The organism is Scytonema hankhaensis NUACC26 (assembly GCF_045865695.1).
GTDB lineage: Bacteria > Cyanobacteriota > Cyanobacteriia > Cyanobacteriales > Nostocaceae > Scytonema.
Window position 1 is genome coordinate 1 of sequence record NZ_BAACAP010000202.1, and the last position, 57,671, is coordinate 57,671.

At 40.8% G+C, this 57,671-nt stretch carries 55 protein-coding genes (1 of these 55 running past the window's edge); 30 read left to right on the forward strand and 25 right to left on the reverse strand.

The features are described from left to right. The first annotated feature begins 523 nt into the window (after positions 1–523). From ACKTT2_RS23420 to ACKTT2_RS23490, 15 genes are all read left to right on the forward strand, one after another. Positions 524–1,474, forward strand: coding sequence for an ABC transporter ATP-binding protein (locus tag ACKTT2_RS23420; protein WP_407890972.1), 951 nt, complete (start codon positions 524–526; stop codon positions 1,472–1,474). Positions 1,475–1,491: 17 nt separating this feature from the next. Further along, complete coding sequence (locus ACKTT2_RS23425; protein WP_407890974.1) at positions 1,492–3,390, forward strand: ABC transporter permease; 1,899 nt, start codon at positions 1,492–1,494, stop codon at positions 3,388–3,390. A 103-nt stretch (positions 3,391–3,493) separates the two neighbouring features. Beyond that, positions 3,494–3,913 (forward strand): hypothetical protein, encoded by a 420-nt coding sequence (locus tag ACKTT2_RS23430; protein ID WP_407890976.1) that lies wholly within the window; start codon positions 3,494–3,496, stop codon positions 3,911–3,913. Between the two features lie 140 nt (positions 3,914–4,053). Continuing rightward, positions 4,054–5,187 (forward strand): type IV toxin-antitoxin system AbiEi family antitoxin, encoded by a 1,134-nt coding sequence (locus ACKTT2_RS23435; RefSeq protein WP_407890978.1) that lies wholly within the window; start codon positions 4,054–4,056, stop codon positions 5,185–5,187. Beyond that, on the forward strand, positions 5,129–5,962 hold the full coding sequence (locus ACKTT2_RS23440) for a nucleotidyl transferase AbiEii/AbiGii toxin family protein (RefSeq protein WP_407890980.1): 834 nt from the start codon (positions 5,129–5,131) through the stop codon (positions 5,960–5,962). The genes ACKTT2_RS23435 and ACKTT2_RS23440 overlap by 59 nt, the downstream gene beginning before the upstream one ends. A gap of 177 nt (positions 5,963–6,139) precedes the next feature. Continuing rightward, positions 6,140–6,529 carry a hypothetical protein gene (locus ACKTT2_RS23445; RefSeq protein WP_407890982.1) on the forward strand — a complete coding sequence of 130 codons (390 nt, stop codon included), beginning with the start codon at positions 6,140–6,142 and terminating at the stop codon, positions 6,527–6,529. Between the two features lie 9 nt (positions 6,530–6,538). Beyond that, a complete protein-coding gene (locus tag ACKTT2_RS23450; RefSeq protein WP_407890984.1) occupies positions 6,539–7,561 on the forward strand; it encodes a hypothetical protein in 1,023 nt (340 codons plus the stop codon). After that, the gene (locus tag ACKTT2_RS23455) at positions 7,546–8,499 is read left to right on the forward strand and encodes an AAA family ATPase (RefSeq protein WP_407890986.1); all 954 of its coding nucleotides are present in this window, start codon (positions 7,546–7,548) and stop codon (positions 8,497–8,499) included. The genes ACKTT2_RS23450 and ACKTT2_RS23455 overlap by 16 nt, the downstream gene beginning before the upstream one ends. Next, positions 8,492–10,219, forward strand: coding sequence for a hypothetical protein (locus ACKTT2_RS23460; protein WP_407890988.1), 1,728 nt, complete (start codon positions 8,492–8,494; stop codon positions 10,217–10,219). Before ACKTT2_RS23455 ends, ACKTT2_RS23460 begins: the two co-directional genes overlap by 8 nt. A 1-nt stretch (position 10,220) precedes the next feature. Next, a complete protein-coding gene (locus ACKTT2_RS23465) occupies positions 10,221–11,867 on the forward strand; it encodes a formylglycine-generating enzyme family protein (protein ID WP_407890990.1) in 1,647 nt (548 codons plus the stop codon). Positions 11,868–12,012: 145 nt separating this feature from the next. Then, positions 12,013–12,729, forward strand: a complete 717-nt coding sequence (locus ACKTT2_RS23470) for a hypothetical protein (protein WP_407890992.1) — start codon at positions 12,013–12,015, stop codon at positions 12,727–12,729. A gap of 43 nt (positions 12,730–12,772) precedes the next feature. After that, positions 12,773–13,696, forward strand: a complete 924-nt coding sequence (locus tag ACKTT2_RS23475) for a TIR domain-containing protein (protein ID WP_407890994.1) — start codon at positions 12,773–12,775, stop codon at positions 13,694–13,696. A gap of 154 nt (positions 13,697–13,850) precedes the next feature. Continuing rightward, on the forward strand, positions 13,851–14,768 hold the full coding sequence (locus tag ACKTT2_RS23480) for an AAA family ATPase (RefSeq protein ID WP_407890996.1): 918 nt from the start codon (positions 13,851–13,853) through the stop codon (positions 14,766–14,768). Positions 14,769–14,858: 90 nt separating this feature from the next. Then, positions 14,859–15,212, forward strand: a complete 354-nt coding sequence (locus ACKTT2_RS23485; RefSeq protein ID WP_500691397.1) for a hypothetical protein — start codon at positions 14,859–14,861, stop codon at positions 15,210–15,212. 8 nt (positions 15,213–15,220) lie between these two features. Then, positions 15,221–15,499, forward strand: a complete 279-nt coding sequence (locus ACKTT2_RS23490) for a retron system putative HNH endonuclease (RefSeq protein ID WP_407890998.1) — start codon at positions 15,221–15,223, stop codon at positions 15,497–15,499. A 121-nt stretch (positions 15,500–15,620) separates the two neighbouring features. Here ACKTT2_RS23490 and ACKTT2_RS23495 read toward each other — a convergent pair whose 3' ends face one another. Further along, entirely contained in the window at positions 15,621–16,502 is an 882-nt protein-coding gene (locus tag ACKTT2_RS23495) for a succinate--CoA ligase subunit alpha (RefSeq protein ID WP_407891000.1), read from the reverse strand. A 5-nt stretch (positions 16,503–16,507) separates the two neighbouring features. After that, positions 16,508–17,746 carry an ATP-grasp domain-containing protein gene (locus ACKTT2_RS23500; protein ID WP_407891002.1) on the reverse strand — a complete coding sequence of 413 codons (1,239 nt, stop codon included), beginning with the start codon at positions 17,744–17,746 and terminating at the stop codon, positions 16,508–16,510. 594 nt (positions 17,747–18,340) lie between these two features. On the opposite strand from ACKTT2_RS23500, the gene ACKTT2_RS23505 reads away from it, so the two are divergent. Further along, on the forward strand, positions 18,341–20,332 hold the full coding sequence (locus ACKTT2_RS23505; protein ID WP_407891004.1) for a hypothetical protein: 1,992 nt from the start codon (positions 18,341–18,343) through the stop codon (positions 20,330–20,332). A 231-nt stretch (positions 20,333–20,563) separates the two neighbouring features. On the opposite strand, the gene ACKTT2_RS23510 is transcribed toward ACKTT2_RS23505, so the two are convergent. The 3 genes from ACKTT2_RS23510 to ACKTT2_RS23520 form a co-directional block, all read right to left on the reverse strand. Next, positions 20,564–21,022 carry an Imm30 family immunity protein gene (locus tag ACKTT2_RS23510; protein WP_407891006.1) on the reverse strand — a complete coding sequence of 153 codons (459 nt, stop codon included), beginning with the start codon at positions 21,020–21,022 and terminating at the stop codon, positions 20,564–20,566. A 627-nt stretch (positions 21,023–21,649) separates the two neighbouring features. After that, positions 21,650–21,811, reverse strand: a complete 162-nt coding sequence (locus tag ACKTT2_RS23515; RefSeq protein WP_407891008.1) for a hypothetical protein — start codon at positions 21,809–21,811, stop codon at positions 21,650–21,652. Positions 21,812–21,955: 144 nt separating this feature from the next. Next, positions 21,956–22,732: an ABC transporter permease gene (locus ACKTT2_RS23520; RefSeq protein WP_407891010.1), complete on the reverse strand. Its 777-nt coding sequence runs from the start codon at positions 22,730–22,732 to the stop codon at positions 21,956–21,958. 378 nt (positions 22,733–23,110) lie between these two features. Between ACKTT2_RS23520 and ACKTT2_RS23525 the strand changes: the two genes are divergently transcribed. Further along, on the forward strand, positions 23,111–24,235 hold the full coding sequence (locus tag ACKTT2_RS23525; protein WP_407891012.1) for a DegT/DnrJ/EryC1/StrS family aminotransferase: 1,125 nt from the start codon (positions 23,111–23,113) through the stop codon (positions 24,233–24,235). A 76-nt stretch (positions 24,236–24,311) separates the two neighbouring features. On the opposite strand, the gene ACKTT2_RS23530 is transcribed toward ACKTT2_RS23525, so the two are convergent. Both ACKTT2_RS23530 and ACKTT2_RS23535 read right to left on the reverse strand, forming a co-directional pair. Then, positions 24,312–25,052 carry a DUF561 domain-containing protein gene (locus ACKTT2_RS23530; RefSeq protein ID WP_407891014.1) on the reverse strand — a complete coding sequence of 247 codons (741 nt, stop codon included), beginning with the start codon at positions 25,050–25,052 and terminating at the stop codon, positions 24,312–24,314. A 90-nt stretch (positions 25,053–25,142) separates the two neighbouring features. Next, positions 25,143–25,802, reverse strand: a complete 660-nt coding sequence (locus ACKTT2_RS23535; protein WP_407891016.1) for a hypothetical protein — start codon at positions 25,800–25,802, stop codon at positions 25,143–25,145. Between the two features lie 489 nt (positions 25,803–26,291). Here ACKTT2_RS23535 and ACKTT2_RS23540 point away from each other — a divergent pair, with 489 nt between their 5' ends. Beyond that, positions 26,292–26,864, forward strand: coding sequence for a tetratricopeptide repeat protein (locus tag ACKTT2_RS23540; protein WP_407891099.1), 573 nt, complete (start codon positions 26,292–26,294; stop codon positions 26,862–26,864). Between the two features lie 2 nt (positions 26,865–26,866). Here the strand turns inward: ACKTT2_RS23540 and ACKTT2_RS23545 are convergent, their stop codons facing one another. The 3 genes from ACKTT2_RS23545 to infC all read right to left on the reverse strand — a co-directional run bounded on the left by ACKTT2_RS23545 (position 26,867) and on the right by infC (position 30,996). Further along, positions 26,867–27,310, reverse strand: a complete 444-nt coding sequence (locus ACKTT2_RS23545) for a Crp/Fnr family transcriptional regulator (RefSeq protein ID WP_407891018.1) — start codon at positions 27,308–27,310, stop codon at positions 26,867–26,869. A 33-nt stretch (positions 27,311–27,343) separates the two neighbouring features. Continuing rightward, complete coding sequence (locus tag ACKTT2_RS23550; protein WP_407891101.1) at positions 27,344–30,346, reverse strand: MFS transporter; 3,003 nt, start codon at positions 30,344–30,346, stop codon at positions 27,344–27,346. A 116-nt stretch (positions 30,347–30,462) separates the two neighbouring features. Next, complete coding sequence (gene infC, locus ACKTT2_RS23555) at positions 30,463–30,996, reverse strand: translation initiation factor IF-3 (RefSeq protein ID WP_407891020.1); 534 nt, start codon at positions 30,994–30,996, stop codon at positions 30,463–30,465. 644 nt (positions 30,997–31,640) lie between these two features. Between infC and ACKTT2_RS23560 the strand changes: the two genes are divergently transcribed. Further along, positions 31,641–32,561 carry an alpha/beta fold hydrolase gene (locus tag ACKTT2_RS23560; RefSeq protein WP_407891022.1) on the forward strand — a complete coding sequence of 307 codons (921 nt, stop codon included), beginning with the start codon at positions 31,641–31,643 and terminating at the stop codon, positions 32,559–32,561. Positions 32,562–32,707: 146 nt separating this feature from the next. Here the strand turns inward: ACKTT2_RS23560 and ACKTT2_RS23565 are convergent, their stop codons facing one another. The 4 genes from ACKTT2_RS23565 to ACKTT2_RS23580 all read right to left on the reverse strand — a co-directional run bounded on the left by ACKTT2_RS23565 (position 32,708) and on the right by ACKTT2_RS23580 (position 36,029). Continuing rightward, positions 32,708–33,073, reverse strand: a complete 366-nt coding sequence (locus ACKTT2_RS23565) for a BON domain-containing protein (protein ID WP_407891024.1) — start codon at positions 33,071–33,073, stop codon at positions 32,708–32,710. 336 nt (positions 33,074–33,409) lie between these two features. Beyond that, positions 33,410–33,736 carry a hypothetical protein gene (locus tag ACKTT2_RS23570; RefSeq protein WP_407891026.1) on the reverse strand — a complete coding sequence of 109 codons (327 nt, stop codon included), beginning with the start codon at positions 33,734–33,736 and terminating at the stop codon, positions 33,410–33,412. A gap of 162 nt (positions 33,737–33,898) precedes the next feature. Then, the gene (locus tag ACKTT2_RS23575) at positions 33,899–35,524 is read right to left on the reverse strand and encodes an MFS transporter (RefSeq protein WP_407891028.1); all 1,626 of its coding nucleotides are present in this window, start codon (positions 35,522–35,524) and stop codon (positions 33,899–33,901) included. 118 nt (positions 35,525–35,642) lie between these two features. Beyond that, positions 35,643–36,029 (reverse strand): ArsR/SmtB family transcription factor, encoded by a 387-nt coding sequence (locus tag ACKTT2_RS23580; RefSeq protein WP_407891030.1) that lies wholly within the window; start codon positions 36,027–36,029, stop codon positions 35,643–35,645. Positions 36,030–36,109: 80 nt separating this feature from the next. On the opposite strand from ACKTT2_RS23580, the gene trxA reads away from it, so the two are divergent. Both trxA and ACKTT2_RS23590 read left to right on the forward strand, forming a co-directional pair. Then, positions 36,110–36,436 (forward strand): thioredoxin, encoded by a 327-nt coding sequence (trxA, locus tag ACKTT2_RS23585; RefSeq protein ID WP_407891032.1) that lies wholly within the window; start codon positions 36,110–36,112, stop codon positions 36,434–36,436. Positions 36,437–36,564: 128 nt separating this feature from the next. Then, positions 36,565–37,668 (forward strand): alkene reductase, encoded by a 1,104-nt coding sequence (locus ACKTT2_RS23590; RefSeq protein WP_407891034.1) that lies wholly within the window; start codon positions 36,565–36,567, stop codon positions 37,666–37,668. Positions 37,669–37,683: 15 nt separating this feature from the next. Here the strand turns inward: ACKTT2_RS23590 and ACKTT2_RS23595 are convergent, their stop codons facing one another. The 4 genes from ACKTT2_RS23595 to ACKTT2_RS23610 all read right to left on the reverse strand — a co-directional run bounded on the left by ACKTT2_RS23595 (position 37,684) and on the right by ACKTT2_RS23610 (position 41,855). Beyond that, positions 37,684–41,028, reverse strand: coding sequence for an alpha-mannosidase (locus ACKTT2_RS23595; protein WP_407891036.1), 3,345 nt, complete (start codon positions 41,026–41,028; stop codon positions 37,684–37,686). 67 nt (positions 41,029–41,095) lie between these two features. Then, positions 41,096–41,416: a hypothetical protein gene (locus ACKTT2_RS23600; protein WP_407891038.1), complete on the reverse strand. Its 321-nt coding sequence runs from the start codon at positions 41,414–41,416 to the stop codon at positions 41,096–41,098. After that, positions 41,388–41,621, reverse strand: coding sequence for a hypothetical protein (locus ACKTT2_RS23605; protein WP_407891040.1), 234 nt, complete (start codon positions 41,619–41,621; stop codon positions 41,388–41,390). The genes ACKTT2_RS23600 and ACKTT2_RS23605 overlap by 29 nt, the downstream gene beginning before the upstream one ends. 15 nt (positions 41,622–41,636) lie before the next feature. After that, positions 41,637–41,855, reverse strand: coding sequence for a hypothetical protein (locus ACKTT2_RS23610; RefSeq protein WP_407891042.1), 219 nt, complete (start codon positions 41,853–41,855; stop codon positions 41,637–41,639). Between the two features lie 259 nt (positions 41,856–42,114). On the opposite strand from ACKTT2_RS23610, the gene ACKTT2_RS23615 reads away from it, so the two are divergent. Then, positions 42,115–43,818, forward strand: coding sequence for a hypothetical protein (locus ACKTT2_RS23615; protein ID WP_407891044.1), 1,704 nt, complete (start codon positions 42,115–42,117; stop codon positions 43,816–43,818). 68 nt (positions 43,819–43,886) lie between these two features. Here ACKTT2_RS23615 and ACKTT2_RS23620 read toward each other — a convergent pair whose 3' ends face one another. Further along, positions 43,887–45,134, reverse strand: a complete 1,248-nt coding sequence (locus ACKTT2_RS23620; RefSeq protein WP_407891046.1) for a hypothetical protein — start codon at positions 45,132–45,134, stop codon at positions 43,887–43,889. 219 nt (positions 45,135–45,353) lie between these two features. Here ACKTT2_RS23620 and ACKTT2_RS23625 point away from each other — a divergent pair, with 219 nt between their 5' ends. Further along, entirely contained in the window at positions 45,354–45,506 is a 153-nt protein-coding gene (locus ACKTT2_RS23625; protein ID WP_407891048.1) for a hypothetical protein, read from the forward strand. A 144-nt stretch (positions 45,507–45,650) separates the two neighbouring features. On the opposite strand, the gene ACKTT2_RS23630 is transcribed toward ACKTT2_RS23625, so the two are convergent. Beyond that, on the reverse strand, positions 45,651–45,980 hold the full coding sequence (locus ACKTT2_RS23630) for a hypothetical protein (protein ID WP_407891050.1): 330 nt from the start codon (positions 45,978–45,980) through the stop codon (positions 45,651–45,653). A gap of 681 nt (positions 45,981–46,661) precedes the next feature. Between ACKTT2_RS23630 and ACKTT2_RS23635 the strand changes: the two genes are divergently transcribed. The 4 genes from ACKTT2_RS23635 (at position 46,662) to ACKTT2_RS23650 (ending at position 48,699) form a co-directional block, all read left to right on the forward strand. Further along, the gene (locus ACKTT2_RS23635) at positions 46,662–47,354 is read left to right on the forward strand and encodes a hypothetical protein (RefSeq protein WP_407891052.1); all 693 of its coding nucleotides are present in this window, start codon (positions 46,662–46,664) and stop codon (positions 47,352–47,354) included. Between the two features lie 180 nt (positions 47,355–47,534). Next, complete coding sequence (locus ACKTT2_RS23640) at positions 47,535–48,047, forward strand: SH3 domain-containing protein (RefSeq protein ID WP_407891054.1); 513 nt, start codon at positions 47,535–47,537, stop codon at positions 48,045–48,047. Between the two features lie 242 nt (positions 48,048–48,289). Further along, the gene (locus tag ACKTT2_RS23645) at positions 48,290–48,553 is read left to right on the forward strand and encodes a type II toxin-antitoxin system ParD family antitoxin (protein ID WP_407891056.1); all 264 of its coding nucleotides are present in this window, start codon (positions 48,290–48,292) and stop codon (positions 48,551–48,553) included. Positions 48,554–48,567: 14 nt separating this feature from the next. Next, a complete protein-coding gene (locus tag ACKTT2_RS23650; protein ID WP_407891058.1) occupies positions 48,568–48,699 on the forward strand; it encodes a type II toxin-antitoxin system RelE/ParE family toxin in 132 nt (43 codons plus the stop codon). Positions 48,700–49,006: 307 nt separating this feature from the next. On the opposite strand, the gene ACKTT2_RS23655 is transcribed toward ACKTT2_RS23650, so the two are convergent. Next, the gene (locus tag ACKTT2_RS23655) at positions 49,007–51,493 is read right to left on the reverse strand and encodes a DUF3769 domain-containing protein (protein ID WP_407891061.1); all 2,487 of its coding nucleotides are present in this window, start codon (positions 51,491–51,493) and stop codon (positions 49,007–49,009) included. A 213-nt stretch (positions 51,494–51,706) separates the two neighbouring features. Continuing rightward, entirely contained in the window at positions 51,707–51,823 is a 117-nt protein-coding gene (locus ACKTT2_RS23660) for a photosystem II reaction center protein I (RefSeq protein WP_407891063.1), read from the reverse strand. 685 nt (positions 51,824–52,508) lie between these two features. On the opposite strand from ACKTT2_RS23660, the gene ACKTT2_RS23665 reads away from it, so the two are divergent. From ACKTT2_RS23665 to arsS, 3 genes are all read left to right on the forward strand, one after another. Next, positions 52,509–52,796, forward strand: coding sequence for a Mo-dependent nitrogenase C-terminal domain-containing protein (locus ACKTT2_RS23665; protein WP_407891065.1), 288 nt, complete (start codon positions 52,509–52,511; stop codon positions 52,794–52,796). Positions 52,797–53,227: 431 nt separating this feature from the next. Continuing rightward, positions 53,228–54,196, forward strand: a complete 969-nt coding sequence (arsM, locus tag ACKTT2_RS23670; protein ID WP_407891067.1) for an arsenosugar biosynthesis arsenite methyltransferase ArsM — start codon at positions 53,228–53,230, stop codon at positions 54,194–54,196. Between the two features lie 201 nt (positions 54,197–54,397). Beyond that, positions 54,398–55,387 carry an arsenosugar biosynthesis radical SAM (seleno)protein ArsS gene (gene arsS, locus ACKTT2_RS23675; RefSeq protein WP_407891069.1) on the forward strand — a complete coding sequence of 330 codons (990 nt, stop codon included), beginning with the start codon at positions 54,398–54,400 and terminating at the stop codon, positions 55,385–55,387. A 337-nt stretch (positions 55,388–55,724) separates the two neighbouring features. Here the strand turns inward: arsS and ACKTT2_RS23680 are convergent, their stop codons facing one another. The 3 genes from ACKTT2_RS23680 to ACKTT2_RS23690 all read right to left on the reverse strand — a co-directional run. Next, a complete protein-coding gene (locus ACKTT2_RS23680; RefSeq protein ID WP_407891071.1) occupies positions 55,725–55,967 on the reverse strand; it encodes a hypothetical protein in 243 nt (80 codons plus the stop codon). Between the two features lie 42 nt (positions 55,968–56,009). Further along, complete coding sequence (locus tag ACKTT2_RS23685; protein ID WP_407891073.1) at positions 56,010–56,900, reverse strand: hypothetical protein; 891 nt, start codon at positions 56,898–56,900, stop codon at positions 56,010–56,012. Positions 56,901–57,054: 154 nt separating this feature from the next. Next, positions 57,055–57,671 carry the 3' portion of an RNA polymerase sigma factor SigF gene (locus ACKTT2_RS23690; RefSeq protein ID WP_407891075.1) on the reverse strand. The gene runs 160 nt beyond the window's last position, so 617 of the gene's 777 nt are visible here — the last part of the coding sequence; the start codon falls outside the window, past its right edge; its stop codon occupies positions 57,055–57,057.

Here is a 57,671-nt window from a genome sequence, read left to right on the forward strand (position 1 = left end):
GTACAAAGGAGAGAAATAAGAGAAATTTAGTTCCCTCCCCGATGTATTGGGGAGGGAACTAAATTTCTCTTATTTCTCTCCTTTGTACTTTGCTTTTTGGTCAACACGTTGTAACGCAAAGTTATACAAACTGGGAGCAATTAATCCCAACAACTTTATATCAAAACATACTCTATTAATTTAGAAAATTAAGTAAGAGCCATACACTAATTTTAAATACAATGCTATTATTACTTCACAAAAAGTAATATTTTTTACTTCATATAAAGATTTTATGAATTTTTCTAGTACAAAAAAATACTTTCTTTAAAGCTGGTTGCATTTTCCGAAACCATCCTGGCAAGTTCTGAAATTAAAGGCTAAGCTTGCTGTACTCAATCATTCGAGTTGAATACCTCAAGCAAACTTACCAACGCATAAATACGTTTATTTTACCGTGTAACGGTGTTTTTCATCTCAAATAACAGCCAGTATGATGGCTGAAAGCATACTCAGTATAATTGCAAACTCCAGCCTGTTAGTTATGACAAAAGAACTGGCTATTCACACCCGTGGACTGACTAAGCAATTTGACAGACACGTTGCTGTTAATAATCTCGATTTGGAAATCCTGTCAGGTGAAGTTTATGGGTTAATAGGTCCTAATGGTGCAGGTAAAACAACTCTCATCCGTATGTTAGCAGCGGCTGAAGAACCGACAACGGGTGAGATTTATGTAAATGGCGATCGCTTACTTAGGGACAAAAGCAACCCCACTCTCAAACGACGCTTGGGATATTTACCAGATGACTATCCTCTTTACGAAGAACTCACTGTCTGGGATTACCTCGATTATTTTGCCCGCTTGTATCGTTTGCGCGATCCGCGTCGCGCTCAACGCCTGCATGAAGTTTTAGAACTGATTCAATTGGGTAACAAGCGAAATAGTCTGATTTCTACCCTGTCACGAGGGATGAAACAACGCTTGTGTCTTGCTAGAACTATTATCCACGAACCTATTGTCTTGCTATTAGATGAACCTGTTTCAGGGCTAGATCCCATTGCTAGGATGCAGTTTCGCGAGATTGTTAAAGTTTTGCAAGAAGCGGGAATGACAATACTGATTTCCTCTCACGTTCTTAGCGATTTAGCAGAACTGTGTACATCTGTGGGAATCATGGAACTTGGTTTTCTGGTAGAAAGTACTTCTCTCCAACAACTTTATCAGCGCCTTTCCCGTCAACAAATTGTTATATCTACTTTAGGAAAACTACCAGAACTCTTAGGCGAATTAAAAAATAATCTTTTCGTTCAAGAATGGGAAGTTTTGCCTGCTAAGAATAGTGTGCGGGTCAATTTTTCTGGAAAACAAGAAGATTGTGCCGATTTATTGCGATCGCTCATCACAGCCAATATTCCTCTCACTGATTTTCACACAACTCAAGAAGATTTGGAAACGATTTTTCTCAACTTAGGTCATAAGCAAGCTTCGTAAATATAAAATCTAAAATCATGAATGACTTAATTAGTAAGTTGGGTGATTGGAACCCACAGTTTTTTAGAGAAATTAAAGGACGCTTAAAGGTTTTTAATGTTGCGCTCGCAATTGCTATATCCCTTTTTGGTCAACTCGCACTGTTTCTTTATCAATTGCGGGAGACACCCACTGAATTCTATTCAACAGAAGGGCAATACTGTTTTTTACGTCCAGAAGCTTTAGAAAAAAGGCAACTTCTTAATCGACAAATAGAAAACCTTTATCAACAAATCAGTCAATATACCAGGACTAATCCTTCTGGAAAAAGCAAAATTACTGAATTACAATCACAAATCGATCGATTGCAACAGAAAGTTTCCGAGCTATCAAATCAGTATTGTCCCATAGACCAATTAAATATGCCAATCTGGTGGCGCGACCACTGGCAATATATTTTCTCTACACTCACTGTAGTTTTTATCTTCACATTGTTAGTCGCAGGCACTTATTTACTCATCGATAACTTAGCTACAGAAGAACGACGGGGAACTCTCAATTTTATTCGTCTTAGCCCTCAACCAGCAACAAGCATTTTGATTGGCAAAATGTTAGGTGTACCAATATTAGTCTATTTAGTCATCTTAAGTGCATTGCCCTTTCATTTCTTTGCAGGACGAAGTGCTAATATAGCAACTAGTCATATTTTGAGTTTTTGGATAGTCGCGATCGCGTGCTGTATTTTCTTCTACAGCGCTGCACTACTTTTTGGTTTATACTTCCGTTGGTTTAGTGGCTTTCAACCCTGGTTGGGTAGCGGTGCAGTTTTACTATTCCTGATAATTACAATGCAGTCCCTATGGAGTCCATATGTGACTTCTGCAGGTATTTGGATTAAATTCTTTAGCCCATTTGACATAACAGCATATCTTTTTCCAAACTTGATGCTCCATCGATATAAGTGGGAAATGCTGCAAAATGTACAATTTTTCTATCTGCCTATAGGAAAAAATCTCGTGGGTTTGGTGAGTTTACATATACTAAATTATGGTTTGGGTACTTACTGTTTGTGGCAAGGACTGACACGCTGTTTCCGTAACTCAAATATAAGTCTCTTCAGTAAAGGTCAAAGTTATTTTCTAGTCACCTACACTCAAGTTCTTCTTTGGGGATTTACTTTCCAATATATGAAAAATTATTCCCAGTTTTGTCCTCCAAAAGGTTCTTGTGTTAGCTTTTATGATGTGAATTATCAAATGACTCAGAATTTTGGCTTAATTCTAGTCTTTAACTTAGTTCTATTTTTTGGGTTACTTGCAACCCTATCACCCCACCGCCAAACCGTACAAGATTGGGCAAGATACCGACACCAAAATGTTTCTGGCGAGCAAGATGTTAGAAATCATTTCTGGCTAGCCGATCTTGTTTGGGGTGAAAAAAGCCCGATACTTGTTGCAGCATTGATTTGTCTTGCGATCGCATCGGCTCCAGTTATCATTTGGCTTTTCCTAGTTCCTATTTTAAATACTCCCCAGACCTCTACTTTGAATTTATGGATTAATCAAGTTAATAGATTAAACCTAATTTTAGGGGTAGCTATGTTCGTTACTTTGATGATGATTTATGCTGCGAGCGTACAAAGAGCATTATTGATGAAAACCAAAAAACGCTTGTTATGGGCATTTGGTTTCGTGTTTGCTCTATTTTTCTTACCTCAATTTGCTCTAACCATCTTACGTATCACACCTTCTATACATCCTACCTTTTGGTTATTTTCTACCTTCCCTTGGGCTAGTTTGGAATTTAGTTCGACACTGGTAATCTTTGTAGCTTGGTTGGGAGAGTTAGTAATTTTAGGGTTGTTAATTTGGCATTTGTTCGAGCATATAAAGATTTTGGGAGAGTCTACTACTAAAGCATTGTTAGTCAAAGATTAGTCAATTTTGAAAAAAGGTGACTTAAAGGCTGCAAGATCCCCGACTTCTTTGAGAAGTCGGGAATCTAGTAAAGACCTAGTAAAATTCAAGAACTAAAATTTATATGATTCAAAATTTTATTGAGCAAATAGGTGACTGGAATCGTCAATTTTTAAGAGAGATTAGAGGACGGTTAAAAATGCAAAATATCCTACTTGCAATTTCAACCTCTTTACTCAGCCAACTTGTCCTGTACGTATTATTTGCAGTCAAGCTACCACCGAATCGCGTGATAATCTCTTCTAACTATTCCCCATACTGCACGGGAACTCAAAGTATTACACAGTATAGGTGTTTGCACCATGACTTGAGTCGTTATTATCTTATCAATTGGGAGCTTTTCTGGCAGGGCTGCACCACTTATTATTTTATTCTCTGGGAGCCATTCACTATCTTCAATGGAAGTTTTGATAGCTATTTTGTCTTAGTGGGGAATTGTGGCGTTCTTAGTTTTTCAGTTGAAGCGGCAATTAGAGAAGGTTGATGAGTTATTGTAAGATAATAACTTAAGGCTGAACTTGTAGCGGTTGTCGCTTGGAAGTAACATATAAAAAAGTTATGGAACCGTAGATGCACGCTGATGCACGCTGATGAAGTTCAAGAAGTATCTCACTCACTTATCTTATGCAACCTAAGCACCCTTGGTTACAAAAATCTTTGGAAAAATTGGAGAAACTACCTCAAATCCAAACAACCGCGACTGTAGAACCTTTCCAAGTCGATAATGCGATCGCGGATGGATTGTTAACGATATACACCCCTCAAAATAAACTTGAATATATAGTAGAAATTAAATCGCATTTAACTTATGAAACACTGGATGTCACAATTAACTATATAAATTATCTCAAACAACGACTAAGTAATGGTCAAAGACCACTACTTATTACAGATGTACTATCAAGTGCATTGGTAGATGAGCTAGTCGAACAAAATATTGAATTTCTTGACACTACAGGCAATATTTATCTTAATAACTCATCAATTTACATTTTGATTAACAACAGTTTTTTCAGTAAAAAACTACTCTCTACTCCTAAGATTACTTCTAGAACTCTACAAGTTGTATATTCCTTACTTCAAGAGCCAAACATATTAAAGAGTCTTCCTATAGACATTGCAAAATTTATAGAAATGAACTTAAGTACTGTTAAAGAAAGTCTAGAAAATCTGTACGAACTTAACTACTTACTACGTCAACCTGGCGGAAAATATCGAATAGCGAATTATGTCAAACTTTTAGAAAGATGGGAGATGGGGTATTTAGAAAATCTACGTCCAGAACTTTTAATTGATACATTTAACCCCATTGGAAATCATCATTTCTCAGATGTTTCTCAACCAATTAAAAATATAGCAGAAACCGAGCAATTCTTAATTGGTGGAGAATTTGCGGCTGCAATTCTTACAGGCTACTTGAAACCAGTTAGTACGGTTCTCCATATATCAGAGCAAAAAAACTATCGAGCGATCGCTACTAAATTGCGCCTTAAACCAGATCCAGAAGGAAGCATCACTATACTAAAGCAATTTGGAACTAAAAATTACTATCACAATAACCAGTATCAATATATTGCCGATCCTTTACTAATTCATGCCGAACTAGCTTTGCATCCAGACGAGCGTTTAAAAGAAACTGCTAGACGTATCTACAACCAATATATTGCTGCAAAGCGACAAATTGCTGAAATAGAAGATTATGAACAACCCACAAATCACCTTAGACTTAAAAGCAAAACAAATTCTCACCGATCTTAAAGTCATTATGGATTCATTACAAGTCCCAATGTTGTTGATTGGTGCTAGAGCAAGGTTGTTAATCTTTGATAGTCAATACAATCTTGAGGGTCGAGCAACTACAGATTGGGATGTGGCAGTCAAATTAGATAATTGGAATCAATATAATGAATTAAGATCTCAAATGACTTCTGGTAAAATCATTCGATTTAAACAAACTAGTGTTGTACATAAATTTATTCATATTGAAACTGGGTTAGAAGTTGATGTGATTCCCTTCGGAAATATTAGCGATGAAAATCAGGAAATCACTTGGCAAGATGGGAATCGAATGAATACTTTAGGGTTGGAAGAAGCTTTTTCAAATACAGAGGTTGAAAAGATCGACAATTTTGAAATTCGGATAGCCGATATTTGTAGTTTTGTGGCATTAAAACTGCTTGCATGGAATGAGCGAAGAGAATCTAAAGATTTAGAAGATATTGTCTTTGTCTTAAAAAACTATCAAGTAGAAGAACGAGTTTATGAGGAACTGATTGAGGAAATTTCCACAGGGGACTTTGATGTAGATGAAGCCTCAATTATTCTACTTGGTAGAGATATCAGTAAGGTATTTCGAGATAAAACCATCAATAAAATCAATCTAATTTTAATAAAAATTATTGAAAAACAGAATCAGGTTATTCCACAATTTGTGAAATCTCTAGAACAAAATGCTTGGGATGAAGAATTTTATAAAATAGTTAGATGTTTTCAAGCACTTCAATATGGTTTGGAACAAGAGACGAAAAATTAAATATGATATATTTTGAAAGGGGATAAGCATCTTGTGATTCCTTCAAATGAGAAAAAGCAGATACTTTGCTTTTTGTCGTACCAAAATAGATTTTCGTGCATTTTTTAAATTGGTAGTCTGATTTTAAGTATAAAATAAAGAAACTAAGCTGTTAACTGTACTGAACTTAAGTTTCTTATGAGTTTCTCTAGCGGTTATCCGCAAAGCATTCTATTTCTCGCTACCAACCCTGAAGACACTATATGTCTACAGCTCGAGCGAGAGTTACGAGACATTGGGGAAGGACTGCAACGCGCTCAAAAGCGCGACCAATTTCAGCTAGAACAACGTTTGGCAGTTCGTCCTCGCGATATTCAACGGGCTATGCTCGATATAAGTCCGCAGATTATCCATTTTTCGGGACATGGGACGGGAGCTCGAGCGGCGATCGAGTTTGCGGTAGGCTTTTATGATGCAATCGGGGCAGGTCGTTTGATTGAGTTTGCTTATAAATTAGGGCGTGCGGCAATTCGGATGGCAGGCATTGCAGAACACTTGACTCCAGTACTGTTAAAGAAATCTACATAAGGAGAATATATGCCTTCGCTTAAGCGTTTACAGGCAAAACATGAAGACCTAGAAGAGGAATATGAAGAAGTTCGCAAAAAGTTGAAATGGTTTAAGAAGGAAAGAACGATAAAAACCGATTCTGAAGCGAAATATGAGCTAGAGCAACGGATTGAGGAGTACGAAGTAAGATTACGGAAAATAGAAGAAGAACTCGAAGAATTAGAAGACCAGATTAATCTATCTAAACAATCGGAAAATTCAAATTTAGAAATAACACAAACCGTTGACTTCTTATATAGATCGCTCTTAAAGTTAGGTTACTGGGAACAGCACAACCTTTTTGAAGAGATTGCTGGAAAATACTCTCACGGTGTTTTTTTAATCCATGGGCATTCAAAGGAATATGGTCAAAGGTGGTTACTGAATCGACTTATTTCAAGTATTCCTAATAGTTTAGAAGGAAAAAATATTGTTATTGACTTAAATCGAACTTCGTCAAGAACAGATATAGCAGCAATTTGGGATGAATTTGCAGGTCGAGTCAGTTTACCTGAAAAGAGTTTACCCTTTCAAATTGCAGAGAGAATTTGCGAACTATGGAAAACGCAAAATGTTCTAATTATATTTAATAATGTTGATGAAACAATTAAAGAAAATTTGGGCGATTTACTCAATAATTTTTGGGTATCAATTACACAGAAAATATTAGAAAATAATCATAAAAATACGTTTAAACTACTCATTTTTTTTCTAGACTATCAAGGGGTAGTATCTCAATGGAATATTGGTTTTGTTGAAAAGTATGATTTATATTGGCAGCCAAATCTTCCTCTTGGATTACCTAAAATTCATCCATTTTCAGATAAGGATTTGAGGGATTGGTTAAATTACCAAAGTGATTCCTTACCTCCAGCCATCTCTACTAATAAGGTAGCAACAGTGAGAGTGCTTTTAGAAAAGCAAGGGATGCCAATACCAACTCTACGAAAAATTTGCGATATTTGTGGTTGTAATTGGTTTGAACAGGAGAGCAAGTGGTTACGCCTTTAAATTCTCATCGCTTTGAGTATACAGGTACTAAACAACCCGCACCAGGAGAGAGCTACAAAGGCAGGCTCATCTACCCTTACTTGCCCAGTCAACAATTAGTGGATGTTGTAAATTTAGCAATTTACCTGGGTCGTCCATTATTGTTGAAAGGGGAACCTGGATGTGGCAAGACCCAACTAGCTCTAGCAGTTGCTTACGAATTAGGACTAGATTTTGAGACTTGGTATGTAAAGTCCACAAGTAGAGCTAAGGATGGATTGTATGTTTATGATACGGTTGGGCGATTACGCGATGCTCAACTAGCTGCATCCGGTTCTTTGACGGTAGAAGAAAAGAAACGTTTTGACGATCCAACATCCTATATCCGTCTCGGACCATTAGGACGAGCTTTCACAAATCCAAAGCGTACAGTAGTTTTAATTGATGAAATTGACAAAGCTGATATTGATTTTCCAAATGATTTACTGTTGGAACTAGATGAGCAACTGATTAAAATTGAAGAGGTAAGAGAAGATGGAAGAGAAAAGGAAATTAAGGCAATTAATCCACCAATCGTCTTTATCACAAGTAACGATGAGAAAGATTTACCAGATGCCTTTTTGCGCCGATGTTTATTCTATTATGTCCATTTTCCCAACTACGAACAGATTGTTCAAATTGTAAAACACCGATTTCCTGATATTGCGGATGAACTGGTAGACAAAGCAGTTTCTCGTTTTATGCACTTACGTGAAACTATGTATGGTGAAACAGGTAAATTCAACAAGAATGTGAGCACCAGCGAATTACTTGATTGGATCAAGGCATTGAAGCGAGATTCATTAAAAGATGTGTTAAATAGGTTGTCGGAGGAAACCCAACTACCTTACTTAGAGGTATTACTTAAGAGTTGGGACGCTCATGTGAATTATCTGAGGCTGAGTAGAGATCGTGAATGATCCAGCATTGTTAGAACTATTTACCTGTTTAAGAGAAGCAGGTTTTTCTCTTGGATTGGCAGAATATCATCTGCTCCTTCAAGCTGTTCATGCAGGTTTTGGTACTCGCGATCGCTCTGCATTAGCTCAACTGTGCTGCGCCCTATGGGTTAAATCTGAGCGAGAAAAGCAGATTTTTCAGGATTATTTTGACCAGCTTATTCCCGAACAACCAGAACAAATCTTTTTTGAAACTGAAACAGAGAACACTGGCTTAAAAACGAATCAACAGGAACAACTAATTTATAAGATACGTAAAACAAGCAGAAGCCGAAGTTTTTTGCTACTAGGACTGACTACCTTTATTGTTGCGATCGGCGGCGCGTTTTTTCTAAAAGACTTTATTCCTAAGCCAAAACCGAAACCACAGGTTAATAGTTTAGTCTTTAGCGGTGGCTCTTTTCTTACCCCTTCCTACATCGTCGATGCAAAAGAAAAAACAGCACTTATCAAAATTACCCGTACTGGTAGCAGGTACGGAGCAGTCAGTGCAAAATTGAGTATTAATCAGGAATGTTTTCCAGACGTTTCTGGAGATACTTCTAGCTTCAATGAGACATCCAAATTAGTTGATAATCCTCAAAGTATTCAATTTGCAGATGGTGAAGTAGGTGAAAAAATAATTTTACTACCTATTATTCTCAATGAGAAAGCTAACTTTTTTCAAAAAACTATTACTTTATGCTTGACTGAGCCTATAGGTATCAAACTTGGCGAGCCAAATAGAGCAATGTTACTTATACAAAATCAGGATTATCTAAATAAAATTTTTCGTTCTGATATTTTTGAGTTGGTATTAATAACCTTTACTTGTGTTATTTTGCTACTTGTTGCTTGGAGGATGTGGAAAACTCAACAAATCAAGGTTTTGGAAAATGAAGGAATTATTCCAGAGACTTACACTAACTTACCTAAAACGCTGCTATCCCCTGATGTTATGCGGACAATGGCTGACGAAATCCAAGTTGCTAAAGCAATCAGGTATTCTGACAATCAACTTAGCGAACTTTTTCCTCTCATCGTTAACGATCTGCCTGTTACCCATCGACAATTGAAACAAGGGTGGCGTTATCTACGCCAACTTACTCGTGAGGGCGCACCCAGCGAGCTAGATCTCGAAGCTACGATTCAACAAGTCGCCCAGCAGGGATTTTTATTAAGTCCTGAGTTGATTCCGCGTCGTACTAACCGCATAGAACTCTTACTGTTAATCGATCGGGATGGTTCAATGGTTCCGTTTCACCATCTTTCGCAAGGGTTAGCAGACACAGCATCTCGCGGGGGGCGTTTCAGTCGAGTGCGGATCTATTACTTTCATAATTGTCCGGATGAATATCTGTATCGCGATCCCTATCATTTAGAAGCAGAGCCGATTGATGATTGTTTATTAAACTTACCTAAAGTGAGAACAGTTTGCTTGATTTTCAGTGATGCTGGAGCAGCTCGTGGTGGATTTAGTTCTAAGCGGCGACGGTTGACAAAATTCTTTTTAAAAGAACTGAAGCAGCACATAAGTTATATCGCTTGGCTTAATCCGGTTCCTCGTAAACGTTGGGAAAATACCACCGCTCAAGATATCGCTGCTTTAGTTCCCATGTTTGAGGTGAATCGTCAGGAATTTTATAAGGCAATAAATATCCTACGAGGACGGCATAAATCTATAGGAGAGGCATTCCGATAATATGATAGACTCTGGTGCTCTACTCTCTGAAACTCGAACTTGCGAAATCGCACAGACGATCGCACTTTTTCAGCAACGATTTAGTCAAGCCCACGTTGACCTAGCCTATCATGCCGCCTTTGCGATCGCCCTCACACCCCATTTGACCTACTGCATATGGGCAAATTTTCAGATAGACACAGGTAACCAGGACTTGAAAGTCCCGTGGATCGCAGTAGCAGATTTATTACTCTCTCCCCTCTGTCACGAGGTAGGACATGAACTATATGAAATGGATAGAGATATACGAAACTACCTACTAGATCGAATGCTTCATCATCCTAGCTTTGGTCAGAAGCGTGTTGAGGAATTAGCCCATTTTTTGCTGTCATACGTACAGCGAGAGTTGAATTATTCTAAGTCGTCAGTACAAAATTTAGCTCAGGCTCAACGCTGGACTGCACTTGCCTATGTCTATCCTGAAGTTGTCGCTCATGATTTGGCTGACAAGCTTGCTAACTTAAAGCTGAGTGAAAAAACAGAATGGCTCCGGATGACATCGTTAGCGGAGACGATAGCAGATCCTTTGCAAGAAGCCCATTTTGAAACCTTGTTAACTTATCTCCAGGGGATGCGCGAATTGGCTCGCGGTAATCATGCTCAAGCAGAATTAACTCTCAAATCCTTGCCAATTCACGAGCATCGAATTGTCGTAGCAGGAGTCATTTTACCCGTTCCTGAGTTTCAAGGATCTGATTGGACTATTAACCCGATTGCATCAAGAACCCTTTCTTTAAAGTCGTTTAGTTTTGAGACAGCTAAATTGATTCGTCAACCTCGATTTATGCGGCTGGGGTCGCAGTGGGTCATCGATCGGCATGAGCAACAGGCAAACTTGTTCTATGAGAGATTAGAGGGGCAGGTTACTTTAGAAATGGTGAGTCTTCCAGCAGGCAATTACTGGATGGGAACTGTCAATAAGGAGGGCGACTATCGGGAACGTCCTCAACATCACGTCACTATTGCATCTTTCTTTCTCAGCCGTTTTCCTGTGACACAATCTCAATGGCAAGCAATAGCTAAGACTCGCAAAGTCAGAATTGAACTGAATCCTGACCCCTCCAACTTTAAAGGAGATAATTTACCTGTAGAGCATATTACTTGGTTTGAGGCGATCGAGTTTTGTGAACGGCTGCAATTACAGACTGGTAAACCTTATCGCTTACCTAGTGAAGCAGAGTGGGAATATGCATGTCGTGCAGGAACAAAAACCCCATTCTACTTTGGCGAAACGATTTCTCCTCAAGTAGCCAGTTATGATGGAAGTCAACAATATCGTTCCAGTTCTAAAGGACGATCGAGCAAACAAACTAGTAAAGTAGGTTCTCATAGAGCAGCGAATGCTTTTGGTCTTGATGAGATGCATGGTAATGTATGGGAATGGTGTGCCGATCACTGGTATGATGACTACAAAAATGCACCAAAAGATGGAAGTGTCCGAATTACCAATCATCGATTTTCACCCAGAGTGATACGGGGAGGTTCCTGGACAAATGCACCTTATATGTGTCGTTCCGCCTATCGTAACGGCATCCCTCCTGAAAACAAAGTGCTTACAATTGGCTTGCGAGTGGCCGTATCGTTACCCACAACAACAAATCCCAGATGATTGTGTAAACATGAGGCATATTTATTGCTTTTTATATCGAAAGGTTTTATAAGACTTCATCAAGCATTACCCTCATGGGTACTATTAATCCTAAACAAAATGTGGTAGTAGGTTTATATAACAATAAGGCAATAAAATCTAATATATGAATATCCTTTATGAACTTCAAAGCAAAAAACTTGGATTGCTTGAATTAATATCATTAGGCTTCGATTTATATTTAAAAAAAAATCGAATTTTTCTTAGCACTATTCTAATACACCTGCCTTTTACAATTATTTTAATCGGCTTTGCAACATCACTCAATTACTCTCAGAATTCATTTTTATGGTTTTTATATTATATATTCTATTTTTTTTATATATTTGTAATAGTTCCAATTTATGGTAGTACTCTTTCCATCCTTACAGAAACTTGTGTTCTTCAAGAAAAAATTCAACCTAAAGCTATAGCGAAACGAATATTTTCACGTATATTATCCATAAGTGGGCTGTGGATGAAATTTTCAATTATTATGTCTTTACGCTCCTTATTGCTAATTATTCCAGGTATTATATACGGTGTAAACAATGGCTTCTGCCTTACCTCTTTTATTCTTCGAGATCAAAGAGGTAAGGCAGCATTTCAATACAGCCAGTCATTAGTTAAAGGAAATTGGTGGAAGGCATTTTTCTTTTCATTATTAACATATCTAATCAGTTTTGGCTTACAGGGAATTTTTAGAAAAATCCTAAGTAGTGCTATTGCTAACTCTCCTATATTAGTTGCCGTTCTATCAACTGTATTAACACAAGTCATTGCTCTTGGAGTTTCAATCGCTGCAGTTTTGCTCTTTCTTAACTTAGAGTTTCAAAAACAATGAGAAAAGAAACAAATCTTGTTAATATGTATATCATCATTTAAGTATGCCTGAGTCATCTGCTATAACTATTTTATTCTTAGCAGCAAATCCAGCACGAAGTTCTCAGTCACGTTTAGAGCAAGAAGCACGAGATATTAGTGAAGGGTTACTAAGAGCACAACATCGCGATCGCTTTAAATTTGAACAACGATGGGCAGTACGTCCTAGAGATATTCAACTTGCTCTTTTAGAATGTAACCCTCAGATTGTTCATTTCGCTGGACAACGCAAGCAGAATGAAATATCAGGAAGCCAGGAAAAAATGATGTTAGAGCCTGGTGGCTTAGTAGAAACAGAATTTAATCGAGAAGAAGGGTTAACATTTCAAAATGAAACTGGGCAAGTCTGTCTCATCCCTGCCAAAGCTTTGGCAGATTTATTTATGTTATTTACAGATCGAGTGAACTGTGTTTTGTTAAATGGTTGTTACACAGAGGAGCAAGCGAAGGTAATTGCACAACATATTCCCTATACGATTGGGATGAAGCGATCGATAACTGATAAAGCGGCTATAGATTTTGCCTTGGGATTTTATGATGCATTAGGAGCTGGTCGCTCGATCGAGTTTGCTTATAATCTGGGTTGTACAGCAATTCAAATGGCGGGCTTACCTGAACATTTGACACCCGTTCTCTACAAAAAATCAGAATTAAATTCTATTTCTACACACAATGATTCTTCAAAGTTAGATACTAATCTACTTAATGGTGTTACTCAAACACCACATTCTAGGCGACGTATCCAAGAAAAACGTGAAGACTTAGAAGAAGAGTATCAGGCAATTCGTAAGAAGTTGAAATGGTTGAAGAAAGAATGGACTATTAAAACTGATTCGGAAGCTAAATACGAGCTTTCACAACGAATTGAGCAGTATGAAGTTCAGTTGCAAAATATTGAAGAATTGCTTGAGGCATTAGAGAAAAAATAGGGGGTAATCGGCATTGGAGACAAGTTAAGCTTATAGAGCAATCTTCGAGCTGTTTGCGATCGCTCCCGATATTTGGGGTCGCTGGTAACGATATCTATAATTACGTTATTATATACTCTGCAAATAAATATTGAATGCACGCAAAATTATAATCATGCGTCTTGAAAAGCTGCATATTCAAAATTTTAGAGGATTGCGGGAAGTTCTCTTAACTTTCCCTCAAACAAACTTAACTGTATTAATTGGTATTAATGGTGCAGGAAAATCATCGGTTTTAGATTGCATCGCGATAATGCTAGCTCAATTTGTAGCTAGACTTCGCAATAGTAAAAAAGTAGAAGTGCGGCTAACAGAAAATGATATAAATATTCATTCAAATTTTACTGCTAATACTATAACACTTGTGACAGAAGAGAGAGAAAGCTTATCTTGGACAATGGTTCAAGAACGTGTATATAGACCAAAATTAAGTAACTATGATGAAATTAACAATTACATTAAACGCTTTCAAGAAAACTTACAAAAAAATTCTAATTTAAATTTGCCAGTCATGGTATACTATCAAACTCACAGAATGGTTTTGAAAAACCCTTATGCCTTTAATAGTAAGAGTAGTAAGAAAACTAAAAAAGAAGTACATCATCAATTTTATGCTTATGAAAAAGCTTTTTCTCCAGGAGTCAATAACTTCCAAGATTTTTTTGATTGGGTTAAAGAAGAGGAAGATTATGAAAATGAGATTAGATTAAGGGAAAATTCTAATTATAGAAACTCAAAATTAGAGATTGTAAGAAGAGCTATTCTAAACTTTTTAGAAATATTTTCTAACAGCCATTTTTCTGACTTACGAGTAGTGAGAGCAACAACAGAAAGAGATAATAATTTCACCCATATTTCCAGTCAACCTTCATTGACTATTACAAAAAATCATCAAGATTTAAGGTTGGAGCAACTCTCTGACGGGGAAAAAATGTTATTGATGTTAGTGACTGACCTAGCAAGGCGATTGGCGCTCGCTAACCCAAGTTCTGATAATGCATTAGGCTCTTCAGTACTTGTTAGTTTAGCATAACAAGTACTGAAGAACCATGCATTATTAGATGAAGGAATAGTATTAATTGATGAAATAGATCTACATTTACATCCTCAATGGCAAAGAAATGTGATTCGGAGTTTGACACAAACCTTTCCCAACTATCAATTTATTGTGACTACTCACTCACCACAAGTCTTGAGTGGAGTTAGAAGAGAAAATGTATTTATTTTAGAAAATTATCAATTGGTAGAGAATACACCTCATACTTACGGCAAAGACAGTAACTCCATTTTATATGAATTAATGAATGTAAAAGAACGACCAGATGAAGTACAGCAACAAATAAATTCCTGTTTTCAATTAATAGATGATGGTCGTTTAGAAGATGCTAAGTTGGCTTTACACAAATTGTCTAACTTACTTGGTGAAGATGATTCAGAAGTTGTTAGAGCTAATACACTTATTGGTTTTTTAGAATAATAAATAGTATGAAGCGTATTGTCAAAGGCAAGGAACCTCAATCATTACTTGAACATAGACTAAAAAAATTTTCCGATTATGATAATTTTCCTAAAAAGGACGAATTACGAGTATCGCTACTAACCGAACAAGGATGTATTTGCTGCTATTGTATGCAGCGTATTCGTGATTCCAAAATGAAAAGTGAACATTGGAAATCACAAGATGATTATCCTGAATTACAATTAGATTACAATAATTTACTTGCTGCTTGTCAAGGTGGTCAAGGTTTGCCAGCGCCCAACTAGATAGTTGACAAATTCTGCTAGTTCTTCTTTCTCATAGTCTTTAGTGTGTGGGTTCGGTAATAAATACTTCCACAGAATATAAAATTCGTGTTTTGCATCAAAATTGTGACAACCTACTTATCTACTTCAAAACCTTCTTCACCAATTCTGGTATTTGAGAAGGACGTTCGGCGACTGGAACCCTTGTGTGAGAAAAGGCAGATACTTTGCTTTTTGCTGTTCCAAAATCGGGATCGCGTCCTATGACAGCTGCTAAAGTCCCAGTTTGACGCCATTGCTTGATGGGCGGTGCTTGCGTTCCTGCAATGTAAGCAATCACTGGTTTATCTATGGCTTCAGCAATGTAATGGGCTGCAGCTTCTTCACGCCCTCCACCTGGTTGTCCTACTAATACGATCGCTTTTGTTGCTTCATCCTCATCCAATATTTCCAGCCATTGTAAAAAAGATGAGCCAACGATCGCATCGCTACCAATGCTAACGCTCAGTGATTGTCCCAACCCAGCATGAGTTAATTCTCTAGCAACTTCATAAGTCAGAGTTGTGCTACGACTGAGAATTCCCACTGAACCAGGAAGATAAAATTCGCTTGGTTGAGTCCCTAAGAGAATTTTTCCAGGTACGATAATGCCAGGGCTGTTGGGACCTACTACTATGGTTTCTGTTGCCTCAGATTTACGCAAGAGTTGTACCATATCTAATGGTGGTACCCCAGGTGAGATAATAATAATTTGGCGGATACTAGATGCGATCGCTTCTAATGCTGCATCCAAAACATGGTATGGATTTACGCAAATAATCGTTGTATCAATAGTTCCATATTGTTCTACGACCTCCTCAACCAAGTCATAGACTGGCAAACCGTATATTTCCTGACCGCCACATCCAGGATTCACCCCTGCTACCACATTTGTACCGTATGCTTTCATTTGTGTCACATGAGTGACTGTAATGTACTCACAAAATCCTTGGATTAATACTTTGCTATCTGGGGTTAAATTCATGAATTTCAAAACCTTCTGTGTACAGTAGTTGCCTTGGCAAAACGGACTGCTTCTGCCACTGCTTCATCTAGACTTTCTACCACCACTACAGGTGTATCACCAGGGGTTTTTAAAGTGGCGAGATATTCTCTAGCTGTTTTAAACTCAGAACCAGCAAGACGCACAACCAAGCGGGGAAAATGATTGTCCCGACGATTTTTACTACCGTTAGACCTGACTAATTGTGGCTTAAATGTGCTGCTATTTTCTACAAAATGTCCGATGCTGTCTATAACTTCTCCACTTCGAGGAATGCTACCCAGGAAGTTAATCAGTATCACATGAATACTTTTGTCAACAGCCAAGCTGTTTAATGCTTTCTCCAAACGATCTGTAAGGGTTGTCGGTGAGGTATCAGTGGCGTTCGCATGGCGCAGATTGAGACAAACACCTGGTTTACCACCAGCATTGACGACTAAATCTAAAGTCGCCATCACCGAACCTGCACCATTCCCTAGAATTGCTATCTTACCGTGCATTTCTACAACATCCCAGTCCCCCAAGTTCCTTGCTATCTCTCTGTTGGTACGGCGGTTGGCAATTTTTGTAGCAATTTCAGCAATATCTGGATGGCGTCCAATAGCTCGTTCGTTGACGCTTACACTCCCGTTAAGAGCCATAATTTCACCGGTTGCACTGACTCCCAAAGGACTAATTTCAATCAAATCTAGGTCTTTTTCTACAAATAAGTGGTACATTTTTTCTACTACAGTGCTAACTGACTGCATGAGCGAGCCTTGCAAACCCATTTTTAGCGCCAGTCGTCGAGCATAAAATGGAGAAAATTCTCCATCGACCACAACGTGGTGCATCTTATTTCCTGCTGATTCCCAATCCCAATAAACATCAGCCTCCGTGCAACCTAATAAGATGGGTCTACAAACAGCAGTGTCTACAACAACAGCTAGATAAAACTCCTGTTCGGCATCATACTTTGCTTCAGCGAGTAACACTTCTGGTAATTCGCCCAAAATTGGTAAATTAAAGATATGTTGGGCGGCGGCGATCGCATCAATTGTTGTTTCTACAAATCTGACCCCACCTGCTTTTGCTCGTCCCCCGACATGCACCTGGGATTTTAACACAACGGGATACCTAATTTTTAACCGTTTTAAGTCTGTAGGATGGTCAATCCGTTGAGATGGCAATACAGGAATGCCAATTTCCGAAAACCATTCTTTAACCTGATACTCTAATAAATCCATAGAACTACACCTTTTTTGCCACGTTTTTAGGGCTGCAGTGGGAACTCTAAAACATCAGCGCTGCACCCCGATTAAAAAACTCTCTTTAGCTATAAATACTTATTGACAATATCAATTTTATTGAATCTAGTAAACTGTTCGGGTTAAAATGGCAACACTAGTCTTGGTTGACCCTCAATTATGGCACAGATGCTTGGTTTTCATAAAAAACAAGCATATCAGTGTTTTTAATTATAGAGATAAATTTCTGGAGAGAAATTAAATAGATGGTTAGGGTGAGTAAGTTTGCTCAATATCCCTGACTTCTCCAAGAAGTACCGTAGTGGGGTGGGCATTTCCGCATAAAAGTCTTAGTAGTGGGCTAAAGCTCACCCTACTTATATTTCATATATCAAATAGGATTGCTATGACATCCCTTCACGATTCTTTTTTTAAACTACTGTTAGTTTGGGGCAAAAGATTGGAATACTACACTTAGGGTGTTTCGCGATCGGTTGAGTGCCATGCTTAAAAACTATTTTTCTTTTATGTAAAAATGACCAGTTTATGTTAAAAAATTGTCCACTTCTATTTATAACGATGGTTGGTTAAGCTGTGTATCCTTATTCAAAAAACGGAACTCGTGCATCTAGCACTCTCGATAGAAACAATATAGAAGAACGAGATGGGTCTATGAAAGTAGCAGCCCAACAAGAAGATTTACAATTCTTAGCACAAATTTTACAGGAACAGTTACGTGCGGAAGTCCCATCTGGAGACTTATTCAAGGTAAAATGTGCTGTCAAAGATGACCAGTTAATGGTTTTAGCTCAACACTCTGCAGGTGTAATAGCTAATACAGACACAGTATTTGCAGTGTTGGAAGAAGCACTGCGATCGCTACCCGGTAGGCAAGAGCAGAGGGTCGAACTTTTCTTGAGAGTTATTGGACAAAAACAGCCGTATACCAAACGTTCTTTAATGCTAAGAACCCCAGAAACATACGAGCCATTTGAAGCTGAGGAAATTGAAGAACCCGAAGATATTAAATTAGAGGACATCAGGACACCGAAATCTCGCAATTTTCACAAAATGGAAACTGAAGAAAACGCTTATCAGCAATCTTTCTCCTCAAGTTCTGGCGAACTATCCGTTAACAGTGGGGATGTCGGAAGTTTTTCTTCATCTTTTCTCAACTCCCCACTTCCAGACGCCTCGAATGAGGATGAACCATTCGATCCAATGGCAGATGCTCCGGATTTGTCTACATATTCGTCATCAAAGCCAGTACGGAAAATCAAACCTATTTTGGTAGGTGCTGTCCTAGCTATCATTGCTGTATTAAGTGGTGCTACTTACTTCTTAACTCGTCCTTGCTCAATATCGGAGTGTAAAGAAATACAAACAGCAAGGGAGTTACAAGAGTCATTGAATCACTTGAAACTCAATGCTCGCTCCGAACAAGAGTTACCAAAACTGCAACAGCAATTAGCAGAATCCAGTACATCTTTAAAAGGGGTTCCTTTTTGGTCGCCCTATCATCAAGAAGCAGAAAAACTTTCAACCAGTTTTTCTACAGAGTCGGCAAAAGTTAACCAGGTGATTAAAGCATTTGAAGCCGGGTCAATAGCTATACAAAAAAGTAAAACCCCTGCAATTAGTATGCAGGATTTGCAAGCTAGACAACAGATGTGGCGACAAGCGATCGCACCCCTAGAAGCGATTAATTCTAATAGCGAACTCTATAAAATAGTCCTACCTAAATTGCTGATTTATCGCTCTCAATTAAAAGTTGTGAAACAGCAATTACTTGTAGAGGAAAAATGGATTGCAAAGCTAGCTGCGGCAAAAGCTGTAGCTATGGAGGCTTCCAAACGAGAAGTAACTGCCAAAACTTTACAAGAATTACAAAAAGTTCAAGCCACGTGGCAAGTGGCAGTCAATGCTTTAGCCATAATTCCACCTAGCAGTTCTGTATATAAAGAATCGCAAAAACTTTTAGGAGAATATAAACCCTACTTAGCAACAGCACGGATTCATGCCACTAGGGAACTCTTAGCAGCTAAAACTTATAATCAAGCCGTGACTTCAGCCAACCTTGCCAAACGATACGAACAACAAAATCAATGGCAAGCAGCTGTCACTCATTGGAATCAAGCTGTAAATTCTGTTAAGCAAGTGACTGATGAAAGTATGTATCGCACTCAAGCACAGGCTTTAGTAACACCTTACTCTGCTGCCCTCAAGCAAGCACAGGATAAGTTACAAACTATCAGTTTGATGCAAAGAACTCGTACTGACTTAAATAGAACCTGTTACAGTACAATTCGCATTTGTGATTATAAGGTGGATAAACAAGGAATCACTGTGCAGTTGACGCCAGAGTACCAAAAAATACTACAAACTAGCGTCACACACGTAAGCGAGCAAAGTACCACAGATGCTGTTGCAAGCAATCAAAGTTCTCCTGACACTGCTACAAATACATCTGAGTACTTACAAAAGTTGCAGGAAACTTTGAATATTATCAGTGATAACGTTAGCTTGCCTCTCGTTATTTACAATGTTCAGGGCAATGCGATTTATGTTCATAATCCTGGGGAGTAGGGATTGGCCAAATTTTCATAAATCTAAATATAGAAGTTTGGATTATTGGCGAATGTAATAGCAAACACTAGGGTAAGGGATATTGAGAGTTGCTAAAATTGCTTCAAGTTCCTTGCCTTGTTCGAGTATTCTGAGGCATTCAAGTTTGAGTTCGTTAGAGCGTTGAAATTTTAATACTCGCGCAGGATTTCAAGGGCAGCATATCATAAACAATTTAAACAAGGAAAAATATTAAACATTAATTAATTCATGTTTTTGTGCAATATCTTCTAAAATCTTCGTAACTAATTGTTGAGTCTTCAAATCAACAGACATCAACATATCTTGATATAAAAATCGAGTTGGCTCATCATTAAATATTCGGTAATGTATAATCTCTGTCCATCTCGGAGCAGAAACAACTAACTCCTGAACAACATTAAGAAGTGCTTGAAGCTGTTTCGATGCATCAAAAGACTCTAAAAAGTGGACAAGACCCCACATTACCTCTTCATGTTCGCAGTTATCATCTAAAACTTTTAGGAGTTCTTCTAAATCCATATCAGTCGCATTTTCAGCCAGTTCAGTTAGAGCATTATCAAAAGCTAAAACCTCTTCTCTTAAACGCATCAACTTCGACGCTTTTAAAGTTGATATTAAATCATTATCGCTCAGGTTAGACGGAATAAGTTTTTGCGGAGCTTTTTCCACTCTATCTTTTTCCAGAGTTCACTGTAGTTTTCTTCTACGTGTCTAACCATATTCTACTCTGTTAATTATATTCTGAATTGCCTCGAACCAATTACGGTTCGTCCTACCTGATGTGAAGTTTTCGGCGTCTCGTCTCGCTTACTGAGGTTTCGACCTCCCCCCAGACTTCATCACCATTTTTCCTCGTTCCAATTTCTGATTGTTTGATGATTTAGGACAGACCATTTCGCCTACACTCTTCTCAAGGAATGCGGCTAACGAAACAAGATGGCCGCGAGAATAGGGTGTGAGGTCGGTATTTTTTTTCCAGATTACCACTTGGGATTAAGACGCTTTTTTAGGTCTTGTTTATCCTTGTCATCTTCCTTTTAACGCCAGTGTGCCATATCTGCTTTTGGCTCTGATTGCGTCCTCTTCCCAGCTTCGCTCTATAGATTTCCGAGTCTATTCGGCGTGGGCAGATTAGGGGTCACTGTTTCCTTTACAGGGTAGGGCTTTCACCTACATCTCGTACAGGGTAGGGCTTTCACCTACATCTCGAAATTAGTTATGAGTTTTTCAAGGTTTTCCTTGTCTTTCTCACTTAGAGCTATATACCGAAGTATTTTTACTCTAAAACGAGTCGCACTATTTCAATCCCTTATCCTTTGTATAGCCAGGGACTTTGAAAAGCATAAACGCATTGGACGGTATATGATGTGGCGTCAAGTTATCGCCCCTGCGTCCTCTTTTAAGCAAATCACCATAAGAACCAACAGCACCCTCTCCTGGAAGTAACGAACTTGACATAATTTAGAATTCCATGCAAATTACTTCTACCAATTCTTTGTGAAGCTGCAATATATTTACCCCCCGGCTAACGCCGTCCCCCCTTGCCAAGGGGGGACTACAGGGGGGTAGAATTTAGCGCATCTTCATAGAGAAATGGTATTCCTACCTAATAAGTTGGGCAGCAGAGTTAAAAAATTGCCGACTCAGCCCTCGCGTTAGCAACAGTGTTGCCAGCAAATTGGTAAAAGCGATGGTAAACATAATTAAAATCTGGTAGGAAGCAGCTTCGCGAGCATTCTCACCACTTAATAACTGTCCCGACATAAATGTTGGTAATGTCACTAAACCTATGACCAACATCTGATTGAGTGTGGGAATGAATGCAGCACGGACAGCTTCTCGACGATACTTTGCAACTGCTTGCCCAGGAGTCGCACCTAAGCTTAAATGAGTTTCAATTTCTAGTTGGCTCGCATCAACTGTGGTGACGAAACGTTCTCCTGCGATCGCTGCTGCATTCATAGCATTTCCTAAAACTATACCACCTAATGGGATAACATACTGTGGTTCGTACCATTTATCCGGTTGAATTATGAGGAGGGTCGTATAAATCAGAGTTAGGCTTGTACTGATAAAAATTGACCCCCACACGAGAGGCAACATTTGAGGTATTTTTTTATCAATGCGATTTCGTGTCACAACTGCCGAAATCGTTAAGATGACTGCTAAAATCCCCAAAACAGCCAAAGGAGTGTCAAGAGCAAAGATGAACTCCATAACGTACCCCAAGACTGCCAATTGTAGGATAGTTCTTCCAGTTGCAAGGGCTAAACTCAGTTCTAGTCCAATTTTTTCCCATGCAGATAAACCGATAGCGACTCCCATGAATGCTACAGCCAAAGCCAAATCAACAAAATCTAGCTTTATTAAATCCTGCATGAGTTTTGTACTTCCTTGGGTAGGGGATTGGGGATTGGGGAACTCGGGGCCCCCTCTGGGGATAAGGGGCAATGGGGATTAGGGATTGGGAATTACTAACTGCTGTACGGACGCGGCGGCCTTGCGTCCCTACGAACTACTCTAAAACAACCTAACCTAATGATAAGGAACTTTAATTCTTAAGATGAATTCTTAATCTAGCAAGAAGGTTGTTCTTTTAATTAGGTAATTATAGGCGAGAACCAACAAACCTTGCTATAAAAATTTCTTTTTCCTAATCCCCAATCGCCAATCCCCATTGCCCCTTATCCCCAGAGGGGGCCCCGAGTTCCCCAATCGCCAATCCCCAATCGCCAATCCCCAATTCCTAAAAAACTCATGATTCAAAGTATTAATTCCGTTCCTGCCTTCGACATTAAACAACAGTACGCTACTATTGAAGCAGAGATAAGTGCAGCCGTTTTACAAGTTTTAGCTTCTGGTCGCTACATTGGTGGTTCTGTTGTAGAAAGTTTTGAGCAAAAGTTTGCTGAATATACTGGCGTTAGTGAATGTGTAGCCTGCAATTCTGGAACAGACGCATTATATTTGGCTCTGAGAGCTTTTGATATTGGTCCTAATGATGAAGTTATCACTACACCCTTTACTTTTATTGCTACTGCAGAAGTTGTAAGTGCTGTAGGTGCAAAGCCTGTATTTGTTGATATTGATGCGACTACATTTAATTTAAATGTGGAGCAAGTTGTGGCAGCAATTACACCAAAAACCAAAGCAATTATTCCAGTTCATTTGTTTGGTCAGCCTATCGATATGACGAGCTTAATGAATGTTGCAAAAGCTCACAATTTAGTCATTATAGAAGACTGCGCTCAGTCTACAGGTGCGATTTGGGCAGGGCAGAAAGTAGGAAGTATTGGGCATATAGGCTGCTTTAGTTTTTACCCAACTAAAAATTTAGGGGGCTGTGGTGATGGAGGGGCGATAACAACTAACGATCCGCAAATTGTGGCCAAGATACGAATTATAAAAGAGCACGGTCAAAGAAATCCCTATCACTATGAAAAAATTGGTGTTAATAGCCGATTAGATGCGATCCAAGCTGCTATTTTACAGATTAAGTTACGCTATCTCGATATTTGGAATAACCAGCGACGACAAATTGCGGCTCGTTATCACCAATCTTTAAGTCAACTAGTCAATATCATCATGCCCCAAGAATTGGCTGGTGGCATGGGAGTATGGAATCAATATACCATTCGCGTCTTAGATGACAAGAGAGACTGGCTTCGCAATCAATTGCAAGAACGAGGCGTTAATACAATGGTGTATTATCCCTATCCGTTACACCTACAGCCAGTCTATGAAAGTTTGGGATATCAAGTAGGACAATTGCCAGTTGCAGAACAAGCCTGTCAAGAGGTTTTATCCTTACCCATGTTCCCCGAATTGTCAGAAGAACAGCAAAACCAAGTAATATATGTTTTGAAGGAAGTTAGTGGTTAGTGGGGGCGCAAGGCATTGCGCCCGTACAGTAGTTAGTGATTGGTAGTTACTTGGTCACTGGTCAGGTGGTCACTGGTCACTTAACTACAGTTGCTGTTCCCAAAGCTTCTACCAAACCACGTACAGCCGCAATCATTGCAACTTCGCTATTGAGTTGGTTAATAGCAGAACCGACGCCAACACCAGATGCACCAGATGCAATGGCTAAGGGTGCTGTTACATTGGAAATACCAGAGGCACACAGTACGGGAACTGAAACGGCACGAGAAATTTCATAAGCTGCTGCTAGAGTGGGTGCTGCTTTTTCAATCAGTCCCAAAACTCCAGGGTGAGTAGGATTGCTACTAGTCCCACCTTCTGTTTGAATAATATTAGCCCCTGCTTCGATCAATTCCTCTGCTAGTTTTACTTGTCTATCTAGTGTCAGAATATGAGGAACGGTGACACAGAGGGTGATTTCAGGAAGCAAAGCACGAGTTTGGTAAGTCAGTGCTAAAACTTCCTCTGCTTCAAATCTCAGTCCTCGAGCGTAGAAAGAATCAAAGTTACCAATTTCAATTAAGTCAGCACCAGCTTCTACAGCTCGTACAAATTTTTCTGGTTCTACGGCTGATACACAGATTGGCAAATTTGTCAAATATTTTGCTGTTTGTACCAATTCTGGACTAGCGGCAATATCAATAAAAGTAGCACCGCCGTGATGGGCTGCCTTGACAATCGCGGCTACACGCTTGGAATCGAAGTTATTCAAGCCAGCGATCGCTTTGAGGGCATTGCGGTTGGTAAATGCACGTTGCAATAAAGGATGCATCGTCATAATTTGGTTTTTAGGCTTTGAAAATTAGTGACTATTGTACCGTTACTTAGAGAGCCAGGATTGAAAAGAGGCAAAAATTCCCGCCGCCTGTTAAAAAATATTTTTCCAAGCTTCTACAGTTTTTTTGCCAATTTCACTGTCTATTGCTTCTCCACTTTCAGCCACAAGCCTAATATCCACATTCTCAGCCGGTGAGTTTTTGAGGGCTGTTGCTAATTCGGGAGTCAGATCGAACGTATTGTTGTTTCCCTCAAGGCGAAACACTTTTTCTCCCAGTTTTATATAAAGGTTCGTTACCTTAACGGTATTTTTAGCTCCCAAACATCCCGTTCCTGATATCTTGCTGTAAGGATATAAGCCATACCCGGAAAAGCAATCGCGCTCGCGGTAAGATAAAAGAATCCGAACGGAGTTCTGCCTCCAAAGACTAATCGCTTCAAACTTAGAGCTAACGTTGAGAAAATTTTTATAGAATGAGTGGCGGTCAAATATACCAATGGAATTCCCTTCAAAGGGGTCTTCAATCTTAACTGGTTTTGACCATGGTACATTCATATCTATACCCAATGCCGCCGATTTGACAATTGGTAGTTCTGTAGATGCTTTTGCAAGTCGGTTATCTTCTTTAGCCGCTACTAACTTGGGAGAAACGACGGTTATAGTTGCTAAAGTTACACATACTAGACTGAATCCCGCGATCGCAAGTCTAGCGAAACTTAAAATATCAGAATTTTTGCGCTTGCAGTGCATTTTTTACTGAGAGTAAAATTACTTATATGTTAAACTTACCCGGAAAATTACTGAGAAATTTTTATTCGGAATATTAAGTGTCCCGAAATTTACGGTTAGGTCTATTCCGATTATAATCATCGATAGCTATTATGCGTACTCGTACCCAAATGTTGACTCTATAGGCTCATTTACCTTCTTAGGTACAGATGTTTTGTGACTTTTGAACGTAGAAAAATTTTCAGTATGAAGTCAAAGAATATTAACAAATTATTTTCTTTTCAGATTTACAGTTTCTTGATACTCAGTAACTTCATTGTTATAAATCAATCACAAATTGTTGTTGCAGAGGGAGCATCCCAACTTAGAAAAAGCACTAAGCGATTGGAAATCGCGACTATACAAACGAAGTCCGCGTCGGCGGACTTCATAGAGCCTACGGAGGCTGGCTTTGTTCGTATAGCCTCAGAATTCTATTCTGAGAGCAATTTGTCAAAACGGGAGCATCCTATTGCCGAAGTACGTAATCCTACTACCGGCAAACAACCTAGACGAGTACAAAAACTAGCACAATTCTCTGATAACGCACCGCAAGAGCGATCGCAACTCGTTCAAATTGCAAATACTTTATTTAACCAAGGAGATTTCACTGGTGCAGAAGAAAACCTACGTAAATTAATTAAGAAGTATCCAGATTATCCCTTTGGCCATTATCAGTTAGGTAATGTCCTGTTTCGTCAGGGAAAAAAAGAAGATGCTATTAAAGAATATGAAATAGCAATTAAGAAAAATTCTAAGTATGCCCTTGCATACAATGCCCTTGGAGTCGTTTTTGCAAGCCAACAACGTTGGGATGAAGCTGCATCAGCTTATCAGAAAGCGTTAGCTATTAATCCAAATTACGGGGATGCACTAACTAACATATCTCAAGCATTTTGGGAACAAGGAAAACGCAATGAAGCGATCGCATCTTTAGAAAAAGCTTTAAATATTTTCAAGTCCCAAAATCTCCCAGAAAAAATCAGGCAAGTAGAACAGATTTTAAAAGATCTCAAAGCAGGAGACGATCCAAGTGTTTCCTAATATTAATAATTTCTTGTCCCCATAGCATTAATTTTCTCATTTAATTCTCGAATACGCCGTGATAATACGCCAATAATATTCACTGCAATTTCGGGAGTTTCTTCTATGGCATCATACAGTTGTTCTTGCGTGAGTTCTAAACAATCACAAGGTTCTAAGGTTGTCGCAGAAGCAGAACGGGTTTGAGCATCAAAAACTGCCATTTCACCAAAAGACTCTCCTTTGGGAAAAATAGCTAGTTGTTGATTTCCGATGTGAACTTTCACGTGTCCTGAAACTACTATATATAGAGATCTTCCTTGTTCGCCTTGTTTAAAAATGGTGTAATTGCTTGGAAAAGATAATTCGTCCATCACTGAAGCTAAACGAACAAGAAAATCATCTCGTAATTCTTTGAAGATTGGCACTCTTCGGACAAATAATAAACGCTCGACGCTGGTTAACATGTTTGTTAGTTGTTAGTTGTTAGTTGTTAGTTGTTAGTTGTTATAACCACTAACATCGTATTTTTTAAGAAGACACTTAATTTGAGAGGCAACAAGAGGGTGCGGATCGTTTTTTAATTGGGGTATAAGTTCCAGAAGAACGCGGCGAGAAACTACGTATAAGTAGGCAATAACTGCTTCTCTTACATACCCTGTGGGATGGCGCAAACTCTCTAAAACTTGTTTGCTAGTTAGTCTTACACGGGCGACTCTCGCTAAGTGAAAGCAGCACGCCAAGCACCAATCGGAAAGGGATTCTTTATCTATGATTAAACTTCGGGTTCGATCGCCTAACTCCATTTGTTGATATTCAATCATGCCTTTTTCTACTATTTTTTGTAGTTTTTCTTTAGGCGATCGCTTATCTAAAACGTTTAACAATATAGCTTTATTAGGTAACTTGACTGTATGCTCTAAAATCTCCAATCCTCTTGCCCAATTTTTTGACGATACCGATTTAAGATTCAAGGCAACTGCTTTAATTTTTTCTGAAGAGTAGAGTAATTCTAGTAATAGTAATAATCGTTCTTTGACATCAATTTCTAATTCTAGAAGCGAGCGTTGCAATAAATCGCATACAATATCTAATTTTTTATTAGATTGAGAGATTTCTAGTTTATCTCGCGCATCTAAATCAATGTAAGCGGCGTAAATATAACCCAAAAATCGTAATTCTTTATCAATTAATCTTTTAACTTTGCTTTCAAGTGTTTTATCTAATAAATTGATAATACCTTCTTGTTGATATCTTTTTAGTAAAGTACGAAGGATATGATATCTAGTTGTCCCTTTGGAAGTTTCTAAATATTGCCATAAAGCATCCGTTGCTTCCGAGGTAGATATTTGACCGATTGTCCGCCAAGCATACATCCGCACAACTTCTGGCTTGTAAATGTTAGTGGCTAAGCTAACTAACATGGGTAGGGCTTCATTCTCTAGATGCACGAGAGATTTTATAGCTGTATTTCTAGTTGACTTGTAATAAAGCCCACTCAATAATGCTGAATAATATTCTTCTAGATGAGTTCTTGCAACCATCTCTAGAACTGCACACCGAACCCGTAAAGATTCATCTTGTAATAAGTTGGGAATGTAAATTCGTAGTTCTTGTAAATAAACGGCTTCTGATAGCGCTTTGACTGCATTGACTCGCAAGCGTTCATTTTTATGAGTTAGCATCCGTCGCAAAATATGTATTGCTTCAACTTTTTGCATTGGTGTTCCATGACGCAACACAAGTACAGCAGCAGTTGCTTGAATGACGGAGTGTTGTTGGTGTTTTAAGTACTCTTCTAGTTCGGCAAGATTTGGATTCGATCCTGCAAGCCAGACGTAACGCAAGGCAAGAGCAAAAGCTTGAGCAGCGACTCTTTCGGTGGATGCATCTAATAACGCCTGAACTTCTGGTAGGTATGCGGGATTTGCACCGCCTGCAAGCATGACTTCTAAACTATAAATTTGTAATGAAGGCGGTAACTTGGCAAGCAGGGGGGCTAAAATTTCCCCCGCGCCTTTGGAGTCAATTTGAGATAAAAGTTCAATACAGGAGTGTTTATCGGCTTCTGTACCTTGTTCGCCTAAAGCTTTGATGACGGCTTGCTTGAATGCGCGTAAATCTACATCCGCACCACTGAGATTTCCCCGTCCTGCACTTAAGACTAACAAATTAACGTAACGCGATCGCATGACTAAAACAACTCCGACACAAACTAATGCAACAGCGATGGTTTCTGCTAGCAAAATGAAGTTGTGTTTGGAGAGTGTCAATGATGTGGCAAACCAGAAGGAGACTAAAATGAAAACTCCGCCTATTCCTGTTGCAAAGGCTTCTGCTATACCACCGGAGAGTGCTTGTACGTAGCTGCGTATTTTGTCTGGAATGGGTTGAAATAACAACGGGCTACTGCTTGTCACTAAGGTGTAGCGCAAAAGTTCATCTGAGAATTTCAGAATGACTAAGCCCCATAAAAATTTTTGTGACTGGCTTCCTGGAAGAAAATTGAGGAGTGCGATCGCAACTGGCATGAGAATGCCTACACTTAATGGTAAGGTAGCAGCACTAAAAAAGACTCCAAAACGTTCGAGAACTCTGCTGGAAATAAATAACTGCATCAGCAGTTCGCATATTCCTGTAATCCCACCTAAAACACCCAGGAAACTAGCGATGTCTTTACCTTCAAAGTTTGACTCTAACTGAGTGAGATACTGAAAATCTACGAGTACCCCAATAAGGTGCAGCAGGGCAAAAAAACCAAATAACAGGAAAGCATATTGCTTGAGAGAACCAGAAAGGTGGCGTCCTTGAGATTGACGGATTTCTGGAACTTCTCGTAATGGAGCATCGGGGAAAACTTGTTGGTAGTTTCTACTTAAATGCCAGAGAATGAGCGCCCCTATTGCGATAAACACACCCGCAAAGGGCATAATCACGTTTTCCAGCCCGACGAAGATTAATAAAAAAGGTAGGCTAAAACCACTAATGACATCAGCAACTAAAATACCACTGCTGACTAGAGGGTAAGCACGTTTAATTTCTCTAATATTAAATAATTGATTGGCTGCTATGGAGGTGTTGAGTTCGTTAACAACATAAAAAGCATCTACCCAAAGTCTGAGGAGAAATACTGTAACGATTCCTAAATATGGAAATTGCATTCCCCAATTGAACACAACAAGTGGCACAAACATACAAGGTGCGATCGCCACTATAATCTGACGCAGGGGAAAAATTTGTTGTAACCAAGAGTATAAATATACCAACAAAGTTCCATTGAATGCACTGGCTATGTAAATCCAAGGTAGGTGTTGTGCTCCATATTTATCTAAAAACAAAGCCACCGTACTATCTTCAGACCATCGCAATCCTACTGAGGTAGCTGTATAAAAAGCAAACATAAGCCACGTGCGATCGCTCTCCTCTGGTCGAAGATTCACCCATTGTAGGAGTCGTGGTAGAACACCTTTATTTGGAGTCCATAGGTGATTTTTTAGTTCCATGCATTTTAATTGGTCACTGGTCACTGGTTACTGGTCACTGCATAGCAAAAGCCCTGAGTAACTGAGTATAGTTTGCCCACTCAGCGCTCAGGACTATCAGCATATGCAAGATTTTGTTATTTCTTAGGAGAAATCAGCATCATCATGTTGCGCCCTTCCTTCTTAGGCGCTTGCTGCACTTCACCCACTGACTCCAAGTCTGTTGCCATTCGCTTGAGCAGTTCTTCTGCCATATCGCTGTGCTGAATTTCTCGACCTCGGAACATCACAGTCGCTTTGACCTTATCGCCATCCTTGAGAAAACGTTCTGCTTGTTTGACTCGCACGTTGTAATCGTGTTCTTCTATCTTGTAACGCATCTTAACTTCTTTGACGTCAGCCGTGTGCTGCTTCTTCCGAGCCTCTCGCGCCTTCTTCTCTTGCTCAAACTTATATTTCCCGTAGTCCATAATCCGACAAACAGGCGGGTCTGCTTTGTCGCTTAACAGCACGAGGTCAAGTTCCTTTTCCTCTGCCATTTGCAAAGCTTCCTGGGGTGTTAAAATTCCTAGCTGACCGCCATCAGTGTCAATAACCCGAATCTTCGGGAAGCGAATACGTTCGTTAATTTGGGGCAGATCGCGATTTCTTTTCTTTTCAATCACAGACATGGATTTTGTGGGAGCTGTTGTTAAGAAATTGGTAAGGTTGTTAGTTGTACGTGTCAGAGAGAAAATACTAAAATAACTGAGGACTTACAAAGAAGGCTATAGTTACAGGTTAACTATATCTATAGCGCATTTTTATTGTCATCATTTTACCTGTCCTCATTCTACCCACTCTGAGACGATTTCTGTCTTCTCGTTAATTTAAGTTACACCACAGTAGTATTATTTAACGATCGCCACTGCTTTTGTCAAGTCATTGACATTTTACATAACTGTATATTAACGGTGGTATAAAGTTTAAAATATACAAAGATTAATTTTTAATGATATATCACATAGAACTGGCTTCTTTACAAAAATAAATGTATCCACTAGGAATGCACAAAATAAGTTTTTTGCTTAATCTAGAATATATAGGATTCCTATTTAATTTTTAAAATGTATGCAGGGGAGCCACCCGAAGAGCTCGTCTTTGTGCGCGTTGAGAGGAGTGGCATTGGGCATTGCCTACCAAAAGTATCATATAGTGGGCAACGCCCTAAGATGTTTTCACAACTCAGATACGATTGCTACATATAGAAAAGATCCTTTGTCAGTATCGTTTGGCGATCTAGGAAATATTTTGCGTTTTGGAAATGGAGAGGCACGTGAATGTAGTACACTGGCAACAACGAGTTGGGAACCAACGAGATTGGGTTTGGCGGGGTTGGCAAACGCGATATACTTATTTTCGTCAAAGGTATAGCGATCGCAAAACAACTCCTGTTATCCTGCTACACGGGTTCGGTGCTTCTATTGGTCATTGGCGACACAACATAGAAGTGCTGGGCGAACACTATACAGTATACGCTCTCGATATGTTGGGATGGGGCGCTTCTGAAAAAGCCCCAGTAAAATACAGCGTACAGCTTTGGGTAGACCAAGTTTACGATTTTTGGAAAACCTTCATTAACCAACCAGCCATCTTAATAGGTAATTCCCTTGGTTCGCTAGTTTCCTTCTCAGCATCAGCTACCTATCCCGATATGGTGCAGGGCTTGGTTATGATGAATTTACCCGATCCCTCATTGGAACGAGAAGCTTTACCTCCTGTATTAAGACCTGTTGTAGCAAGCATTAAAAGTTTCGTTGCTTCCCCATTGTTGCTTGAACCCCTGTTTAACGTTATCCGCCGACCTGGTGTAGTGCGTCGTTGGGCAAGTCTAGCCTACGCTAATCCAGAAGCTATTACCGATGAACTGATAGAGATTTTAACAAGTCCGCCACAGGATAGAGGTTCTGCTCGTGCTTTCAGTGCCTTATTTCGAGCTACTATAGATGCCAACTTTGGTCCTAGCGTCAAAACCGTCTTACCAACATTACAAATTCCAATGTTACTAATTTGGGGACAAAAAGATAGACTGGTTCCCCCCGCACTTGCCCGCCAATTTGCTCAGTACAATGAGAAATTAGAAGTGCTCGATGTTGAGAATGTGGGGCATTGTCCTCATGACGAACAACCAGAATTAATCAACCAGATAATTTTGGATTGGTTGAATAAGTATTTTTCAGTGACCAGTGACCAGTAATAAGCCTCTGGTTAGTCCTCATACTTCAAACTAAGGGATTGAAATCAGTAATCAATTTCCCTTGAAATTTAGGGACTTTCACAGTATACATAACTGGTCACTGGTCACTGGTCACTGGTCACTGGTCACTGGTCACTGGTCACTGTTTACCCAACTGTAACTTGACCAGTATCAACTGCAGTTGCACCGTTGACCGAACGTGCTACAGAAACCATTTTTTGTAGAATATCTTGACTGGGAACTTTACCCTTTAAGACTACAGTACTACCTGTTTGAGCGACCCAAAGAGTGTCGATATCATCAAGTTGATTATCTTGGTCAAATGCAAGCGCAACTCGCTTAGCCAAACCACTTTGATCGTACTCTCCATTCAATCCTACACGTTCGGGGGGAACGGTTTCAGTTGCGGAGGGACTTGCATCACGAGTCGCTTCTTGTGCTGGTTGTGGAGCAGGATTTACTTGTGCATTGTGTGGTTTTTCTAGTCCAAAAAGTCTTTTTAGCCAACCCATGTAATTTTTCTCCCATTACATCATTCCCGTTCACTTAGTGTAAAAGGTTAGCCAAAAAGTATCCTCTGTCTGGAAAGTGATTTGCACTTAAACAAGCTTATGCTTGCGGTATGATTTGTTAGATGTACTATTTATCGGCTTACCTTTTCAAAAGATTCAAGCAAAGTTGCGGGTTTGGCAGTAGAGGATATGTTGACGTAACACCAGATAACGCGCATCTTGGAGTTTTTTCCCAGTTGCTGGCGTAACCATACCTGGTATGTGCCTGAAATATTACAATTCGATAGCAAAATCCACGAGCTATAAGCTCGTGGTGTGGCTCAATTTATTATCTCGTTAACTTTCTGTTGCTTGGTCTTGAGACTCTTCAGAACTAGAAGACTCCGCTTCAACTTCGGGTTCTACAACAATATTGGGTTTTGACTTGACAGGTTTGGGACCGCGTGCTAAAGCAGGATTAACTGGCGGTTTGGAGTCATCTCCATATGATTTTTTGCCTCTACCCGAAGAGCGACGTTCTGAAGAATCTCCTTTGCGATCGCTATTTCGTTTTATACTTTTAGGATTTGATTCAACAGGAGGTGTAGAATCTAAATTTTCCGAGTTGCTGTCAGCATTGGTATTAGCTTGACGTTCTGATTTCTTTATTGGGCGTTCTACCATTGTTAAGTTTTTTACTTTTTTAAATGATAAAGTGGATTGGCACTGACTTAACTATACTAACCAGGTTATTCACGATAAAGTTAACTCATCAGTCAATCGCAAAAAATCTCATGACTAGGAAATAAAAATCGTCTATTTCCCATGCCCAATGCCCTATTCTCCTCACTGACAAGGTTGTCGAAAACCTCTAGCATCGGTATAGCTAGCGTATAGCATCTGGGTTATCTTTGGTGGTGCTTCGCCAACATGAAAGGCGCGAACTCGTTCTTCGATTGCCCTATCTTGCATTGTAACTCTTTCAAATTGCCGCTTGTGTTCTGCCCATGATTCAACGATTGAGGTTTCTACAAACCGCGTAGGCTCGGATAAATCTTGATACAATCCCCACTGAATCGCACCATCACGCAAACGTATCTGCCTAAGTGCTTGTACTGCCTTAACAAACTCCTCAGCATTCGCTGGCTCGATGCAATATTCTATCGATATTAATACTGGACCATCATTCGGACAGGGTTCAAAAGCATGAGTTGGTTCATCCCAATGCAAAGATGCCTGTAAGTTCAATTTATCAGCACAATGAAGGCGAAATCTCACACTTAGGGCGACAAACAGGATTAATCCCACAGCAGCAATGGCTAGGGAATTTGGAGTGCCAACATATTGTGCCAATGTACCCCATAAAAGACTGCCCAACACCATACAGCCTTGAAACACTAGCAACTGCACGGATAAAGCTCTCGCACGCACCCAGGAAGGAACGGCTGTTTGTGCGGATACATTCAAACTGACCATTACACTTAAGGATGCAATTCCTACAAGGAGCATCACAGCACAAACTAAAGGAACGCTGCGGAAAAATGCGATCGCCAGCATCATGCCTCCCATGAGTATAGAGGAACCTGCCACCAATCGATCCACAGCAAACTGCTGTCGCAATTTAGGTAAAAGGAAAGCACCTGCTAATCCCCCAATACCCCAAAAGCCAAGAATAGTACCGTATCCCAACGCATCCAGCTTTAACTCTTGGCGTCCTAGTAAAGGCAGTAAGGCAAACAAAGCACTTGCAAAGAAAATATAGGCAACTGTTCTAAACAGAACTGCTTGAAAAACAGGAGCATAACGAATGTAACGTATTCCTGCTTGCATGGCTCCCACAAAACGTTCTGTTGGTAAGCCACTTTTTTGAGGCGTGCGTTGCCATTGAGAAATAACAAGTATCACCCCTACAAAAGAAACTGCATTCAGCAGGAAAACAAAACCCGTTCCTGCGGCTGCAATAACTATCCCTGCCAAAGCCGGACCGATGGAGCGAGAAAGGTTAACAACTATACCGCTAAGAGTCACCGCTTGAGGAAGTTCCTCTTTAGGTACGAGTTCTGGAGTCACTGCCTGCCATACAGGCATATTCATGGCACTACCAATACTTAGAGCAAAGGTGAGTAACAAAAGTATCCAAGGGTTCGTCAGTTTAGCGACTGTCAGCACTCCCAATAAAGTAGCAGCTGCTAACATCCAGCTTTGCGTCCACAGTAACATTTTGCGGCGATCCACAACATCCGCGATCGCACCTGCAGGTAAAGCTAACAAAAAAAATGGCAAGCTACCTGCCGCCTGCATCAGTGCGACTAACAAAGGTGAATTGGGTGCGAGAGTCGTCATCAACCATGCTGCACCTACATCATGCATCCAAGTGCCAATGCTTGATACTGCTGATGCAATCCAAAGGGCGCGAAAAATCGGTTGCCGCAAGGGAGTCCACATGGTTACAGATGCTGCACTTGAAGTCATGGAAGTCTCTATGTTCAGGAGTTAGTGGTATTGCAATTATAGGGGATTGGGGATTGGGGATTAGCGATTGGGGATTATCCACACTGCTCTTTGTTCACCAGACATCCTAAGACATCCTTCAACAATTCTTGCTTCCACCAGCGTAGTCGGCTGTTAACGATTCCGAGTTTTCCAGTCCCCAATCCCTAGTCCCTAGTCCCCTACTTTTAGCCGCTCGCAACACCACATCAAGCAATTCCGGAAACAGTAACTCTAAATCCTCTCTTCGCAAAATATTAATGTGTTGAGTGCCTTCTTTTCGAGTCAAGATGATACCCGATTCCCGCAGTATCTTAAAGTGATTGGACATAGTTGACTTAGCGATCGCAAAATCGAAGTCCCCGCAGCATTGCTCCCCTTCGGTTGCCAAGCGTCGGACAATTTCCAACCGTACCGGATCGCCCAGAGCATATAGCACTCCAGGCAAAGAAATGTTTTTTTTATCTGGATGATACAGGAATTTCATATCTTCATTATGTCACAGAGTTGACAATATTTCAATTATTCGATAAAATCGAAATAGAGAAATAAAGAGGAGAGCTAAATATGTCATCAGTTACAAGCGTAACAGAATCAACATTTAAGCAAGAAGTCCTCGAGAGTACAGTCCCAGTATTAGTTGACTTCTGGGCACCGTGGTGCGGGCCGTGTCGCATGGTAGCTCCCGTAGTAGATGAGATTGCCACCGAATATACAGGACAGGTAAAGGTTGTAAAGCTAAACACAGATCAATATCCCACTGTAGCCAGTCATTATGGAATTCGTAGCATTCCAACACTCATGGTATTTAAAGGGGGTCGCCAAGTTGATACGGTAGTAGGTGCAGTGCCAAAGACAACTTTGGCTAAGACTTTGACACAACACTTGCAATAGGGAATTGGGCGTGGGGCAATGGGCATAGGAGTCGTTAATCCCCATTGCCCCTCAACAAGGAGGGGGCCCCGAGTTCCCCAATCCCAATCCCCAATCCCCAATCCCCAATCCCCAATCCCCAATCCAAAATGGTACTATTCTCACCTTACAAACTAGGCGATTTAGAATTGCCTAACCGTATTGTCATGGCTCCCTTGACCAGACAACGCGCTCTTAAGAATAACGTCCCACACCAACTCAACGCTACATATTACGCCCAACGAGCAACAGCAGGACTCATTATTGCTGAAGCCACTCATGTTACACCACAAGGTTTGGGCTACATTTATGCACCAGGAATCTATTCACAAGAGCAAATCCAAGGTTGGAAGTTGGTGACAGATGCCGTGCATCAGCAGGGAGGAAGGATTTTTCTCCAAATATGGCACGTAGGGAGAATCTCGCACCCCGATCTACAACCAAATGGAGCGTTACCTGTAGCACCTTCTGCGATCGCAGCTAAAGGAGAAATACTGACTTATGAGGGCATGAAATCTCATGTAACTCCTCGTGCATTGGAAACATCAGAAATTCCAGAAATTGTAGAACAATTCCGCAAGGGAGCAGAAAATGCTTTAGCAGCTGGATTTGATGGTGTGGAAATTCACGGGGCTAATGGTTATTTACTTGACCAATTTCTCCGGGATGGAACAAATCAGCGCACGGACAGGTATGGTGGTTCTGTTGAAAATCGTGCTCGACTGTTGTTAGAAGTCACTGAGGCAGTAGTTGATGTGTGGGGTTCAAAACGGGTAGGAGTGCGCCTTTCTCCCAGTGGTACTTTTAATGATATGCGTGATTCCAATCCTCTAGAAACATTTGGTTATGCCGCACAAGCGATCGACAAATTTGATTTAGCATATTTACACATTTTTGAAGCCATAGAATCTGATATCAAGCATGGTGCAGTCATAGTACCTACGAGCCATATTCGAGAACGCTTTCACGGTACGCTCATGGTCAATGGTGCTTATACCCTTGACAAAGCCAAGACAGTTGTAGATAGGGGAGAAGCAGAGTTAGTTTCCTTTGGTACGCTGTTTATATCAAATCCCGATCTACCCAAACGCTTTGCTCTCAATGCACCCCTCAATGAAGCAGATCCAACAACGTTTTATACAGGTGGGGCAACAGGTTACATAGATTACCCAACACTGGACCTACAATCTTTCTCTCCGATTGGAGTAAAATAATCCGTTTGAGCGCAGTCAAGTTCGAGTACAGAAGCGGCTGATGATTTTCCAGGGATTGACAGTACTACTTTGTTGCTCGGAAGAATTTACGGAACGTTCCAACAAATCCACCGACTCACCCAAAGTTAAACCGAAATCGCTTTGCAAATGCAACTCTGCCGTTTTACCATGACATTCATAGCATCTGAGAATCCACTGTTCTGGAACTTCTTCTGACTGCTTAAAAGCCATCAATATTAAATTATCATCTGATATGTTCAATAAACTACCAATAGCTGGTAAAGAACCTTGACTATTTTGCTGTTGTGGATTTACTACTAGCACTTGCAGGGGTATATTTAACTCATACCCCCGTCTTACTGTATGGGCTGTTTCCCAAGTATCAGCATGGGGATACAAGGCGTAAGTAAATTCATGATAACCTCGATCTGCTTCCGGATTGGGCCACTTAGGGCTGCGTAGCAAGGTCAAGCGGAGTTGGCTAGGTTGGCTGTCGTAACCGTATTTACAATCATTCAGTAAACTCACACCGTAAGAATATTTAACCGCAGATGGACGCTGATGGACGCTGATATTTTCCTCTTCCATCTGCGTGCGTCCGCGTGCATCTGCGCCTCCAATTTCCGTTAAATCCGCCCAACGTAAAGCAGGAACCTCCCATTTTGCTTTTTCTGTTGCGGTTGTGGGTTTCGTTGTCCGACGAATAGCCCCACAAGGAATCTCATAAGTTGCAAAATCTGCTTCTAAGTTTAGTGGGAAAGCCACTTTTACTAAGACATGATTTTCTTGCCAGTTTACTTTGTTTGCTATTTTAAGAACAGCAGATTCTTTTTCTAAAATGTAATCTTGCGAAAAAGTTGATTGACCTATTCTTCGCACCACGCGCACGCAGGTTCGTAACGTACCTCGTTCCAAATGATGAACGCTTAATAATTCTGCAGGTGGTAGAGGATGTTGTGCATAATTTGGGTCAATATTCCATGCATCCCAATATTGACCGCTATCTTGAAATGCTTGGAGTTGATTTCCTAATCCACTAAGAACTTCACGCCGAGCAATTTTATCAAAGACACTGGACAAATCGCCTGTTTCTGAGTCAATTGTCACTCGCAAACACTCATTTTCTAAAACAAACTCTTCAAATGGTTTTAGAGACTTTAAGGTAGGTTTACGCGGACACAACCAGAAGACGCGATAACCACAAGCAGGAATCTCACTGGCAAAAAATAAGATTGAGTTTACTGGTATTTCATCACCATTCAGTTCGCGTCGAAATCCAATAAAACGACTTTGGGACTCTATCTCATGCCCGTCCAAATTATACATTGTCCAATTCTGGTTTTGCCCTTCATCTTCTTCTGGAAACTCTAGTTTGACTACATGCGATCGCACCCAGTTGAGAGAATTGAAAACAACCACTGGTTGCGCTTGTGGCTGTGGAGGTGGCGGTAGAGTGATTTGGGATCCGATCGCATTCAAAGACTGTTGTAATATCTTACTACCAACTCCTTCCACCTCTTGCCAAGTTGGTAATGCATCCACATAAACTTCCTGAATTGAAGAACCGGGCAAAATATCGTGAAATTGATTAAATAAAAGATGTTTCCATGATGATTCTAGCTCACCCTTTGGATAGCTCGCCCCAATACTCAAAGTTGCCCAAGCTGCAAAAAGTTCTGCTTGATAGAGTAACCCCTCACAGTAACGGTTCCAGCGTTTTTGATCGCCGTGAGTTGTGTAGCAACCTCGATGGAATTCCAAATACAGTTCGTCTTCCCACGTGGGAATGTCTCCTTTTGCCTTAATTTGCTGCAAATAACTTTCAGAAGTACAAAATTCAACATTGGGAAATACTGGAGATTTTTGCCAGCGCCGAGCAGTTTCCAGCATATCGCGAGTGGGACCGCCCCCATGATCCCCAACTCCAGGAAGCCATAGAGATTCGACTAATCTCGTTTGAGATTGCCATTCACAAGCATAAGACACTATCTTTACCGGATCGATACCTTCACCGATTAATGCAGACATATAGCTGAAGACTTCACTACCATCTGGAGATTTCCACCAAAAAGCACCATATTCAAACTGATTTGTATCATTCCATCGCAACTTCTGAGTCACAAAATACTCAACACCTGCACTCACCAAAAACTGAGGTAAAGTCGCACAAAAACCAAAACTATCAGGAACCCACACCACAGTAGAAAACCTACCAAACTTCTCCAACACATAGTGTTGACCGTAGAGAAGCTGACGAACAATAGATTCTCCCGCAATCAAATTCAGTTCCGGTTCAACCCAAAAACCACCTACCACTTCCCAACGTCCATCCGCCACCGCTTGTTGAATAGCACCAAACAAATCCGGACGATGTTCCTCAATCCAAGCATAAAGAGCCGGAGTAGAATGACAGAAAATCAACTCAGGAAAATCTTGCTGAAGCGTCAAAACTGATTCAAAAGTCTTTTGTGCAGCTTGCCAAGTTTCACTCACGCGCCACAACCATGCTAGATCGAGATGAGCATGACCCAACAAGAAAATTTTGGATTTTGGATTTTGCGGAAAGTTGTCAGGAGGAGACAGCCCTGCAGGCGGGTCTCCCGCCGTAGGGGACTGTCGTTGGTTTCCCTCCGAAGCAAACTTTCCAAGACAGATTTTGAATTCTAAAAGTTTTTGACGAATAACAGAAAGCAACTCCTCAAACTCTATTCGCCTCTCTTCCTCAGCGCCTTCGCAGTTCAATCTTTCCCAATCTAACTCCTCAACAAAAGCCCTCAAAGCATCTAACCTCTCAGGCTCAAAACATTCCAAACAACGCTGTACAACAGCCAACTCATCAGCCACAAAACCAGGTTCCACCGAATCATTATTAGACTCATAAACCAGCAGCGACTTCACCAAAGCCCCATCACAATGACCCGGACTCACCAAACGCAACGCCACAGTCAATTCCTCTCCTGGCGTTACACTCCTACTCAAAAGCACTCTGGGAAATGAATCAAACAAATCCCCCTCAATCATCAACTGTCCATTCACATAAACCTTAGCAGAATCAGCCCACCAAACAAGCGCTAGCTGCAAAGACAAACCTTCTAAGGGATAACCCTGTAGATCGTGGGGAATTACTAATTTTTGTAAAAGCCATAAAACCTTTTGACCGCCAGCCCAAGCAATTTGTCCTTTTGCATTTAACTCAGTAAAGTTCCAAGAAGATAAATCGGATGCAATCACTTCAGTTGCACTCAAGTCACCTTCATAGCATCGCCACGAAGACAGAATATCAACCTGACTCAAAGAGCGTAGCTTTGCGATCGCATCAGAAATTGATTTAGTATCGGCTTGAGATACGGGAGATGTCATATTTCTGATTTTTAAAGGGCATTTAAGACGACAATAAACATATAAGGCAAAGGACAGCTACAATCCATTACAGCACGGATGTGACCCATCCACCGGTTGCATATCGAATAGCATCAGGATTTATCCGAAGAGCCAGTTCATCACATTTTTCCTCTAAATCTTCTGGTGTATCCGCAATCAATCCATGCCAAAGCAGTGCATGAATTTCTATGTGAGTGAGGCATGGCATTTGTACTAATTCAGGCTTAAATCCTAGTTCCTTTGCAATGTCTATTAACTCACGAAGATCTACTAAAGCAAGATTCACTGATAAAAACCGTTTACCTTGTTCTGGAACACCGCGTAAAGTCTTGATACCTTCAATTGTTGATTTCACTACTGCTGTCATTATCTACGAGCTCCGTTCTAAACCAGCAAATAAACTTATATGTACCGTTTTTGCTAGGAGTTTTCGTCACTTGGGTCACATTAATAACTTCTGTGAATGGAAACTGACTAGCAATGAGTTCGCATTTTGATTGTGCCATTGCCACTGAAGGTGCTCGAACTGTTTCTTCCCACTGTTCATAAGGGTTGTCTAGATTTTGAAGCATCAGTTCTATGCCTAGTTATGAACTAACCTTACGTCCTGCACCATTGCGCTTACCTCCACGTTTTTCCCCAAGAGGCATAGCATCACTCGGAATTTCCCCCTCTTTCTTTGCATGACTGAACAGCAAACTTTCAAGGTACTGATTTACGGAAGCATTGCGTTGTTGTGCCAATGATTCCAAAGCCTTTAGTACTCGCTCGTCGAGCTTAAAAGATTTGTTTTTTCGTTCAACCATGTCCTCTAGCCGATATACAGTACACTGCTTGCGTTTAACTACTTTCGTTAAAGCTTGATGAGTTTATACTAGCATCGCTCTTAATCAAAAACAATATCTTTGATTAAGAGTATCAGAAATTGATTTAGTATCGGCTTGAGATACGGGAGATGTCATATTTCCGCTAATATTGAAAGGACTGACAAACATCAACAATCCTCCGTCTATTGTTTTGTGGGAGTCGGGCAACTTACAACTCTCTCAACAAAAATTAACTATCATGCCTTCTGCTTCTTCGGGTCGTTATCAAAGCAGACTGTTTAACTTCTTTCACCAACAATCACGACGCTTGGGCGAACAGTTCGAGCGCACTGTAAGGCAGATAAAAGTCACTGCTAGTTGGTCAATAGAGGGTTTTCTTCATTCAGTATATATGCTCATCCAAAAAACTGTAGAATCATCTAGCAGACAGTTAAACACGAGCGAGCAAAAACGGAGTTTGCATTTACAAGGTCATGCGACTGATTCACAGCAGCCGTCGTCTCCATCTGCTGACAATGCTATTGTACGAGTTTTAGAAGTTGTACCGACTCTACAAATAAAAGATAAACAAACACAGGGAGATAGAGACAAGCATTTCTTCCTAACTCGCAATTTTCCCATTTTCCACTACCTCTATCCCCTAGTTCGTCATTCCCCGACTTCCCAATCGCCAATCGCCAATCGCCAATCGCCAATCGCCAATCGCCAATCGCCAATCGCCAATCGCCAATACATCCAGGGAGTTGCTTCTAATTTGGCAAACCGCAATTTAGTGCTTGTTACTGCTAATAATGAGATTTTAGACGTTTTGACATTTCAGCAGCAGAAAAAATTGCAAAACCGAATTAATGAGGAGTTGAAAATTTGTGAATCACAGTCAGTGAAACTTATAGAACCAGCGTTAGATGAGGTACAAATATTACCAGAAATAGATCGCTTGTTAAATAAGCTAATTTCAGGTAAGCAAGACAATGAACCTGCATTACTGACAGAAGCGATCGCACAAGATAAAAATACAAATAACTTGCCAATTACATATCAAGGACTTGCAATACTAGACGAAACTATTGCCAACTTAGAAGCCAAGACTTTAGTTCCAATATCTCGTACTAGCGCGGAATTGCTGCAAACTGTTCAAACTCAGTTAAACATATTTCTCTATGGGAAACAGCAGTCAATTACCAGCCAAGAAAAAGTATTATCAACGAAAGTGGGAGAAAATCAAACATCAAACATATTGTCTTTAATTTGGGAAGCAATTCACTACTTTTTTGGAGAAAAACCTAACAAAGATTTAGAACCGGATTTAACGAGTAAAGAGCGGAATTACATAAATAAACCTCGCCTAAACGGCTTAAATTCATTAGTCCGCGTAGGTGGACTTCATTTGTATAGTAGCGAATTCTATTCGCACAAAAATTTGCCCAAAACTTCACTCAACAATTCACCAAAAAACTCTCAAGTCCAAGATACTGAAACAGTAGCTCCTTGGTTAACAATAGATGACTTGTTTAATAATTCATCACAAGTTAAAGAAGTCGATAATGAGCCACAATTAAGCGCTCGCTCAAACACCAACTTCATACTTCCTGATGATTTATCATATCATCAAAAGCTCTTGCATTACTTTCAGAGCAAAACCTCAAAGCTGAAGCAAATATTGGGTTCGGTAAATCGGCAAAAATCAATTGTTGCCAATTCTCACTCTCAAATTACAGAATTGGATAATCAAAAGACAAAAGAAGAAGCCATTCAGTTCTATCGCCAAACTTATGCTATTGAAGCAAAGCCAGATTGGATAGAAACTAGTGCTACAACAATTGGTTATGTAAAACACCCTTTAGAACTCATCCTCGAATGGTTAGACCGTACCATACTTTGGATAGAACGGATTGTTGTCAACATTTTTATGTTTTTTCAAGGTCTGTTACGAGGAAAGTAACGAAGAGAAGTACGCCCGTGCGATCGCAATCGCACGGGCGCTTTGCACCATCGCAACTCAACTCGTAGTTAAATCAATTCTTCTATGAGAACTTTGCGAAGAATTTCCGTGACTTCGGTTGCCATTCTGGCATCTAGCTCAATAGCATCACGTCTTTTTGCTTCCTCAAGTTTATCGGGATTGGTTTCCAGGAACGGTTTTACTCCCCGTAAAGCCATACAGACAGTCTTGAGCGCAGGTGGATTGTTGGTGGTCGGATGTTGAACTAAAAATTGCACTTGTGCTATGTAAACTATTTCACTACTTTGGCGGGAATCACTGAAGCCATTACCGAGTTTTGAGATGATTGTTGGAGAGGCGATCGCGTTTTCTAACCCTAACGCTTGGATGGCAAGGTCTGTGTAACGGCAGGCGTCTGAACCTAAGCTCGTAATGATAGCTTCTAAGCTGTCCCACTGCGATCCCGGCAATTGGGCGTTTAAGGGTAAATGATTATGCCATGCTAACATGGAGATAAATCTGACTAAATCGTATGCGGTTACGAGGTTGTCTCCTCTAGGAGTCTCCGGTCTAGCTTTCAGCAATACTTTTTGTGTTTCTAAATCAAATAATTCTGGCTGATTAATATAAGGAAGTTCACCATAACGTCCTCGAAAGATGAGGTCTTGATTGCCTGTAATTTTTTTTACCCATAACTCTAAGCCCTCCCAAGTCTCAAAGCTTTTGCACATAGCAGCCAGTGAGTTTGAACTTGCTATGCGGTTTTGATAACTGGCAATATCGGTTGCTACGTCTAAAAACAATACATCCTTTTGGAGCTTTTCTGGATCTCTAATAATGCAGTTATCAATGTCAATATGAGGGAATTTTGTATTCAATTGAGACACAATATTTAGCAGGGGTATAATTTTAGTACCGCTCCAAAACTGGTTTTTATCTAGAGCATTTCTTCCTATCCATCGGGATCGGATCTTTTCTGAGGATAAACGACCAACGCAAATGCAAGCTTCTTTGATATCTGGATGCAGAAATTCCAAACCTTGTGAAGCAATTTGAGGCAATTCTCCAATCTTGGGATAAGGTTTAAAAATTAATTCTTGAGGGTCAAGTTGTTCTTTAAGACGAACGGGATAATTATTTATTTCTGGTTGATAGGGCGAATTTTGTATCCCTTTATATAATAACGCTGGTTTGAAAGCAGTCGCATCTGGCTGATTGGCAAGCACGAGAAATTCCTGAAAAATTTGCTCTTTGTCCTTACCTTGCTCTAGCTGAGCGGGAATAGGAGTGCTGAGAGTATTGGATGAATCGGACATAAGTGATATCTCTTTCTGTGAAAACAGTGTATGAACTTCTTAGAGTAGTCAATGGAGTGTATACAACACAGGAGTCCTCACTTTGTGATGCTCGCCTGCTCCGCATTTGATAGCTCCGTTGGTGGGTGCCACAATGGTGGTTGCATCTGTTTAAACCTGCTCCGTTTTTATGAGAAATTCTTTACACAACTTCACACAATTAGGCACCGCACAACTCTTGTGTCAGCCCCTTTGGTTATCCTAACCCGAAATCGCGATCGCTGTATCGGTGTCATACAAACACAGCCTGTCAAAGTTACCCCGGTGAGCCGTAGCCCCGAGCAAAGTGTGCCAAACCTTGAACCAGTCGCACTAAGTTCTCTTCATCTTTAATCAAGGAAGTACACACTATCCGCGTTCGTCTGCTACAGGCTGCGGTTCCTAAAATAATCCCTCACGCCCTCACTCTTGTTGTTGAGACAAACAGTAGTAATAACCTTTGCGAGAGAGACATCAATTCTTCATGAGTTCCTTGTTCTACAATAGAGCCAGAGTCCATTCACATGGAACACCCCGCACGTGAGAAACCCAACCCAAAACTTCCCCAGGAGAAAGCAATTTTAATGTTATATTTTCCTCAATGCGAGAGTCAAAACCTAAAAGGCGGGCTTGTCCTTGATATATAATACTTATTTGTTGGGGCATAGCTTCCCGCGTCACGAGCGATCGCCCCATGTTGTAGCGAAGAATTTGTGCTTTTGAACTTAGATTATTTAATATATTTTTTGATAATTGATTGAAGGAAAAAATATTAGTAAAAAATTCTTTTATATCAATTTTGGTAGATGTGATGACATGAGAAGACATTGTTTTTGTCCTTTGTTACTATTTAACAGATAGAAGTTTTAATTTCACGTTAAGAGGATGTTTGAAAAGTGGTTAGTTGTGATTTTAATCGCATTATTACCCCCCTTAATCCCCCCGATGTATTGGGGGGAAACTAGATTTCCAATTCCCTCCCCAATGCAAACAAACTATTGATTCAGCTTTCGAGCGTGAATTAGAGGGAGAAACTAGATTTCCAATTCCCTCCCCAATGCAAGCAAACTATTGATTCCGCTTTCGAGCGTGAACTAGAGGAAGAAACTAGATTTCCAGTTCCCTCCTCAATGCAAGCAAACTATTGATTCCGCTTTCGAGCGTGAACTAGAGGAAGAAACTAGATTTCCAGTTCCCTCCCCAATCCATCGGGGAGGGTTAGGGAGGGGTAAAAAATATTCGATACATCAATCATGACTTTTCAAACATCCTCTTAGAAAGGGGAGGGTTAGGGTGGGGTAAAAAATATTTGATACATCAATCGTGACTTTTCAAACATCCTCTAAGGTGAATTCATAATTATTGAATTTTTAATTACGAATTACGAATTATTCGGTCATGCTCATACTACTAGAAGTGGCTTTCCTAAAGAAATGTAAACAATGCAAGATCGGGCGATCGCCTTCAAATGAAGATTGATTTTGAAGCAATACAGTAGTGGTTTCAAAAATGAAAAACGGTATCTTTAAGTGGATTGTCATCTGTGCTTTGTTTGCTTTCCTAGCAACTTCGCTCCCTGCTCTTGGCGAAGTTCAGAGTACACATTCCTTGACAAAGGAAGCTCTCAAAAACCAGATCGCAAAAGCATTTCCCAATTTTCCCTTGGTATACTTTGGTTCGGGAAGATTTCAGGAGGTCGGTAATCCCCAAAACCAGCTCGTGTCCACGTATGAGTTCGATATGAGGCAGGGCGTCAACCGCGAACTCGCCTACTATATTGATAAGAAGGTTTTGATTTACAACGTATATGACCTCGACCCATCTGATGGTACAGATCCGGATAAAGAGTACTTTATCCAAAAAGATCCTAACACTGGGGTGACCAACTGTACCCTCAACCCTTTCCCACTGCCTAATGTCTTCAGCCGCGACTGGTGGTTAGCCAATAACATGGTTTACGAAGGCACAACTACCATCAACAGTTTCGCTGTTGATTGCTGGACGGGCGTTATTCCTGGAACGGAGATACCCGTTCGGTTCTGCAATCGCTCAGACAAATACCCGCAGTTGGCTCCTATTCTCAAGAAAATTGGAACCTTCGAGTTCTACGACCACTACGGGGAGTCTAGGGAGGAAGGAAGCTACCCCACCGATTTTTTCAGGGTACCGGAACTGTGCGATGCTAATAACCAACAACATTAGACTTAAAGGAATATCTGGGCAATTAAGTGCGCTCGCGCATAACCTAATTGACGAATGTGTTTAATTCTCTATCTGGAACTCTTTATTTCCTCGCCGTTGTGTGGCGATCGCAATCCTAAAAATCTACGGAGAACTCAAAAGCGCTATGTAATATGAAATGATCTTTATAAAAATAAAATTATGAGAAAACGATTTTTATTTGTTCTGTTGCTGGCTCTAACAGCTTGCTCGCGACCTCAAGTACAAAATACAACCTCTGCTTTACCAACCACCACACCCGAAACATCTGCTACAAGCAAACCTGAAACAATAACATCGGAACCACCTGCAATCGCTACACCAACAATATCTGAACCACCTGCAACTCCTACACCAACAGCAGAAGGAGAAGATACAACAGAAAGTGTTGATAAGTCAGCAACATTGACATCAATTAAACCAGGTTCTCGCATAAATATACGCAGTAAGGCTTCAACAAGTGCCAAAATCCGTCACCACGGTAAGTCAGGTGACTCAGTTACCATTTTGCGTGAAGTCACCGGAGATGACGGTAACACTTGGTATCGAGTTAAGTTTGTCAAGAGTGGTGTTAAAGGCTGGGTACGCGGTGATTTTGTGACAACCAGTACTGACAATACGGCACCTTTTCCAACTTCATCACCATCCTCAACAGGTACAGGACATAGCAACTAACTATCGCGGCGATCGACATCTTTACACTCATAGTTAGCGTACCAGCCTCAAAACCCCATTTTCCGTTCTATTGCCTCAACATTCAAAAAATCTTATTGGCGATTTCCGGTCGATTCATAAGTCTTGCTTAACGTCCGTTAGGAATAGCTGAACTGTAGCTTCAAGCTTTGCTAAGGCTTTTTTTTAAGTGTATGATTAAATCATACATTGTAATAAGCTGGATTTAAGCAGGAGAATCGCTGATGAGAACAACCCAAGCACTTACTATCACGTTGCCTCATGATATGCTGGAGATGGTTAAGGCTAAAGTCACCTCTGGCGAGTATGCAACAGAGAGTGAAGTTATCCGGGATGGTCTGCGGACACTCCAGGCGCGTGACGCTGCTGTAGAAAAGTGGCTGCGGGAAGAAGTCATCAAAAGTTATGACGAATGTGAAGCTGATGAAACATTGGGTGTCCCCGCAGAACAGGTTATGGCGCGTATCCGCTCCCGGTACCGCAAATAGCAGAGTAACGCTCAATGAAACAATACAGCGTCATATTCTCGCCACGGGCAGAGCAGCAACTCGACTATCTCTACACTTATATTGCCGACCGTGACGGGGAGGAACGCGCAGAGCGTTACGTCAATGGCATCATTGGATTTTGCTAGAGCCTTTCCACTTTCCCGGAACGTGGCACTAAACGCGATGATGTGCGACCGAATTTGCGGACTATCGGGTATGCTAAACGGGTAACAATCGCTTTTTCCGTAAAACCTGACCGAGTAACCATCCACGGGGTGTTTTATGGGGGACAGGATTTTGAAGCTGTCATGCAGGAAGAGGAGTTATAATTGAACTCCCCACGCTTTTAAAAAACATATCTTGAATGAGGTCAGGTCTTTCAGGAGGCGGAGCCTCCGTGCAGGCATTCCCAGGCGGAGCCTGGGAACGAGAGTAATGCCTACTCCCTACTCCCTATCGCTGTCTAACACCACCAACGACTGGCTTAACTTCACTGGAATCGGAGAAAGGATCGGTTCCACCACTCCAGTTGAAATCGCTGATTCGGAAGCTGATACCACCTAACTGCTGTACTGGGTTATAACGCAAGCTGATTCCGTAGGTACGGCGGCTGTATTCCACCACGTAGTCTGTACTGCTGCGTTCTCCAGTGTCTAAGTTGATTGAGGTTTCAAATCCAAAACGAAACGGTCCGTAAATCTGTTGAGTAATCCCCGCCCTCAGCACTCTGTTATCGACAGAACGGTCAAACAAAAAGGGAGATAAACCACTGTTGAGACCTTGGGAATAGCTAATGACAAAGCCGGTATAGTCAAAGAAAGGTCGAGAAAAGTGACCGAATTGTCCTTGTAAACCAACTGTTGCAAACAAGGTACTTTGATTATCTCCACTGCTGTAATGACTGGTTGTTCCAGTTAATCCACCGAAAGCTTGTACGTAAGGAACGACTGGATTGGCTGTATACCGCAATCCTTGAGTGGGTGTAGCAGGTAATGGTTTCCCTTGCCATAGTGTGATTCCGCCGTTAAGGGCTGCACTGGCTTGCAGGCGAGTCAGGGAGACACGATTGTTTCTCGGATTTTCTCCTAGCAACTCTCCGCGATCTGTATTAGCTTCGATCAATTGAGCGCCCCCTTGATAACTGAGGTTAAGACCGCTCTTTCCTAATGGAATGATGGGAGAGGTAATAATACCTCCAAAACTGCTTTGTACGGTTTGAAAGCCGAGGGTACCGTTGTAGAGTCGATCGCGATAACTATATTCCAGTGTCAGTGTGTGGGGATTTTGTTCGCCTAGAAATAACTGACGCAATCGCAAACTGGCTCTGAGGTTATCTTCTACATCGTTAAGGTCGAAACTGGTTAATAATCCAGTCCCTTCTAATGATGTCCGTGGACTGACTGTAGCTCTTACTGTTGATTTTAGACCAAATAGCGATGCAGGGGTCTCTGCTCCACTCTGTACCGCTTTTTGAGGATAAAACTGGGGTGTGAGACTGAAGGAGACTCCTTCTGTGTCTATCAGTTTAAATTTCCTCTCAATAAATAGCCCTCCCCTTTCGTCACCATCATAACCAATTGAGAATAATCCAGGGGTGACATCACGCTCCCTACGATCGATGACCTCTTCATTCTTGGGAATTGGTACGGAAAATCCTCGGTCAAAAACTAAACGCTGTCTTCTGGTTTTGATGCGATCGCGTAAAGGTGCTTCCCGTGTCAAGGTCACTGTATCTGCCCTGACTTCCAATTCAGGAGGTGAAAAGGGGTCATTGGTTAGGCGGACATCGCGGGCTTGCCAACCTCGAGCATAAAAATCAATTCTTCCTGCTTCAAAACGGACTCGTCTGACTTGTCCCCCCTGTTGTGGTGAGGGTATGTTGCTTGCACCTCCCCCACCTCCTAAGTTGACATTCAGCCCACCGGAGCTACCTGCTTGTAATGGTTGATTTTGTCTAACGCGATCGCTCAAAGGACGTGCTGGTGCTGCTCCTGTCGTCACATCCGTAGGTAAAAAACTCAAATCCTGACCGGCGTTAGGGATAAAAACCTCACCACTGCCGTTGAGTAACTCCCCATCATCCTGAATAAAATTGTACGTAAATTTCTGACCGCGCAAAACTTGATCTCCCCGCGTTAGGGCAACATTGCCTTCGCCCACAGCAATCAAGTTATCCATATTAACTTGTACGCGATCGGCATCTATAACCGCCCCATCAAATCTGACAACCACGTTCCCCTCAGCTGTAATTACCCGCCGTTGCTCGTCATACTGTTGCCTATCAGAAGTCACCTCAACAATTCTTTCTCCTGGTGTTGGAGTGCTAGGAGCAGGAGTTTGACCGGATGGTTGTTTGTTTTGTGGTGTTGTCGTGTTGTTTTGCGTTTGTGGAACCGATTGAGTTTGGTTGGGAACGGGTTCGGTAACTTCTCCACGAACTTTAAATTCTATTTGTACTGGAGGGCGATTTGGAGATTGTTCGGTTGTTGTAGAGCTTTGATTTTGTGGCTGAGCTGTTTCTTCTACAGATGCTATTTGCTGTTGAGATAAGTTCTTAAGTTTGAGTGCTTTTGGCAGAACTTTTACCAGTGTATTGGGGTGGGAAGATTGAACTTGCTCTACGGGATAACCAATAGAAAGATTCTTGCCTAAAGATGCTGCAGTTTTTGAAGCGGTGACAGGCAATTCAGGTGGAAACGTCTCTGGTTTACTGGGTGCGGGTAATATTTGAGCAACTTGTAACTGGTTTTCAGTTGAAGTGTTCCCAGTTGTTTGAAAATCTAGTTTTTCCCGTTGTCCCTCTGACTTTCGCTTGTTTTCCAATGTCTTCTGCGACACTGAATTGAATCCAACCTCGCTAACAAATGGAGTGGTGGGACTAGCTGATTGTACGGGTTCAACGATGGGAAGTGGTTCGGGCGGCAGAACTGGATGAAGCATATCAATCGTAAAAACAAGCTAACAAACAGCCAATAAATAGCCGGAAGGGCAATACACTTTCGCCTTCCGACTTTTGCCTTTTACACAAACTTAGGCAAGCCGCCCGGAGGAGGACACCAGCGCCCGTTGGGTTTTCCCACTTGACACTAGCGCCCGTAGGCTTAAAAGTGTAGGAGCCTTCCGGCAATCAATCGCGGACGATTTGTCGTGACTTTACTCAAAATCCCGACGACCGGGATTCCGAGCAGGGTCATTTGACAAAAATCCAAAGATGAAGAGAGTGATAAAGAAGGCAACAACTATATAAACAATGATTTTTAAAGTCAGCATTTAGATATCTCCTGTGGGCTTGAGTGGCTCTCAGTATCTGCAAAGCAGAAAAGGTAGCTTTACTATCTTACCCAAATCTGGTTCATTTTTAGGAGATTGGAGATGGGAAATTGGGAAATTGGGGATCGGGGAACTCGGGGCCCCCTCCTTGTTGAGGGGCAATGGGGATCGGGGATTGGGCATTGGGTATGAAGGATGCTTTTTCCTGTACTTGTTTGTCCTATTCACTAAGTTGAGGCGATCGCGTTTTACCCATTTGTCCGGTAGTTGATATTTGACAAATGTGTGCGACTTTTAAATGCTCCTTAATTTTAAGTTGTGGATTAGTTAACGTCTCTAGTTAGTGGACGCTTAGTTAAAGTGGATGTTTCCAAAACCGGAATTAGGAATTAAGAGTTAGGAACAAGCTAAATCCCCAATGCCCATTGCCCAATCGCTAGTCGCCAATCCCCAATCCCATTGTGCTACACGAGCACTTCGGTACATAGGACTTAAATGCAACAAAAATATCTGTAGAACGATCCGGAATCCTGAAATTTAGGTTTGTAGTAAAGATTGTTCCAGTATAAAGAGTGGAACAAAACTGCATAAGAACACTAACTCAAACCTATATAAGTAAGAGAGAAGGGTTAGAACCCAAACCACTAACACTAACTAAAAATTATACATGATAAGGTGAATAAATATGACTAGTTTTTCTCAATTTCAACCAAAACAAGATCTTCTTTCTCCTGTTCGTCAATGGTTAGATTCCATCGCTATTGATAATGCCAAACTAGCTCATTTCTTGTGTAAGCTGATTCCTGCTCAGTGTCCTTTTGAGCGTGACATCACATTGTTTGGTCGCAAGCTGTTCCACATTCCTCCAATGTGTAAGCTCAATCCTGTCTATGAGGAAGTTGTTTATTTGCGTTTCCGCGCTCTGTGTTATCTTGCTGACGTATGCGGTGAAGATGTAAGTGCTTACTGCTAATCGTTATATTTCCATTGACACAGCGATCGCATTGAGGGCGATACGGATCGAGTCGTTAAACCTCCAACTTATTGCAATAAGGCTGCAGCCACAAATAATAATTAGTAGTACGCTGACCGTAGTAGTCCCTATCCGCATTTCTTCGATTTCACGAACAGCTTGCCATCACGCTCCTCCACAATACATTGCACTACGGCAAGTCACAGCCCCCTTTTAAATAATTTTGTAGAAAAGTTGGGTTAACCAAATCCGCATAAAATATTGACTCCTTTCTCGTTCCCAGGCTCAGCCTGGGAACGAGTGGGGTATCTGAGTGAGTTAAAAGCAGCATAACTGCGTATACTACAGCACATTCAACCGTTACATCTACTTTGTTATCTCTTGCCAAAGTTATCGCTACACTAAAAACGGTGGATACCTTAAAAAATGTAATGAGTTACCTCGAAACAGCGGCGCAGTTCTACAGTGAAGTTGCTCAAGAACCAGAAGTTGGGCTTTGTTGCGTACAGAGTACACCTCTACAACTACCAGGACTAAAAATTCCTTGCCGCATGCAGGAAATGAACTATGGTTGTGGTACTACCGTACACCCCACTGAACTCGGCAATCAACCTACAGTGCTTTATGTTGGAGTTGGTGGAGGCTTGGAAGCTTTACAATTTGCCTACTTTTCTCGCCGTTCCAGTGCTGTTATTGCTGTCGATCCCGTTGTACAAATGCGAGAAGCAGCTACACGGAATTTAGAAATTGCCGCTCGAGAAAATTCTTGGTTTGACACCAGCTTTGTAGAAATCAAAGAAGGCGATGCTTTCAACTTACCCATTCCCGATAGTTCGGTTGATATCGTCGCACAGAATTGTCTTTTCAATATTTTTGAACCAGAAGATTTAACTCGTGCTTTACAAGAAGCCTACCGGGTGTTAAAACCGGGCGGTAAATTGCAAATGAGTGACCCTATTGCAACTCGTCCTATTCCACAACACTTGCAAAAAGATGAGCGCTTGCGAGCAATGTGTTTATCGGGCGCACTGACTTATGAAGAGTACATTCAACGAATTATTAATGTTGGTTTTGGAAAAGTAGAGATTCGCGCCCGCCGTCCCTATCGATTACTAGATTCTTATACTTATAATCTAGAAGAAAATCTTCTTCTAGAGAGTTTAGATTCTGTAGCTTTTAAAGTTCCTATTCCTGATGATGGAGCTTGTGTTTTTACAGGTAAAACAGCAATTTATGCTGGTTCTGAAAACTTTTTTGATGATGGTGTAGGTCATCTTCTTCCAAAGGGAATACCTACAGTAGTTTGTGATAAAACTGCTGCAAAATTGGCTAAATTAATGCCTGGTGAAATAACAATTACTGAGTCTACTTGGCACTATAGCGGTGGTGGTTGTTGTTGAAGAAGGCAAAGGGCAGAAGGCTTTCTCAATTCAAAATAGCACGGTCTACTATTTGCTGTTGGTGGGCAATGCCCAACGCCACTCCTAGCAGTCGCGGGGGAACCCGCGCTTTTCGGGTGGCTCCCCTACTTATTTGGGTAATCTTCTGGTGGCAAGGAAGTAGATAAGACTGTCTCAATCCAAAATCTAAAATCGTATTAGATGATTCAAACAACCGTAACACCTTTCAAACAGAAACTTACTTCAGCTTTAACAAAACAAGAAATCTCTGTTTTGCAAATTAATTTGGGAAAGCGCTGTAATCTAGCGTGTAACCATTGCCATGTAGAAGCAGGACCAAAACGTACAGAAGAACTTTCTTCAGAAATTTGCGAACAGTTAATTGAATTGATTCAGAGATTTCCTCAGCTCCAGATTGTCGATTTAACTGGTGGCGCACCAGAAATGAATTATGGATTCAAACCACTTGTGGAAGCCGCGAGAGCCAATGATAAGCAAGTTATTGTTCGGTCTAACTTGACTATTTATTTTGAAAATGGATTTGGCGACTTACCGGCGTACTTTGCTCAACAAAAAGTTCGAGTTGTTGCATCCTTACCTTGCTATCTAGAAGATAATGTAGATAAAATGCGTGGTGCGGGTGTATATAATAGTTCGATCGCAGCACTTCAGTGGTTGAATCGACTTGGTTACGGAAAAGAACCGGATCTCATTTTGGATTTGGTGTTTAATCCTCAAATTCCTGTAAGCGAAAAATTTTCTCTAACTCCAGACCAAGTGAAACTCGAAAGAAGTTACAAAGAGTTTTTACAGGCAAACTTTGGTATCGTATTTAACAATTTGTATACCATTACCAATCTACCCGTTGGGAGAACAAAACTATACTTGGAACGGCAAAAGCTCTATACTCCTTATCTACGGTTTCTAGAATCAAATTTTAATTCTGGTACGGTTGAACATCTGATGTGTCGCAATGAGCTTTCTATCGATTATCTCGGTAATGTCTATGATTGCGACTTCCATCAAATGATGAATTTGCCAGCTAAAAATCGCGATCGGGAGAAGCTCACAGTTGCTAAATTGCTGGAAGTTGGTAGTTTAGATGTCATCTGTGAAGTCCAAACAGCTGTTTATTGCTATGGCTGTACGGCGGGTTGTGGTTCGAGTTGTGGCGGTGCTTTGGTGTCGTAACACCCATGATTTTTAATCTGTAACTTCAAAGAAAAAATTTATCTGTTACCAAAATTGTTACGAGCGATCGCTACCGCCTGCATGAGCTTATCATGATAGTTAAGTTAAGTCTCCTCACACCATACGAGAAACCGTGGCGCTCATCTCAGCTACCACGGTTTTTTATTTTTACAGAGACAGGCGATCGCCTGACGAGTTATATACTGATACCAGTTGACAAAATGCATGATACATATATATTGGTCATAGGGGCGCTCTTGCCACCGCGCCCTTACAAGTCTGAAACGACCATTATCCGTCGATACATAGGATGGTCAATTTGTACAGTGTGTAAGTCCTACTGTAGTTGATTCTGATAATAGGTCAAAATTTGCTGTACTCTTTGTCGGCTTTGCGAATGAGAGTTTGCAGTATATTCAATCCACAAGCCACCAACTTGGCTTTGATTGTAATCAAATTCTTGTGATGTTTGGGGAATTAAGCTAACTTCTACTCCATCCACTTGACGTAAATGAGCTGCTATCTCTCGGTAAACAGCCAAAGGTAAACCAGCAAATTCAACTTTTTCTTTTGTCTCCATCTTCACTTAAATCCGCTTGGAATAGGTTTAGCGATGGGACTGCTAGGACATAGGGCTTCCAATCGATGCTGTTGGTGCTTGCTTGTCCTTCTCAACCCCTTCTCCTACCATTTTCGCAACTTCCATACCATACTGTTCCAAAATCACGACGGGTTCGGAACCTTCATTCATCTCAATCCGTTTAATTAACACTCCGTTGGCTAATCGCTGTCCTGCTTGCACGTATCTGCTTGTTGGCTCAGTTGGAACTTTAATAATTGCTTGGGGTTCTCTGCCAATGAGAACTACACCTGTAACAACAACGGCTCTGGCTAATTCTGGTTGTGGTGGAGGTGGTGCCATAGCTGTTAATCCCGGATTGGGTACAACTTGAGGTAGTACTTTTGGCAATACTCTAGTGGTAGGTGGCTTCAGTTTAGCGATCGCCCTCGTATTTATTTTCCGCTTTTGCGGAGTCTTTAAAATCTTTTTCTTTGCTACATTTGGATTTGTTTGGAATTTTGTATTTTTTATTGCTCCACGTTGATTTCTACTAGAATACAAAGGAGGCAATAATCTCGGAACGGTTCTTTGTCCTCCTACAACTCTTTCTACACCAGGTCTTATTTCAGGATACGATGTAATTTGTTCAAACGGATCGTTACGTCCTTTTTCCACAAGACCTTGCCGTTGTAAACCATTGGTCGGTTGAATTAAATTAGCAGATGTTGGAACATTTGCAGAAGGTGGTTTTGCAGCAACAACTGGATTGGAAAAGTTTGGCTTACCCGTTGGTTTAGATGGTACGGGTAAGGTAGCTTGATTTGCAGGATTGGTGGCTGTCGGCGCTTCAGGTGGCGTGGGATTGGTAGATTCCTGTGTGCCTTCTGAAGAACAGGAGGTCATCGCCAGAGCTAGAATAGCTGCTATTGCGATTGTTAATTTTCTGACCATGAGTCTTTCTCAAAAGTTATTTGCTATTTCTCGAAATCAATATGCTTGAGTTTATATTCAAGGCAAAGTGTGATACCGTTATAACCCAACTTTCCGCAATGCAAGAGTTTCTTTAAAGACTTTAGTTTTTTTCAAAGACACACAGGTAGAAATCCTACTCTTCCGCCACAGTCATTAGGTTTTTCAGTACATCTAGCCCTTTTTTCACCCGTCGAGAAACAGTGACTACACTGATACCAAGACGTTCTGCCACTTGTTTCTGCGTCAAATCTTGCAAAAATACGAATTCTAAGACTTCACGAGTACGGTTTTCTAACTGTACTAGAGCTTGTTGCAAGCGAAGTTGGTCTTCTTGTGCTAGCTGAAAGCTGCGGTAGCGATTATCTGGAACTAATTCTCCCAAACAAGTTGCTCCTTCATCTCCATCCTGCACGGGTACATCCAAGCTGAGTGGAGCGCGATTAGTCCAAGCTAGCTTGATTTCCTGCCATTCGTCTAGAGAAATTTCTAACGCCACTGCTAATTCAGAATCAGTAGGTTGACGATTGTATTTTTCTCGCCAAGAACGCGAAACTCCTATAGCTTGCTGTTGCAGTGCCAACCATCGTCGGGGAATTCGTACAGTCACACCCTTATCACGAAGGTAGTGTTGAATTTCACCACGAATATAAGGGATTGCAAAGGAACTAAAAGCGTGTCCTTTTGAAATTTCAAATCTTTCAATAGCCCGAATTAAGCCTAAACAACCTACTTGAAGCAAATCTTCATAAC

Coding starts and splice junctions, on each gene's coding strand:
- ACKTT2_RS23420 (WP_407890972.1), top strand. CDS start 524: ATGACAAAAGAACTGGCTATTCACACCCGTGGACTGACTAAGCAATTT.
- ACKTT2_RS23425 (WP_407890974.1), top strand. CDS start 1,492: ATGAATGACTTAATTAGTAAGTTGGGTGATTGGAACCCACAGTTTTTT.
- ACKTT2_RS23430 (WP_407890976.1), top strand. CDS start 3,494: ATGATTCAAAATTTTATTGAGCAAATAGGTGACTGGAATCGTCAATTT.
- ACKTT2_RS23435 (WP_407890978.1), top strand. CDS start 4,054: ATGCAACCTAAGCACCCTTGGTTACAAAAATCTTTGGAAAAATTGGAG.
- ACKTT2_RS23440 (WP_407890980.1), top strand. CDS start 5,129: ATGAACAACCCACAAATCACCTTAGACTTAAAAGCAAAACAAATTCTC.
- ACKTT2_RS23445 (WP_407890982.1), top strand. CDS start 6,140: ATGAGTTTCTCTAGCGGTTATCCGCAAAGCATTCTATTTCTCGCTACC.
- ACKTT2_RS23450 (WP_407890984.1), top strand. CDS start 6,539: ATGCCTTCGCTTAAGCGTTTACAGGCAAAACATGAAGACCTAGAAGAG.
- ACKTT2_RS23465 (WP_407890990.1), top strand. CDS start 10,221: ATGATAGACTCTGGTGCTCTACTCTCTGAAACTCGAACTTGCGAAATC.
- ACKTT2_RS23470 (WP_407890992.1), top strand. CDS start 12,013: ATGAATATCCTTTATGAACTTCAAAGCAAAAAACTTGGATTGCTTGAA.
- ACKTT2_RS23475 (WP_407890994.1), top strand. CDS start 12,773: ATGCCTGAGTCATCTGCTATAACTATTTTATTCTTAGCAGCAAATCCA.
- ACKTT2_RS23480 (WP_407890996.1), top strand. CDS start 13,851: ATGCGTCTTGAAAAGCTGCATATTCAAAATTTTAGAGGATTGCGGGAA.
- ACKTT2_RS23490 (WP_407890998.1), top strand. CDS start 15,221: ATGAAGCGTATTGTCAAAGGCAAGGAACCTCAATCATTACTTGAACAT.
- ACKTT2_RS23495 (WP_407891000.1), bottom strand. CDS start 16,502: ATGAATTTAACCCCAGATAGCAAAGTATTAATCCAAGGATTTTGTGAG.
- ACKTT2_RS23500 (WP_407891002.1), bottom strand. CDS start 17,746: ATGGATTTATTAGAGTATCAGGTTAAAGAATGGTTTTCGGAAATTGGC.
- ACKTT2_RS23515 (WP_407891008.1), bottom strand. CDS start 21,811: ATGTCAAGTTCGTTACTTCCAGGAGAGGGTGCTGTTGGTTCTTATGGT.
- ACKTT2_RS23520 (WP_407891010.1), bottom strand. CDS start 22,732: ATGCAGGATTTAATAAAGCTAGATTTTGTTGATTTGGCTTTGGCTGTA.
- ACKTT2_RS23525 (WP_407891012.1), top strand. CDS start 23,111: ATGATTCAAAGTATTAATTCCGTTCCTGCCTTCGACATTAAACAACAG.
- ACKTT2_RS23530 (WP_407891014.1), bottom strand. CDS start 25,052: ATGACGATGCATCCTTTATTGCAACGTGCATTTACCAACCGCAATGCC.
- ACKTT2_RS23535 (WP_407891016.1), bottom strand. CDS start 25,802: ATGCACTGCAAGCGCAAAAATTCTGATATTTTAAGTTTCGCTAGACTT.
- ACKTT2_RS23545 (WP_407891018.1), bottom strand. CDS start 27,310: ATGTTAACCAGCGTCGAGCGTTTATTATTTGTCCGAAGAGTGCCAATC.
- ACKTT2_RS23550 (WP_407891101.1), bottom strand. CDS start 30,346: ATGGAACTAAAAAATCACCTATGGACTCCAAATAAAGGTGTTCTACCA.
- infC (WP_407891020.1), bottom strand. CDS start 30,996: ATGTCTGTGATTGAAAAGAAAAGAAATCGCGATCTGCCCCAAATTAAC.
- ACKTT2_RS23565 (WP_407891024.1), bottom strand. CDS start 33,073: ATGGGTTGGCTAAAAAGACTTTTTGGACTAGAAAAACCACACAATGCA.
- ACKTT2_RS23570 (WP_407891026.1), bottom strand. CDS start 33,736: ATGGTAGAACGCCCAATAAAGAAATCAGAACGTCAAGCTAATACCAAT.
- ACKTT2_RS23575 (WP_407891028.1), bottom strand. CDS start 35,524: ATGACTTCAAGTGCAGCATCTGTAACCATGTGGACTCCCTTGCGGCAA.
- ACKTT2_RS23580 (WP_407891030.1), bottom strand. CDS start 36,029: ATGAAATTCCTGTATCATCCAGATAAAAAAAACATTTCTTTGCCTGGA.
- trxA (WP_407891032.1), top strand. CDS start 36,110: ATGTCATCAGTTACAAGCGTAACAGAATCAACATTTAAGCAAGAAGTC.
- ACKTT2_RS23590 (WP_407891034.1), top strand. CDS start 36,565: ATGGTACTATTCTCACCTTACAAACTAGGCGATTTAGAATTGCCTAAC.
- ACKTT2_RS23595 (WP_407891036.1), bottom strand. CDS start 41,028: ATGACATCTCCCGTATCTCAAGCCGATACTAAATCAATTTCTGATGCG.
- ACKTT2_RS23600 (WP_407891038.1), bottom strand. CDS start 41,416: ATGACAGCAGTAGTGAAATCAACAATTGAAGGTATCAAGACTTTACGC.
- ACKTT2_RS23605 (WP_407891040.1), bottom strand. CDS start 41,621: ATGCTTCAAAATCTAGACAACCCTTATGAACAGTGGGAAGAAACAGTT.
- ACKTT2_RS23610 (WP_407891042.1), bottom strand. CDS start 41,855: ATGGTTGAACGAAAAAACAAATCTTTTAAGCTCGACGAGCGAGTACTA.
- ACKTT2_RS23615 (WP_407891044.1), top strand. CDS start 42,115: ATGCCTTCTGCTTCTTCGGGTCGTTATCAAAGCAGACTGTTTAACTTC.
- ACKTT2_RS23620 (WP_407891046.1), bottom strand. CDS start 45,134: ATGTCCGATTCATCCAATACTCTCAGCACTCCTATTCCCGCTCAGCTA.
- ACKTT2_RS23630 (WP_407891050.1), bottom strand. CDS start 45,980: ATGTCTTCTCATGTCATCACATCTACCAAAATTGATATAAAAGAATTT.
- ACKTT2_RS23635 (WP_407891052.1), top strand. CDS start 46,662: ATGAAAAACGGTATCTTTAAGTGGATTGTCATCTGTGCTTTGTTTGCT.
- ACKTT2_RS23640 (WP_407891054.1), top strand. CDS start 47,535: ATGAGAAAACGATTTTTATTTGTTCTGTTGCTGGCTCTAACAGCTTGC.
- ACKTT2_RS23645 (WP_407891056.1), top strand. CDS start 48,290: ATGAGAACAACCCAAGCACTTACTATCACGTTGCCTCATGATATGCTG.
- ACKTT2_RS23650 (WP_407891058.1), top strand. CDS start 48,568: ATGAAACAATACAGCGTCATATTCTCGCCACGGGCAGAGCAGCAACTC.
- ACKTT2_RS23655 (WP_407891061.1), bottom strand. CDS start 51,493: ATGCTTCATCCAGTTCTGCCGCCCGAACCACTTCCCATCGTTGAACCC.
- ACKTT2_RS23660 (WP_407891063.1), bottom strand. CDS start 51,823: ATGCTGACTTTAAAAATCATTGTTTATATAGTTGTTGCCTTCTTTATC.
- ACKTT2_RS23665 (WP_407891065.1), top strand. CDS start 52,509: ATGACTAGTTTTTCTCAATTTCAACCAAAACAAGATCTTCTTTCTCCT.
- arsM (WP_407891067.1), top strand. CDS start 53,228: ATGAGTTACCTCGAAACAGCGGCGCAGTTCTACAGTGAAGTTGCTCAA.
- arsS (WP_407891069.1), top strand. CDS start 54,398: ATGATTCAAACAACCGTAACACCTTTCAAACAGAAACTTACTTCAGCT.
- ACKTT2_RS23680 (WP_407891071.1), bottom strand. CDS start 55,967: ATGGAGACAAAAGAAAAAGTTGAATTTGCTGGTTTACCTTTGGCTGTT.
- ACKTT2_RS23685 (WP_407891073.1), bottom strand. CDS start 56,900: ATGGTCAGAAAATTAACAATCGCAATAGCAGCTATTCTAGCTCTGGCG.